This window comes from Patescibacteria group bacterium (assembly GCA_027858235.1).
Classification (GTDB): domain Bacteria; phylum Patescibacteriota; class Patescibacteriia; order Patescibacteriales; family BM507; genus BM507.
In genome coordinates, this window is record JAQIDC010000036.1 from 1 (window position 1) to 57,671 (window position 57,671).

At 33.8% G+C, this 57,671-nt stretch carries 54 protein-coding genes (1 of these 54 running past the window's edge); 5 read left to right on the top strand and 49 right to left on the bottom strand.

Going from position 1 to position 57,671, the window contains the following annotated elements:
* Positions 1-609: 609 nt before the first annotated feature.
* The 3 genes from PF572_03255 to PF572_03265 all read right to left on the bottom strand — a co-directional run bounded on the left by PF572_03255 (position 610) and on the right by PF572_03265 (position 2,543).
* Positions 610-816: a hypothetical protein gene (locus tag PF572_03255; protein ID MDA3840082.1), complete on the bottom strand. Its 207-nt coding sequence runs from the start codon at positions 814-816 to the stop codon at positions 610-612.
* Positions 817-855: 39 nt separating this feature from the next.
* Positions 856-1,872 carry a DUF5667 domain-containing protein gene (locus PF572_03260; protein MDA3840083.1) on the bottom strand — a complete coding sequence of 339 codons (1,017 nt, stop codon included), beginning with the start codon at positions 1,870-1,872 and terminating at the stop codon, positions 856-858.
* 104 nt (positions 1,873-1,976) lie between these two features.
* A complete protein-coding gene (locus PF572_03265) occupies positions 1,977-2,543 on the bottom strand; it encodes an RNA polymerase sigma factor (protein ID MDA3840084.1) in 567 nt (188 codons plus the stop codon).
* A gap of 625 nt (positions 2,544-3,168) precedes the next feature.
* Here PF572_03265 and PF572_03270 point away from each other — a divergent pair.
* Entirely contained in the window at positions 3,169-3,651 is a 483-nt protein-coding gene (locus PF572_03270; GenBank protein ID MDA3840085.1) for a hypothetical protein, read from the top strand.
* Positions 3,652-4,523: 872 nt separating this feature from the next.
* Here PF572_03270 and PF572_03275 read toward each other — a convergent pair.
* From PF572_03275 to secD, 30 genes are all read right to left on the bottom strand, one after another.
* Positions 4,524-4,937, bottom strand: coding sequence for a ribonuclease HI family protein (locus tag PF572_03275; GenBank protein ID MDA3840086.1), 414 nt, complete (start codon positions 4,935-4,937; stop codon positions 4,524-4,526).
* 99 nt (positions 4,938-5,036) lie between these two features.
* Positions 5,037-6,812 (bottom strand): single-stranded-DNA-specific exonuclease RecJ, encoded by a 1,776-nt coding sequence (recJ, locus tag PF572_03280; protein ID MDA3840087.1) that lies wholly within the window; start codon positions 6,810-6,812, stop codon positions 5,037-5,039.
* A 490-nt stretch (positions 6,813-7,302) separates the two neighbouring features.
* The gene (gene lepA, locus PF572_03285; GenBank protein MDA3840088.1) at positions 7,303-9,093 is read right to left on the bottom strand and encodes a translation elongation factor 4; all 1,791 of its coding nucleotides are present in this window, start codon (positions 9,091-9,093) and stop codon (positions 7,303-7,305) included.
* A gap of 139 nt (positions 9,094-9,232) precedes the next feature.
* Positions 9,233-9,940: a hypothetical protein gene (locus PF572_03290; protein ID MDA3840089.1), complete on the bottom strand. Its 708-nt coding sequence runs from the start codon at positions 9,938-9,940 to the stop codon at positions 9,233-9,235.
* Positions 9,941-10,031: 91 nt separating this feature from the next.
* Positions 10,032-11,660 (bottom strand): murein biosynthesis integral membrane protein MurJ, encoded by a 1,629-nt coding sequence (gene murJ / locus PF572_03295; protein ID MDA3840090.1) that lies wholly within the window; start codon positions 11,658-11,660, stop codon positions 10,032-10,034.
* Between the two features lies 1 nt (position 11,661).
* Entirely contained in the window at positions 11,662-12,711 is a 1,050-nt protein-coding gene (locus tag PF572_03300; GenBank protein MDA3840091.1) for an acetate/propionate family kinase, read from the bottom strand.
* Between the two features lie 159 nt (positions 12,712-12,870).
* Positions 12,871-13,443 (bottom strand): phosphate propanoyltransferase, encoded by a 573-nt coding sequence (gene pduL, locus PF572_03305; protein MDA3840092.1) that lies wholly within the window; start codon positions 13,441-13,443, stop codon positions 12,871-12,873.
* Positions 13,440-14,432 carry a carbohydrate kinase family protein gene (locus tag PF572_03310; GenBank protein MDA3840093.1) on the bottom strand — a complete coding sequence of 331 codons (993 nt, stop codon included), beginning with the start codon at positions 14,430-14,432 and terminating at the stop codon, positions 13,440-13,442. Before PF572_03310 ends, pduL begins: the two co-directional genes overlap by 4 nt.
* Positions 14,433-14,550: 118 nt before the next feature.
* Positions 14,551-15,462, bottom strand: coding sequence for a DUF4340 domain-containing protein (locus PF572_03315; GenBank protein MDA3840094.1), 912 nt, complete (start codon positions 15,460-15,462; stop codon positions 14,551-14,553).
* Positions 15,463-15,480: 18 nt separating this feature from the next.
* Positions 15,481-17,004 carry a GldG family protein gene (locus PF572_03320; GenBank protein MDA3840095.1) on the bottom strand — a complete coding sequence of 508 codons (1,524 nt, stop codon included), beginning with the start codon at positions 17,002-17,004 and terminating at the stop codon, positions 15,481-15,483.
* Positions 17,005-17,008: 4 nt separating this feature from the next.
* Complete coding sequence (locus PF572_03325; protein ID MDA3840096.1) at positions 17,009-17,740, bottom strand: ABC transporter permease subunit; 732 nt, start codon at positions 17,738-17,740, stop codon at positions 17,009-17,011.
* A gap of 6 nt (positions 17,741-17,746) precedes the next feature.
* Positions 17,747-18,676, bottom strand: a complete 930-nt coding sequence (locus PF572_03330; protein ID MDA3840097.1) for an ATP-binding cassette domain-containing protein — start codon at positions 18,674-18,676, stop codon at positions 17,747-17,749.
* 120 nt (positions 18,677-18,796) lie between these two features.
* On the bottom strand, positions 18,797-19,300 hold the full coding sequence (locus PF572_03335) for a hypothetical protein (protein ID MDA3840098.1): 504 nt from the start codon (positions 19,298-19,300) through the stop codon (positions 18,797-18,799).
* Positions 19,301-19,316: 16 nt separating this feature from the next.
* A complete protein-coding gene (dnaJ, locus tag PF572_03340; GenBank protein MDA3840099.1) occupies positions 19,317-20,387 on the bottom strand; it encodes a molecular chaperone DnaJ in 1,071 nt (356 codons plus the stop codon).
* A 65-nt stretch (positions 20,388-20,452) separates the two neighbouring features.
* Positions 20,453-20,764, bottom strand: a complete 312-nt coding sequence (locus PF572_03345; protein MDA3840100.1) for a DUF3467 domain-containing protein — start codon at positions 20,762-20,764, stop codon at positions 20,453-20,455.
* Between the two features lie 170 nt (positions 20,765-20,934).
* Positions 20,935-21,093 (bottom strand): hypothetical protein, encoded by a 159-nt coding sequence (locus PF572_03350; protein ID MDA3840101.1) that lies wholly within the window; start codon positions 21,091-21,093, stop codon positions 20,935-20,937.
* Positions 21,094-21,308: 215 nt separating this feature from the next.
* Positions 21,309-23,252 (bottom strand): molecular chaperone DnaK, encoded by a 1,944-nt coding sequence (gene dnaK / locus PF572_03355; GenBank protein MDA3840102.1) that lies wholly within the window; start codon positions 23,250-23,252, stop codon positions 21,309-21,311.
* Positions 23,253-23,303: 51 nt separating this feature from the next.
* Entirely contained in the window at positions 23,304-24,209 is a 906-nt protein-coding gene (locus PF572_03360) for a hypothetical protein (protein ID MDA3840103.1), read from the bottom strand.
* Between the two features lie 2 nt (positions 24,210-24,211).
* A complete protein-coding gene (locus PF572_03365) occupies positions 24,212-24,637 on the bottom strand; it encodes an Hsp20/alpha crystallin family protein (protein ID MDA3840104.1) in 426 nt (141 codons plus the stop codon).
* 74 nt (positions 24,638-24,711) lie between these two features.
* Positions 24,712-25,572: a nucleotide exchange factor GrpE gene (gene grpE / locus PF572_03370; GenBank protein ID MDA3840105.1), complete on the bottom strand. Its 861-nt coding sequence runs from the start codon at positions 25,570-25,572 to the stop codon at positions 24,712-24,714.
* A 2-nt stretch (positions 25,573-25,574) separates the two neighbouring features.
* Positions 25,575-26,264, bottom strand: coding sequence for a DeoR family transcriptional regulator (locus PF572_03375; GenBank protein MDA3840106.1), 690 nt, complete (start codon positions 26,262-26,264; stop codon positions 25,575-25,577).
* Between the two features lie 104 nt (positions 26,265-26,368).
* On the bottom strand, positions 26,369-26,593 hold the full coding sequence (locus PF572_03380; GenBank protein ID MDA3840107.1) for a hypothetical protein: 225 nt from the start codon (positions 26,591-26,593) through the stop codon (positions 26,369-26,371).
* Between the two features lie 452 nt (positions 26,594-27,045).
* Complete coding sequence (gene mrdA, locus PF572_03385) at positions 27,046-29,079, bottom strand: penicillin-binding protein 2 (protein MDA3840108.1); 2,034 nt, start codon at positions 29,077-29,079, stop codon at positions 27,046-27,048.
* A gap of 1 nt (position 29,080) precedes the next feature.
* Entirely contained in the window at positions 29,081-29,614 is a 534-nt protein-coding gene (locus tag PF572_03390; GenBank protein MDA3840109.1) for a hypothetical protein, read from the bottom strand.
* A gap of 1 nt (position 29,615) precedes the next feature.
* The gene (locus PF572_03395; protein MDA3840110.1) at positions 29,616-30,434 is read right to left on the bottom strand and encodes a rod shape-determining protein MreC; all 819 of its coding nucleotides are present in this window, start codon (positions 30,432-30,434) and stop codon (positions 29,616-29,618) included.
* 17 nt (positions 30,435-30,451) lie between these two features.
* A complete protein-coding gene (locus PF572_03400; GenBank protein ID MDA3840111.1) occupies positions 30,452-31,495 on the bottom strand; it encodes a rod shape-determining protein in 1,044 nt (347 codons plus the stop codon).
* 2 nt (positions 31,496-31,497) lie between these two features.
* The gene (locus tag PF572_03405) at positions 31,498-32,748 is read right to left on the bottom strand and encodes a His/Gly/Thr/Pro-type tRNA ligase C-terminal domain-containing protein (protein MDA3840112.1); all 1,251 of its coding nucleotides are present in this window, start codon (positions 32,746-32,748) and stop codon (positions 31,498-31,500) included.
* Between the two features lie 427 nt (positions 32,749-33,175).
* Complete coding sequence (locus PF572_03410; protein MDA3840113.1) at positions 33,176-33,373, bottom strand: hypothetical protein; 198 nt, start codon at positions 33,371-33,373, stop codon at positions 33,176-33,178.
* 30 nt (positions 33,374-33,403) lie between these two features.
* Entirely contained in the window at positions 33,404-34,294 is an 891-nt protein-coding gene (gene secF, locus PF572_03415) for a protein translocase subunit SecF (protein MDA3840114.1), read from the bottom strand.
* Positions 34,295-34,298: 4 nt separating this feature from the next.
* Complete coding sequence (gene secD, locus PF572_03420; GenBank protein ID MDA3840115.1) at positions 34,299-36,377, bottom strand: protein translocase subunit SecD; 2,079 nt, start codon at positions 36,375-36,377, stop codon at positions 34,299-34,301.
* Between the two features lie 161 nt (positions 36,378-36,538).
* On the opposite strand from secD, the gene PF572_03425 reads away from it, so the two are divergent.
* Positions 36,539-37,216 (top strand): hypothetical protein, encoded by a 678-nt coding sequence (locus tag PF572_03425; protein MDA3840116.1) that lies wholly within the window; start codon positions 36,539-36,541, stop codon positions 37,214-37,216.
* Between the two features lie 63 nt (positions 37,217-37,279).
* Here PF572_03425 and PF572_03430 read toward each other — a convergent pair whose 3' ends face one another.
* The 3 genes from PF572_03430 to secA form a co-directional block, all read right to left on the bottom strand.
* Positions 37,280-37,951 carry an HD domain-containing protein gene (locus PF572_03430; protein ID MDA3840117.1) on the bottom strand — a complete coding sequence of 224 codons (672 nt, stop codon included), beginning with the start codon at positions 37,949-37,951 and terminating at the stop codon, positions 37,280-37,282.
* A 62-nt stretch (positions 37,952-38,013) separates the two neighbouring features.
* Positions 38,014-38,439: an NUDIX domain-containing protein gene (locus PF572_03435; protein MDA3840118.1), complete on the bottom strand. Its 426-nt coding sequence runs from the start codon at positions 38,437-38,439 to the stop codon at positions 38,014-38,016.
* 130 nt (positions 38,440-38,569) lie between these two features.
* Positions 38,570-41,329 carry a preprotein translocase subunit SecA gene (gene secA, locus PF572_03440; GenBank protein MDA3840119.1) on the bottom strand — a complete coding sequence of 920 codons (2,760 nt, stop codon included), beginning with the start codon at positions 41,327-41,329 and terminating at the stop codon, positions 38,570-38,572.
* Between the two features lie 691 nt (positions 41,330-42,020).
* Between secA and PF572_03445 the strand changes: the two genes are divergently transcribed.
* Together PF572_03445 and PF572_03450 are read left to right on the top strand one after the other, a co-directional pair.
* The gene (locus PF572_03445; GenBank protein ID MDA3840120.1) at positions 42,021-43,172 is read left to right on the top strand and encodes an ice-binding family protein; all 1,152 of its coding nucleotides are present in this window, start codon (positions 42,021-42,023) and stop codon (positions 43,170-43,172) included.
* A gap of 104 nt (positions 43,173-43,276) precedes the next feature.
* Positions 43,277-43,858, top strand: coding sequence for a class F sortase (locus PF572_03450; protein ID MDA3840121.1), 582 nt, complete (start codon positions 43,277-43,279; stop codon positions 43,856-43,858).
* Between the two features lie 334 nt (positions 43,859-44,192).
* On the opposite strand, the gene raiA is transcribed toward PF572_03450, so the two are convergent.
* From raiA to PF572_03475, 5 genes are all read right to left on the bottom strand, one after another.
* The gene (gene raiA, locus PF572_03455) at positions 44,193-44,498 is read right to left on the bottom strand and encodes a ribosome-associated translation inhibitor RaiA (GenBank protein MDA3840122.1); all 306 of its coding nucleotides are present in this window, start codon (positions 44,496-44,498) and stop codon (positions 44,193-44,195) included.
* 133 nt (positions 44,499-44,631) lie between these two features.
* On the bottom strand, positions 44,632-45,792 hold the full coding sequence (gene rseP / locus PF572_03460) for an RIP metalloprotease RseP (GenBank protein ID MDA3840123.1): 1,161 nt from the start codon (positions 45,790-45,792) through the stop codon (positions 44,632-44,634).
* A 54-nt stretch (positions 45,793-45,846) separates the two neighbouring features.
* Positions 45,847-46,401: a ribosome recycling factor gene (frr, locus tag PF572_03465; protein MDA3840124.1), complete on the bottom strand. Its 555-nt coding sequence runs from the start codon at positions 46,399-46,401 to the stop codon at positions 45,847-45,849.
* A gap of 16 nt (positions 46,402-46,417) precedes the next feature.
* Positions 46,418-47,548 (bottom strand): hypothetical protein, encoded by a 1,131-nt coding sequence (locus PF572_03470; protein ID MDA3840125.1) that lies wholly within the window; start codon positions 47,546-47,548, stop codon positions 46,418-46,420.
* Positions 47,549-47,552: 4 nt separating this feature from the next.
* Positions 47,553-48,614 (bottom strand): DNA polymerase III subunit delta', encoded by a 1,062-nt coding sequence (locus tag PF572_03475; protein MDA3840126.1) that lies wholly within the window; start codon positions 48,612-48,614, stop codon positions 47,553-47,555.
* 122 nt (positions 48,615-48,736) lie between these two features.
* On the opposite strand from PF572_03475, the gene PF572_03480 reads away from it, so the two are divergent.
* The gene (locus tag PF572_03480) at positions 48,737-50,101 is read left to right on the top strand and encodes an exopolysaccharide biosynthesis polyprenyl glycosylphosphotransferase (protein MDA3840127.1); all 1,365 of its coding nucleotides are present in this window, start codon (positions 48,737-48,739) and stop codon (positions 50,099-50,101) included.
* Between the two features lie 343 nt (positions 50,102-50,444).
* On the opposite strand, the gene PF572_03485 is transcribed toward PF572_03480, so the two are convergent.
* The 8 genes from PF572_03485 to PF572_03520 form a co-directional block, all read right to left on the bottom strand.
* Positions 50,445-50,645: a hypothetical protein gene (locus PF572_03485; GenBank protein MDA3840128.1), complete on the bottom strand. Its 201-nt coding sequence runs from the start codon at positions 50,643-50,645 to the stop codon at positions 50,445-50,447.
* A 2-nt stretch (positions 50,646-50,647) separates the two neighbouring features.
* Positions 50,648-51,058: an FdtA/QdtA family cupin domain-containing protein gene (locus PF572_03490; GenBank protein ID MDA3840129.1), complete on the bottom strand. Its 411-nt coding sequence runs from the start codon at positions 51,056-51,058 to the stop codon at positions 50,648-50,650.
* Between the two features lie 11 nt (positions 51,059-51,069).
* Positions 51,070-52,107 carry a dTDP-glucose 4,6-dehydratase gene (gene rfbB, locus PF572_03495; GenBank protein MDA3840130.1) on the bottom strand — a complete coding sequence of 346 codons (1,038 nt, stop codon included), beginning with the start codon at positions 52,105-52,107 and terminating at the stop codon, positions 51,070-51,072.
* 253 nt (positions 52,108-52,360) lie between these two features.
* Positions 52,361-52,768, bottom strand: coding sequence for an HIT family protein (locus PF572_03500; protein ID MDA3840131.1), 408 nt, complete (start codon positions 52,766-52,768; stop codon positions 52,361-52,363).
* Positions 52,769-52,772: 4 nt separating this feature from the next.
* The gene (locus tag PF572_03505; GenBank protein ID MDA3840132.1) at positions 52,773-53,183 is read right to left on the bottom strand and encodes an HIT family protein; all 411 of its coding nucleotides are present in this window, start codon (positions 53,181-53,183) and stop codon (positions 52,773-52,775) included.
* Positions 53,184-53,193: 10 nt separating this feature from the next.
* Positions 53,194-54,063, bottom strand: coding sequence for a prohibitin family protein (locus tag PF572_03510; GenBank protein ID MDA3840133.1), 870 nt, complete (start codon positions 54,061-54,063; stop codon positions 53,194-53,196).
* Positions 54,064-54,414: 351 nt separating this feature from the next.
* On the bottom strand, positions 54,415-55,860 hold the full coding sequence (locus PF572_03515) for a hypothetical protein (GenBank protein ID MDA3840134.1): 1,446 nt from the start codon (positions 55,858-55,860) through the stop codon (positions 54,415-54,417).
* A gap of 88 nt (positions 55,861-55,948) precedes the next feature.
* Positions 55,949-57,671: the 3' portion of a plasma-membrane proton-efflux P-type ATPase gene (locus PF572_03520; protein ID MDA3840135.1), read on the bottom strand. Its footprint extends 830 nt past the window's final position; 1,723 of the gene's 2,553 nt are visible here — the last part of the coding sequence; the start codon falls outside the window, past its right edge; the stop codon is at positions 55,949-55,951.

Below are 57,671 nucleotides of genomic sequence, written 5' to 3' on the forward strand. Positions count from 1 at the left end.
AAGACAATCATTTTTTTCAATCTTTTCATAAAGATTTGTCCTTTCATTTGTTCAATACTGGATAAGTGCACCTAGTCCAGATAATAAACAAATTTAATTTAATTTATAATTTCATGACCTTTTTTATGTTTCAAATAAACTGGAATCCCATTATCCCCGCATTTATGGTTATAAAAAACCGTTTGGTTTTTGTATACTTGGGAATTTATCTTCCTCAAGTGTAAATACGAAGGGTAATTTATGGGGGAAAATTATCCTGCATTTTAGTTAACACACTCCTACACACCTCCCCGCTATCGCGGTACTCCTCTTCCCGCTTTCTTCGGGATAAACAAGAGGAGATTTAATAGGTGCCCTTTTAACAAGGGTTTTTTGGAGCATTTATAAACATAAATGCGGGGAATAAAGCTTGTTCATTTAAAACGATCACGCACCTCCGTAGAGGATTTCTAGTAAAACTTCCATGTAGTTGGAATCGACCTGATTTCACTACCTCTGAATTATATTGCTATAATGCAGATTTAACTAAACACTTCTTAGAGCTATACCTGGTAGACCTTGAAGGTCTACCAAAGACCTTCAAGGTCCTTGCGTTAACTCAATGTTCAATTAATTCAGCACTAATTTTATCCCTGTCATTCCAAACTTGATTTGGAATCCAGAAATACCACAAACACCTTGTTTTAATAAAATACTTTTTCTAGATCCTGAATTCCCGCTTTCTTCGGGACAGGCAAGTTCAGGGCCTGTCCTCAGCTTGATTGGGGAATGACAATTGATGAAGTAATGGGGATTACCTATATTACAATGTTCCATATTATTTGTTGCATGTTTTGTGCTACGTGTTTTGTGTTTTTATTCTTCTGTCGAAGTTGCACTTTCTTCCTCAACAACAACAACTTCTTCTATTATTCCCTTGACTTCTCCGTCCTCAATTTCTTGATCAAAACTATCTGATACTTCACTAAGCTTTTCTAGACTTCCATCAAAATCATCACTCTCTAGCAAGTCTCTCACTTCATTTAAGATGTCTTGTGAACCATCTTCTTCTATTACTTCTTTCGCTTCTACACTTGAAGTAGCTACTTCTTCTTCTGTTTCAATAACTTCAATTGTAGTTGTACTCTCTACTTCTTCAATTACAACAGTTTCTTCATCTTCTTTAACCTCTTCAACGATAGGTACTATTTCCGGCTCTATTCCTCCAATAGAAAGACCTTCATCACCTTTGCCCAAGTTGGCGGTAAATAGATTTTCTTCTGCTGGCTCTACTATATTTTTATTTTCTTCTTGGCCCAGGCCACCCTCTCCAGTCTCCCTGTTCACCTTGTCTTTCAAGGCTATTTTTTCTATCCTTGTTTTAACATTTGAAATTTCTTTCTTAAAATCACCTGTCAATCTTTCAACTATCTCTTTTTTTTCTTCATCTGTTTTCTCATCTGACATCACTTGAGATATTTCCCTTGCTCTATTTTCTGCAAAAACAACATTTAGCTGGGCTTTTTTCTTTTCACTAAAAGTGAAAGTTAGCTGAGTTTTTTCTGAAATCTTTTTTGCAATATAGAGTGAATCTCCAGGGGTAGTATCACGAGAAGCATTAATGCTCATAACTCCGCCTCCTAAGACTGACAACACAATTAAAGAAGTTAAAATAACGGGCTGTCCCATGTTCTTAACAATGCTATTATAAAAAGTATCTGAATAAATCTTAAAAGTATTTAGCAATTTTGCAAAAGAAAAACCAGACTCAGGTGCTGAGCTGGAATTCATAATTTGATTAAACAAAACTTCCCTGTTCTCCTTTTTCCAGGTTGGGTCAGCTTGAATATCTTTATAACTATTTAGTTTTTTTAACAAATCTTTTTCTGTCATGTATTTAGTTAAAAGTATAAAGTTAAAAGTAGAAAGTTAAATTTAGAATTTCTGGATTTACCCGAGGGGGCACACTGCCCATCTTCGAGAGAATGACTAGGTTTTTATTTTTCCTCAGACATTATATCGCTGAGTGCTTTCAGTGCTCTATGAGTTAGTACTCTAACATTACCTTTCGACTTACCAAGTAGTTCAGCAATCTCGTCTATACTCATCTCGTTTATATATCTCATTAAAATAATTTCTCTATATTCGTCTTTCAATTCTTGAAGTTTTAATTGAACTAATTCAATATCATTTTGAATTTGAAAATTTTCCTCAACGTTTTGGCTTTCATCAATTGCATCAAAACCATTTTCTACATCATCGATTGAAAGATTCGCCTGACTACTTTTCTTTCGATAATGATCAATAATTGTTGTTCGAGCAATTTTGTAAAGAAGAGCTTTGAGAGTTTTTTCAACTAGCTTTTCTGTTTCTTGAATATAATTCCAAGTCTTTAAAAAAACAGCAGAAGTAATATCTTCGGCCTCTTCTTTATTCCCAACTTTAAAAAAAACAAAACGATATATTTGATCAACGTACAGATCGTATGCTTCAACAAATGCTTCTTTATTATCGTTTTTTAATCTAGATAAAAGAGATTGATCTTTTATATTAAATAGATTCATTTAATAATACGTGTTAACACCAAAAGTGTTACAGTTAATGTTTTTTTTAAATCTTAATCACCAGTCCACCCAAAGGAGAACAGGCAAACCTAAAGATAACAATAAACAAAAAAAAGGACTAATTCAAGCCACTTTTCAATTTAATTTTACTGATATTCTTTTTTATAATTTAGCACATATAAGAGCGGTAAGCAAGAGGAAAACAAGGGACACATAGCACACAACACAAAACATATAACATGAAACAAATAGCATGGAGGATGTGAAAAATATTGATGTTTAAATTTGTCTTACAAAAATATATATTTAATTAATTTGTTGCAATTATATTTTAAAGTAATTGAATAATACCCCTTCATTGTTTTATGCTACATGTTTTGTGTTGTGTGTTACATGCTGGAGGTATTGATTTATTTATGAATGTGTGTAAATATACTAAAAACTGTGATTTAAGTCCATGCAAACATGGACTTAAAATAAATTAAAAGACATTTTTGGAAATTTATCAAGCTATTTTGCGGTAAAAACATATTTGAGTCCAAGACACGTTAGACTTAAATAATTATACGCTAATCTTAAATAAATTATTATTTAAGTCTAGAATATTCTAGACTTAAATAGACATATGGCTGAGAATTTAAGTAAAAAAAATACTCCTAAAGAAGAAAATAAAGATAAGGTGAAGAAGGTGAATCAAGAAGCGGGAGAGGCTAACCTTGGTCGAAGCGAAGCCGGAAAGAGTGGTTTAAGCCCAAAATCTTCATCTTCTGATATCCAAAAAATATTTAATTCACCAGTGCCCATTAGCGATCCTAACAAAAAAAAGAGCAGAATAAATATAGAAAGATACAATGTAGAAATACCGCTCTCAGAAAGCGAAATTGAGCCAATCTGGGTCTCTGTAACAGAAGCTGCAAAGTTCGGTGGTGTTCAAGGAAAGACAATTAGAAGAGCAATTCAGGCCAACCTAATATCCTACAAAGTGATAAACGATAGATATCAAATAGACTTCGGCTCAGTAGTTAGATATCTTTACACATCAACAAAATTAAAAAATAAAATAACAAAAGAAGGAGTGGGGAAATACATTGATAAGTGGAAAAGCTAGAGTATTCACAAATTCTTAAAAAAGTATTTTGCTTCAGTATACTAGTATACTGAAGCAAAATAAAACAACCGATAAAAAGAGAGAATAATGAACATAGCGGTAACAAGCTCCTGTGGACAAAAATTCGGATTATTTTTTAAAACTTTAAAATCGCGAGTGACAAGTTTGCAAACTCTGAATCGTATTATGGTATCCATCTACACGAAGAAGGTATATCAAATTTTTCTATCTTTTTTAAAGGAAAAATTTAATACTGGGATTGAAAAAATCCCAAAACATGTTTTCTATAAAAACAAAAAAGCCGGTCATTACGATCGGCTTTCATTTTTATTGAAAGGTCTTTTTTTATATTGAACGAAGACGAGAACTTCTCACAGAATACGATAAGACTGCCACTGCGCACAACATGCAATAAACTTTTTCATCATCAGTATTTTCATAAAAAGTTTTATCTGTTTCAGAAGGGTTTTTTGTAGTCCCGCACTCGCAACATATAATAATATCCACAACTTCTCCTTTCCTGGTTTTTTACCAATTGATTGCTTTGAACTTATTTTAAATAAATCTTATGTCAAACATTTTCAAATAACGATGTAAACTACCACCCTTATGTCTCTATGTTGATTTAGAGTACCCTATAGGGTACTCTATAGGGTACCCTAAATAAATAAACACCCCAGCCCTCATATACCCAAACAGGTGTCGGATACCTAAAACATTCCGAATACATAACCCCTGGTTTTTAATAATTAATCTTTCTGGACACAATTTATTGTATAAATCAATATTTTTACAGCACCTAAAAATAGTCGTTTATCATAAAAAAAATCAGTTCTAATAAACTGATTTTTAAATACAATAATTTTGTAAACTTAAATACCCATGCCCTTATCCATAGCTTCATTAGCCAACGCGTCTGCTTCCTTGTTTAATTCACGCCTCACATGTGTATAAGATATTTTTTTAAAACTTTGTGACAAATTATAAATTTTAATATATAGGGGAGCCAATCCTGCATTTTTTACTTTGTATTCTTTTTTGAGCTGTTTCACCACCAACTCACTATCAAGATAGCAATCAAGTTCTGTGGCTTTGAGAGTTTTTGCTTTTTCTATTGCGGCAATGATGGCCCTGTATTCAGCTATATTGTTTGTAGCCTCGCCAATATACTCTGACACGGTAGCCACAAGTTCTCCTTTTTCATTTTTTAGGGTTGCGCCTATCCCAGCTGGCCCAGGATTCCCACGAGCACCACCGTCTGAATATATTGTTAACTTAATTGACATAGTCAAAAATTATTAATTATTAATTTTTAGTTTCGATTCAATTTTGAATTATTAAATTATTAAATATTAAACTAATAAACATTTATTCGAAATTCAAAATTATTCATTCGAAATTTTTTTAATATCCACTATTCTCATCTGAGGATCTGTTCTTCCATTAAATTTATTATTTTCCAGAGTATACACTATATCTATAGTATCACCTATATCTAGGTTTTTCCACTTTTCAGTCTGCCAAAAACCTAGAGCATTCAACATATTTGACCCTTGACCCAGGTCGGCTTCTCTCACTTCGTGATTCACCTCCTTCACCTTGCCGTTTTTTAGTCTCAATTTCAGATGTTGTCCATCTGCTCCCATTTTCATCTTATCCATCACTTTTACTTCCTCGGACAAAAAGAATGGAGCCGGGTTTGCCTCCCCAAACGGAGCAAATTTCACAACCCTGTCAATGAGTTCAACGTCAACATCACCTAGTTCAATTTTTGCTTCAATGTTTATTTTTGGAGATAGCTCTAGCCCACTTAATTCTTTTTTGGCTTCTTCTTTAACGCATTTAACAAAATCATCTATTTTTTCTTCGGCCACACTAAACCCACAGGCTTTGGCGTGTCCTCCATATTTTTCTATTTTGTCTTCACATTTTTTAAGAAGATCAAGAATATTTAATTCATCTATACTTCTCCCTGAGCCTTTGTAGCCTTTTTTTGTTCTCGTAATTACCAAGGAGGGTTTGTAATACTTCTCTGTAACTCGACCCGAAACAAGACCGACAACTCCTTCCTCCCAAGCTACACCTTCAGGACTTATTGAGATCAAAATACTGTCATCGTGGTCAAGATTTTTTTCAGTATACTTTATAATTTCTTCAGTTATTTCTTGCCTCTCCATGTTCCTTTTGTTAAGCTCTAGTGCAATTTTTTTAGCTTCAGTTATATCTTCCGTGGTAAGAAGGTTGTAAGCCGAAATAGCATGCCCCATTCTTCCGGCGGCATTTAGACGAGGAGCAATTTGAAAACCAATATTCCAAGATTCTATTTTTTTGTCATCACTAATTTTTGCTATATTCATCAATTCCTTAATACCGGGCCTATTGGTTGAATCAAGAATATCAAGTCCTTTTATTAATAATGCTCTATTTTCTCCAACTAATTCGACACAGTCAGCGACAGTCCCAATGGCAAGCAAATCCATGCCTCTCTCGATTAGCCTATCTTTCATCTCATCGTCAACCTTTGCCCTAGATATAAGAGCTTGAGATAATTTAAAAGCAACGCCAACTCCAGCTAATTGTTTAAATGGGTAGGTTTCTCCAGGTGTTTTTGGGTTTATTATCAAACATTTTGGTAAATCTTCAATATTTTCACTCGCTGTATGATGGTCAGTTATTATTACGTCGAGGCCTTTTTCTTTTGCATGATTAACCTCTTCTTTATTCCTTATTCCACAATCCACTGATATCATTAAGCTCGCTCCGTCTGATATTATATTATCTATGGCTTTTTTATGAATACCATATCCTTCCGATTTTCTATCAGGAATATATACACTAACCACTCCTTTTAAGGATTTGATTGTATTTAGAAGAAGGGAGCTTGAAGTAACACCATCTACGTCATAATCACCATAGATAACTATTTTATTCTGTTTTTTTATGTGTTCGATTATCAAATCAACAGCCTTTTCCATGTCATTAAACAAGAAAGGATCGAAAGTATCTCTAGAATAATCCGGATTAATAAAAGACTCAATTTCTTCTTCCTTTGCTATGCTCCTATTAAATAATAACTGAAGAGTTAATTTATCTAGGTCTGGAAATTTTGCAATAAAATCATCTGATACTTCTGGCTGAAGCTTCCATTCTTTTTTATTCATATATGTTGTAGTTAAAAGTTAAAAGAGAAAAGTTAAAAGTTAGAATTTCTGGATTCCCAGTCCCTCCAGAGGCGAACAAGCAAGCTGAGAATGACAAGGTGATTTTTAAATTTATATTTCTTAATTATTGATTATTATTTTTAATATTTTTAAAACATTAAAAATAATAATTTTACTGAAAATTGTTTTTTAGAAATTGAAAATTAGAGAGAATGGGTTTCCAGTCTAACCTGGAATCGACTTAAAATGTTACGTGTTGTGTGTTACGTACTCTACGTTTACGAAGGCATGAAAGCTAGGCCGACTGTCCAGGCAACCATAGAGAATATAATCATTACGCTTAGAACCATCCAAACGATTCTAACAACTTTTTTTTTCTTTTTTGATGACATAAATTTATTCTTTAGACCTGTTGCCTAATTAACTCCTACTGCAATCTCCATATTTCGGCAAATTTCATGTATGAAGTCAATTGAATAACAAGTCTATTTTATTTTTTTAATAATTTTACAAAGGTATCAGGTGGGATATCAACTTTTCCTTTACCCATTTGGGCCATCTTCTTCTTACCTTTTTTTTGTTTCTCCAATAATTTTCTTTTTCTACTAACGTCTCCACCATAGAGACCAGCTGTAACGTCCTTTTTGAAAGCGCTCATTCGTTCAGCGGCGACTATCTTAGCTCCTACTGCAGCTTGCAACTTAACAGCAAACATCTGCCTCGGTAAACTGTCCTTTAATATTTTAACGACTTCCTTTCCTCGTAAAAATGCTTCGTCCTCATAAACAATAGTTGCTAGCGCTTCAACTTTCTCCTCAGCTACCAATATATCCATTCTTACTACTTCAGCTTTACTGAAACCATAATATTCATAATTAATCGAAGCATAACCAGAGCTGACACTTTTTATTTTATCATAATAATCTGTCAGAATTGCGGCCATCGGTATTTGGTAATGAATAATAGCTCTAGAATCGTCTATATATTCTGTTGTTTTATAAATTCCCCTTTTCTCTTGTGTTAAACTCATTATTGCTCCTATATATTCTTTTGGAACAATAATATCAAGGTTTACCCAGGGTTCTTCTATATATTCAATAAGGGACCTTTCTGGTAACTTTTGAGGTGTTCGAATAATTTCATCCTCTCCATTTAGCTTGTGTATTCTGTAAGCCACACTGGGCAACGTTACAATCAATTCTATATTGTGCTCCCGTCTTAATCTTTCTTGGAATATTTCTAAATGTAATATTCCTAAAAATCCGCAACGAAAACCAAAGCCAAGTGCATTGGACTGTTCCGGTTCATAAGAAAGCGCTGAGTCATTCAATTTCAATTTGCCAATAGCTTCACGCAAAGCAGCATAATCATTGCCTTCTTGGGGATAAACGCCAGCAAAAACCATTGGCTTTACATCAGTATAACCCTTTAGGGCCTCAACTTCTTTTTTTTGAACACTCTTTAATAGGGAAATAGTATCTCCAACCCGACATTCATCAACACCCTTAAACCCGGTCACAATATAACCAATATCCCCTGTTTTTAGTTCACCAGAAGAGACATATTTTGGTTTGAAAAATCCAACATCAATAGCATCACTTTCGGCTCCTGTGGCTAATAGTTTTATCTTATCTCCTTTTTTTATAGCACCATCGACCATTCTAACAAATGCCACAACACCTCTATATTCGTCGTAATTTGAATCAAAAATAAGAGCCCTTGGTGGTTTACTGTCATCTCCTGTTGGGTTTTCTATTATCTCTATCGCTCTATCTAGTATTTTCTCAACACCAACACCTGTTTTTCCTGAAGCAGAAATTATTTCAGATTCATCACACCCCAAGAGATTTATAATTTCATTTTTAGTTTTTTCAATATCAGCTGCAGGTAGGTCGATTTTGTTTATAACGGGAATAATTTTCAGATTCAAATCCATGGCTAAATACAAGTTAGCTAGGGTTTGCGCTTGAATCCCCTGTGTTGAATCAACTAAAAGAATAGCTCCCTCTACGGCAGCCAAAGAACGTGACACTTCATATGAAAAATCTACATGACCAGGAGTATCTATGAGGTTTAAATCATAACCCTTGTATGACATTTTAACTGGTTGTAGCTTTATGGTAATCCCTCTTTCTCTCTCAATATCCATCCCATCGAGAAGTTGGGCTTGCATATTCCTTTTTTCAACCGTGCCAGTTAACTCAAGCATCCTGTCAGCTAGAGTAGATTTTCCATGGTCAATATGGGCAATAATACAAAAATTTCTTATTTTATTCTGCATAATATCAAAAAATAGCTTGTCAAAACAAGCTTATCTATATACTTAATCTACTTTATTTTAATGGAAAAACAGCAATAAAGCAAGCCGAGGAATAAATTTGAATATGAAAAAAGTCGCTACTCATAATAACGACTTCTGATTATACAATTAATTCTTTGAATTTTTTGATTAGGTTTTGATACCTATTTTTTTGTGGAATTTTTAGTAATTCTTCATAAAGAGCTTCGATATGATCGCAATTCTTTTTCAATGATTTCAATTTTTTATATGCACTGTCCCTTAGATCCTTATTACTGACGCCAAGCCCTAAATCAAGACATTTATTAAATCCATCAGAATCATCTTCATTCATAAAATGAGCAATCAAGAAAATTAATAAGACAAAATTATTAATCATTTTGTCTTCCCCAACATTCTCTTTTTGTAATTTTTTTAATGAAAATTCTCTATTTTCAAGTAAAGCTTTCGGGAGTTCCCATTCATCGGAATTTTGCTCATCTGATAATTGAAAATTTTCGTCAGAAGCAGAATTATTGTCAGCTAAACTATCATTAGATTGCTCGATGAGACAAGAGGCTTTCTCAAATTGAGAATCAGAAACGCATGAGGTCGGTTTCACATCTTCTTCCATTGCTATTAAGTCTGCATATAATTCATCATTTTCTTTTTTGCTGTTTTTCAGGTCAAACGTCAGTTTTTTGTTTTGGACTTCCAACCATTCATTGTTCTTTTCTAATTTAGAGATTGTTTTTCTTAATTCAACAGAACCCTTATCTGGATTGCTTAAAAAATCTTTAATTTCTCCAAGAATTTTAATTACCTCTTTTTTGAATAGAAAATCTTCCATTTCCCTCTCCTTTCAATAAATTTTAAAGACCACATGTTTTTAAGAGATTAACAGAAAACAAATTTTTTGTTAATAATTCAACCGATGTTAGCTAAATTCCCCTCGCCTCACCTCTGTCTCCAGTTTCGATTTTTTTACCATGGATTCTTCTTCGTATTGAAGCCCAGAAGTCAAATAGTTCTTCACTTCGTAATAAATATGAAAAAATAATATATACCAATATACCTGAAACTCCGGCGAGAAATCCTTGACCAAAAACTCCCAAGAATTTATTCATATCAACAAGGCCGTAGTCGACTACGAACCCTTTAACAATCTGAACTGTAAATCCAGTTGCCATGGCGGCTATTGAGAATTTTATAGTTGAAACTAATATCTTGAACTCATCCATAGAGCCAATTTCTAGACGAAGTATTATCCATAACAAGACAAAATTAATGATATTTGAGATTGAAAAAGCTAGCGCAAGCCCCGCGACCCCCATCCTGTTTGCAAAATAAAACGATAGGAACACATTAACCGTAGCAGAAAACAATCCAACAAAAAATGGTGTACTCGAATTATGACGAACATAAAACATTCTCATTAAAAGTGGTATTGTTGCTTGAGCAAAAAGGGAGACAATAAAAAACTCTAAAGTATTTATTGTAAGCAAAGTGTCCTGCCAATCGAATTGACCAGAACCAAAAACAACTCTAACAATTTGTGCTTTTAGGGTAAGCAAGAGAACGGTTGATGGAACAATAAAAAATAATATTTTTCTAAAAGTAGATGAAAAATTATGAACTAGTTTTTTCTTATCAAAAGCAAGGGCCGACAAGGTTGGGAAGGCAGCAATAGCAAAAGATATTCCAAAAATACTAACTGGGAAAATTTGTAAATTATTGGCATAGTTAAAGACAGAAAGAGAACCAACACTCAAAGTAGAGGCTATGATGGTTATTACTAAAAGATTAAATTGCCCAACTGCTAAACTCAGTGTTCTTGGAACCATCATGGTTGCAATCTTTAGAACATTGCTATTTTTATAATTTAGATTTAGTTTTGGTCTGTATCCAAGACCAAAAACAGTAGGCACCTGAATTATCATGTGGAGAAAGGCTCCCAAAACTACACCGTAGGCAAGGCCGTATATTCCCCAGATTGGAGCGAAAAAAAGAGCACCGATAATTATTCCAATATTGTAAACAATAGGTGCTAGAGAATATATAAAAAATCTTTTATACGACTGCAAAACCCCACCCAAAATACTTGATATTCCTAAAAAAACTGGAGATAAAAACATAATCCTTGTGATATTAGCAGCCAATATTTGCTGTTCGGAACTGAACCCGGGCGTTATCAGTTTCATCAAAAAAGGAGCAAAGACAATACCAAATGCTGACATTACAATCAAAGAGATACCAAGAATAGTAATAATAATATTAGCTACTTCCCAGGCTTCTTTGTTGTGATTAATTTTTGCACTTGTCTTTTTTATTAACTGAGAAAAGATTGGAATAAATCCTGCCGAAAGAGCGCCTAAAACAATTAGATTAAAAATAAGGTCTGGAATACGAAAGGCTGCAAAGTAAATATCCAGTGTCTCACCTAAGCCAAACTCTGCACCTAGGATACGATCACGAAAAATACCCAAGAATCGACTTAGCAAAGAAGATAGCGCCACCATTAGTGCCGCTATTGAAATACTATCAATTTTACACAACAATCTTTTTATCATTTTAATCTACTAATTTTCTTGTTTCCCTGGCTATTAATGCCTCTTCATTTGTTTCAAAGCTAATGTTTTTATGCTTTCCTAGAAATTTTGTATTATTTATAATTTCATTGCGAGTCACAGAATCTCCCGCGCCAATTCCTCCAGAAAATACTATTGCATCAAGTTTTCCGCCGAGAGCAACAAAATAGGCTCCAATATATTTAGATAGTCTGTAGGTAGCAACATTAAAAGCGAGTCTGGCCTTTTTATTACCGAGGTTCATTTCACGAAGCAAGACCTGATAATCATCAATACCGCCTGATAAGCCTTTTATACCTGAATTATTGTTTAGGATATCATACAGTTTTTCAATATCATTTTGAGTACCGATCCCTTCTCTTAATATTTCAAAAACTACCCCTGAACCAATATCTCCAGCTCTCGTCATCATAACCAATCCTTCCAGTGGTGTAAAGCCCATAGAAGTATCTATCGGTTTCCCATTTTTTATGGCCGTAATTGACCAACCACCCCCTAGATGACAAGTTATTAAATTTAGTTTACTAAGTGGTTTCCCTAATTCTTGAGCTGCTTCGTGAGCTATGTAGTTATGAGAAATACCATGAAAACCATATCTTTTTATACTATACCTTTCGGCCAAATCGTCAGGGATGGCATAAACTCTAGCTTTTTCTGGAATATTAGAAAAAAAAGCTGTATCGAATACAGCAACCTGTGGAGTGTTTGGCAAAAATTCAGATATTATTTTAATTCCTAACAAATTATATGGATTATGAAGTGGTGCTAGATTGTTAATTTTTTCTAAACGTTCAAGAATATTTTCATTAATAATTACAGGTTCAACAAAATCTTCTCCACCATGAACAATCCGATGTCCAACAGCGCTAATGTCTGAAACATCACCAACTTCTCTTAGAATTTTTTTAATTATCTTCTCGTGATTATTCTCTACTAAAAACTTCTCTCTTTTTATTTCATTTCCAGAAACATCAAACAACTTATATTTCAAAGAGGTTGAGCCACTATTAATAACTAAAATATTTTGTGACATACTTTTTATAAATTCTAATAACTAAGCACCAAACTCTAAACAAATTCAAATCATTAAATACAAATCATTAATTACAAATATTCAAAACAGTTTTATATTTTAAGACTTAGAATTTTGTATTTGTTTAGTATTTAGAATTTAGAGCTTAGAGTTTATACTCTACACTATTACTTCTCCCTTTTGACCTTTAAACCCGCAGGCATTAGCCTCGTCAGTATCAATATGCATGCTCAACTCATAGTTTTCATTTGTCTTTACTTTTACTTTATCAAAAATCAAAGCTCTCTCTCCATTAATTTTAACTTTAACAATTTGACCATTTCTTAATCCCAATTTCTTAGCTTGTTTTATGCTGGCGTGAATATGCCTATTGGCCAGGATAGCAGCTTCTTTCTTGTTCACACTAGCGATTGGACCAACAAGGGTAATTGGTGAACTTTTTACTAAATCTCCGCTCATTCTGGCTGGTGGAGTTAGCCCTAGTTTAATAGCATCTGTTCCAGATATTTCAACCTGAGTATAGGACCTCAGGGGGCCGATTATTCTAACACTAGAAAACTCTCCTTTTTTTGTTTTAATACCAATTTTTTCCTTACAGGCAAACTCGCCAGGTTGTGATAAATTTTTCAAAGGAGTTAGGCTCGCATTTGCACCAAATAATTTTTTAAAATCATTTTCACTTAGGTGGCAATGTCTAGCTGATACCTCAACTTTTATTTTAAATGTTTTCATAATATTTCTGGTATTTTCTTCTTTGTTAAAAGGCCATTTTGAGCTCCTTGATGTTCTATGACAGATGCGGCGTTATACATACCAAGCTTTAGCGAACGTTGAATATCTTCATCGTATTTATTGAGCCCGGCCACAAAAGTGGCTCCGAAGGCATCTCCAACGCCAGTAGTGTCGCTCACTTTCCTTGCTTTTATAATATTTTCGCTATAAAATTTAATGCCGTCATAAGCTTCGGCGCCCTCACTGCCATTGGTTATTAACACAATTTGTGGACCCCATTCTTTAATAATATGAAGTAGATTTTTGGTATTATTTAAAAACTTATTATCTTTACTTCGGTATTTTTCATCTGACAACACTAGTTCAAGCGCCTCGTCTTTATTTAGGCTCAGAACGTATGTTCGTTCTAGATATTTTTTTAATAATTTGTGTCCAGCTTTTAACTGAGTTCCACCAGGATTCCATGCTATTTTTGCCTTATTGGTTGAAAAAACTTTATTTAAAACATCTTGCCAATGACCCGAAAGAGAAGAAACATAAACCCAATCAGCACTCCTAATCGCTTTTAACTCTTTTTCTCTAATTTTTAATAAATTATTTGAAGCCCTGTCAGAAAATAATATATGTTCATTTTCTGGGCCGATTAGAAGAAAAGAAAAACTACTTCCCCCAGAAACTCGTTGAATTAACTTGGTGTTGACACCAAAAGTCTTCAGATTTTTTATTACCCTTGCTCCCCTGTCATCATCTCCAAGAGCACTTATAATAGATGCGTCGAGACCAAGCGAGGACAAACAAGCAGCCACGTTCGCAGCTCCTCCTCCAAAAGATGAGTAAGATTTATTTACTTTTATTTTAGTGCCGAACTCGAAAGCAAGTAAATTTTGGCGAAGTAAGTCTTCTTTGTTGTCAATTAGTATTCCTCCTTCGGTATAAAGAGCAATATCCTCAGTACATCCACCAATTGTAATAATCTTTGTTTTTAACATAAGAAAATGTATTATTTTTACTAACTATTATTATACCATATTTAGATATCATCCACCAAGATAATTTAAAAAAGCTAAGCTCTTAATTAAAGCTTAGCTTTTTATATTTTATTGTATTCTATCTCAAATCCCTGATACTAGTATCTAGAGTTTCTTTCTGCTCTGAACTAATCAAATAAATATTATCACTACTCCCCTTTTTGGCGAAGAAATTACCCTCAGCATTCTCTCCTCCAACCATAAGAACATTTTGAACTCCATCTCCACTAACTTCTACTATTACAGAATGGTTTTCAAGTCCCGTTCCTTCGAAAGTTTGTGCTGGGATGCCTGCGGCATTCAGGCTAGTCATTATTTCAAGAACTTTATTAATCTTCTCTTCATCTACGCTAAATGAATAAGGGAGGGTTCCCTTCCATTCTTCATCTATCTTTTCTATACTAAATTCACTATTTGGATATTGAAATCTAATTTTGTTGGCTAATTCAGGGCCTCCAGCAAAAATCATTGTATCATACCAAGAATTAACATCCTTATTGAAAGCATAGCCTATATTAGCACCGACCTTATATATGTTGTTTGAATCAGGGATGGAAACATAAGAGCCAGCGAAATCATTAGTCATTTTTCCTACTATAAAATCAATCAATACCCCTTCACTATCTTCAAGACTTACTCTAGTCCCGCTCTCATCTGTTTCAAATTCTGATTTTTTATCTTTATTATTACTTGCTAAATCAAAATTGGCCTCAATAGCTTCTTCCATATATGTCACGAAAATTTCATCTGTATCTTTGACATAAAAGTCCTTTGTATCAGCTATTTTCCATTTTTCTCCCTGTCTCTCAAAACTTATTTTTTCTCCATTTTTTTCTAGATTTATCTTGATAACTTCTTCGAATTTAATTTTATCAAAGAAATTATCTGGCCTTCCTAAGTTTTTCTTCCAATCCATGATTGGTTCAAATACAAAAGCCAAAGCTAATAAAAAAACGAATACCCCTCCCAGAATAATATTTTCTTTTCTCATAATCTTTTATGTTAATTTTTATAAATCATCAACAAATCTTGATTTTTTTCTCAAGAAATATCTAGAAAGTCCAATTGTCAAAACTAAAACGGTTACCCCAAAAACATTCAAATATCTTATCAAAACTTTTTGGCCGTCACTTATGTCTGTCTCAATTGGTCGACTAGTAATTCCTTTTGATCTAACTTCAATCAAATCGCCATCCAAAGAAAGGCTATCAGTAATGTTTTGAAAAAATACTAAATTATCCGCCATGGTTACAAGATTTCCTGAAGCAAAATCACTATCACCAACAACTAAAATTCTTGAAAAAATTGTATCTTCTATTCCATACGGGCTCTTGAACTTAGCGCTAACATCAACTGCTAAGTTGCTTGTTTGTGTTTTGTTGGGAGTGAAAGTTTGCTGAGGATTTAAATCATATTTACCAGTCTGTCTCCAGGATTTGTCAGATGATTTAGCAAGGTAAGATATGTTATAATTTTCTCCCAATTTTGTTTTATCTACATCAATGCTTGATGCCCATTGCAAGACAACGTTCTCAAGCTTTGATACAGCTGAATTGTCTTGATCAAACCCATCTTTTGCAATCTTCGGCCAATAAGAATAGCTTGTCTGGAATGTAAAAAATCCTTGATTAAAAGACGCTACTCCTGAATTCGCTTTCGATTCCAGCACCATGTCATTGTTTATTTTTATACCATAATTTGTTAGCAAATTATTTAGTCCATTATTTTTGTTTGTGGCTTGCAATCCCTCGTCTATTGCCACACCTTCATCTAGGACTAAAAGATTCCCACCTTTCGCCACATAAGCATCTATTTTCACTAAGCCCCCCTCTGGTATCTCCTCTTTAGGGCTAACTATAATGAGTGTTTTTAGGCTTGTGTCTATTTCTTCAACACTAAGCAGGTCAACATCCACCACCTCATAAAGTTCTTCTAGTTTTTGAATTCCCCCGCCAAGACTTTCTCTGTCTAGGGATCCATAACCGTTAAGAAGTCCTAATTTGATTGTTTCTCCAGAGGTTAACTTCTTAATTGCAAGCGTAATCTGATATTCCAAACTCTTGGTATCTTGAACTACAGGAATAATTTCAGAATCACTTCCATATCCTATGGACATGCCCATATATCCTCTAACCAATTGCATTTGGTCCTTTTCAAAAACTTCAAACTGAAGTTCTGGTATTCCCTGCGCATAAAGAGAGCTAGCTAGCTCTTCGTCATCAGTGGGGTCAATAAACTCAATTCTCACATTACCGCTTGAATAATTATCATAAGCATCTAGAATATCTCCGACATTTTCTCTTAATGAAATAAATTGACTAGGTAGATTTTTACTGAAATAGACTTTAATGTTTACAACATCATCTAAATTTTTGAGCGTATTTTTTGTTACTGCTGAAACTGTAAACTCTTTGTTTTGAGTTAAATCTAGTCTTGTAAATATTTTATAAGAAAAGAAATTGACCAAAATTATAATACCAATAATGGATAATAGAGTTACATATGTTTCGCTACGTTGTTTTATTTTTTTCATAATTTTATTTCCAAGTTCTGTTCTCAATAACACGCGCGTTGAGCCACAGGAACATAAATATAAATGAAATATAGTAAATTACATCTTTTGAATCAATTACTCCCCTAGCAATACTGTTAAAATGACTTCCGAGCCCAATAAACTTCATAATAGGGGCTAGAGCCATTGGAGCACCTGCCAGAACAAAGTCCGCACCGATAATAAAGAATCCAAAGCAAGCCATCACTCCAAGAATAAAAGCTATAATCTGATTTTTTGTAAGACTCGATATAAATAAACCGAGAGCCAAATAAGATCCTCCCAAGAAAAGAGCACCAAGGTATGAACCAATAATTGGACCCATGTCAGCGTTTCCAAGAGCAAAAATGGTAATAGGGAGAGTGAAGGTCATTAAAAGCGAAATAAAAAGGAAAACCAAAGCTCCAAAGAATTTTGCCAAAACCACCTGCCAGTTCGTTATTGGGAGGGTTAATAAAAACTCTATCGTTCCACTTCTTTTTTCTTCTGCCCAAAGTCTCATAGTGAGAGCCGGGGCCAAAAATAGGAATATCCAAGGTAACAATGAAAAGTAGTTTCTCATGCTCGCCTGTCCTATAATAAAAAACCATTTAAAAAAAAGCCAATTGCCCATAACGAGAAAAACTCCAATAAAAATATAGGCTATCGGAGAATTAAAGTATGACATTAACTCCTTCTTAAACAGTGAGTAAATTGTTTTTAAGTATTCTTTATTCATATATTTTTATTTTGTTAATTCTCTAAAGACGTCTTCAAGACTTGTTTTCTTTCGACTATATTCAAGGATAGGCCATCCTTGTTGAGCGACAGCAATAGACAGATATTCCCGGATATCGACTCCATTTTTAGGCTCAATTGAATATCCATAAATATTAGAACTCTCTTTATCCTTTATTTCTACTTTTTCGATATTTTCTAAACCTCTTATTCTCTTTAGGGCGGCGTCTTTGTCTGCTTTTATTTTCAAATAGATCAATTCTTTATGAGCTGATTTTTCAGTTAGTTCATCTGGCTTCCCTTCTCCGACTATTTTACCATCATTGATAATAATAATTCGGTCGCAAGTAGCTGAAACTTCACTCAAAATATGAGTTGAGAAAATGACTGTTTTTTCTTTTCCAATCTTTTTTATCAAATCTCTAATTTCAGCAATTTGATTTGGATCAAGCCCAGTAGTTGGCTCATCTAAGATTAATATATCAGGCTCATGAATGATGGCTTGAGCCAAGCCAACTCTTTGACGAAAACCCTTTGAAAGTTCATCAATTGGTTTTCGCAAAACTTTTGACAAACCACAGGCCTCTGAGGCTTTAGTGATAGCATTTTTATGCTCACTCTTTTCTATACCTCTAATTTCGGCGATAAATTTTAGGTACTCAAAAACCCTCATTTCATCATAAAGAGGGACATTTTCCGGTAAATAACCAATTTTTCTTCTTATTTCTAGTGAGTCTTCGGCAACATTTAGGCCGTCAATAATGACTTTGCCTTCACTTCCTGCCCAAAAAGAAGTGATAATTTTCATGGTAGTGGATTTTCCGGCACCATTTGGTCCCAGAAAACCTAATATTTCTCCTTGTTTTACAGAAAAACTGATATCATCCAAAATTTTGGTTGACCCAATTTTTTTGCTTAGATTTTTAACTTCAATCATGGGGTTTTTCAAAAATAAAACTACACAGAATGCAGTATATTTATTTATTATATTGTAATTATAGAGCAAAATACAGAATGCTTCAATATTGACAAAAGTCCTAGTTGATATTATAAAAAATTAGTCTTCTTGGTCCTCTCTCCATTTTTTAAGTTTCTCTGCCTCCGCATCCAGTTTAGCTTCTGTTTGTTGTGAAACTCCTTTTCCTATCCCCCATATCTCCTCGGTTTCATCATTATTTCCCACAAATTCCTCAGGAGCTTCATCTGTGACAATCGTTTCAGTAACAGAATTAGTCACACTATTATCAGGTTCACCTAAATTTTTCCATCTATCAGGAATACTTATATCAGAATATTCAGCTGATGACAATATTTCATAAACTACAGGAACTAATTCTTTGTAAAACTCCTGAAGAAGACCATCGGTACGAAAGTATTTTTCACTACCTTCAATATTTTTTGCAACAGTTGAAATAAATATTTCATTTAATTTTAATAGGTCATCATCACTATTTTTAGAACGTTCTAAATTAAGGGATGTATTAATAGCAGCTATTATTTTTTCTCTAGGTGGCAAAACTATTTTCTCAAGTCCTTGAAAAAAACTATCTTCATTAATCATTTTTTTATAATTAATATTAAATATTTAAATCTTGTAAAATTTTCCTTTGTTTTTTATCTAAATTTTTTGGAGTTAAAATAACAACTTTTACCAAATGATCCCCGCGTCCTCTTCCATTTAGTTTGTTCACTCCTCTGCCTTTCATCTTAAAAATAGTCCCTGACTGAGTTCCTTCTGGTATTTTTAGTTTAACTACACCATCAACTGTTTCTACTTCTATTTTATCACCTAAAACAGCTTGAGTAAAACTAATTTCCTTTTTAGAGACAATGTCAATTCCTTCCCTAGAAAACCTTTTATCTTCCTTAACATTAACCCTGATATAAAGATCTCCCGCAGGAGCTCCCTTTTCTCCAGCCTCGCCGTTAGCAGGCATCCTTAAAGATTCACCGTTATCTATCCCGGCTGGAATTTTTATATTAAGTTTTATATTTTCTAGTGTTATTCCATGTCCATGACACTTAGTGCATTTCTGGGAAAATTCCTTCCCCTCGCCATTACAAGCAGGGCAAGTCGTTTGCGTCTGGATTGAACCAAGGATTGTTTGCTGAACTCTCGAAACACGACCAGCACCATTACAAGTAGCGCAGGTTTCAACATCAGACCCAGGCTCCGCTCCTTCACCCTTACATTTATCACAAGTTGTTTTCTTTCTAATATTTATTTCCTTCTCCACACCAAAAACTGCTTCAGAAAAATCAATGACTACATTTGTTTCTATATCAGATCCTCTCTGTGCTCTTTTTCTTCCTCCACCACCACCGAAGCCAAATATATCACCGAAGCCACCAAACATATCACCGAGGTCATCCATATTTATATTCATTCCGTCAAACCCACCAGGACCAGGTCCTCCAGCTCCACCAGCTTGACCATTTTGAAAACCTGAACCAAATTGATCATACTGTGACTTTTTCTTAGCATCACCTAAAACCTGATAAGCTTCATTTATTTCTTTAAACTTTGCTTCATCTCCGGTTTTTTTATCTGGGTGATATTCATGAGCCTTTTTTCTAAAAGCTTTTTTTATTTCATCTTGAGAAGAACCCTTTTCAACTCCTAAAATTTTATAATAATCTTTTCCCATTATTTTATTAACATATACACAAAATTATTTTGTTATGTGTTACATGTTTTATGTTATGTGATTTCTTATCCTTTAAAGCCAATTTCTTTATCGTTTATTTTTGACTCTTCAATTTTACCAAATTTCTCTTCATATTTTGACAAATTATCACTAAGAGCTGCAACCATTCTCTTTAGATGCCCAGGACTTGAGATTATTTTTCCTGTTACTTTTCCGCTACCTCCAAATATATTTAGGAACATCATCTGAATCTCGTCTTTAGTGTGATTAACTTGCATTGCATTTGCATATTCCGCCCCTGGAATATTATCTGCTATTTTAATGTCCTGCCTTCCGCCAGGCATAGCTTTTTTTTCTTGTTTTTCTTGATTTGTCATAATGTATATAAATTAATAATTAATAAGTTGGGCGAAAGTTCTTCGCCAGGAAAAGTTTTAGTTATGTTCTGGTTCAATACCATTCACGAAATTAGTTGATTCAATAATGGTTTTTTTCTTCTCATCAGCAGAATAAGAAAATTTTAATATTTTACCAGCCTCACAAATAACTATTCAATTAACAATCGCTTTTTAACCTTGATTTTATAAATATCAAATTCGCTCTCATATTCCTCTTGATTATTAATATTAATAAATAATCTACCACCAATTCGACATTCAATAATTTTAACTTCAGTATTATACAGGACGATACCATCTTCAAGCATTAATTTTTTCGTTCTCGGATAAATAGCGATTTTTTCATAATTAGGAAATGTAAGCAAAATCACTGAACAATCGTTAATTTTCTGATAATATTCCTATTCTTCCTCTAAGGGTCGCCATTTTTCCTCCTTTTTTTTGTTTAAATAAATCCTCATTAGTTTGCTCCTCGAAAGGAGCAAACTATCAAGATATATTTATTTGGCAAAGGCCACCTTCTTTACTTTGTCTTATCTTGTTTTTCCTGTTCGTCTTCTTCTTCGGTTTTTTTAGATTCACCTTCTTCAAATTCTCCTTCCACTGGTCCTTCCTTCTCATTCTTTTCTTCCTCACCTTCCTTCGGTGCTTCAGTCCCAGCTTGATCAGGTTGTTGATACATAGCAGCTCCTATTTTTTGAGCAATTGTATTTAATTCTTCCATTTTAGCTTTAATAGCCTCTACATCATCTGAGTCTTTTACTTTCTTTAAAGCTTCTAATTTCTCTTCAAGTTCTTTTTTGTCTTCTTCTTTCATTTTATCAGCTGACTCCTGAATAAGCTTTTCGGTTTGGAAAACAACAGCATCGGCATGATTTTTAGTTTCAATCGTTTCTTTCTTTTTCTTGTCTTCATCGGCATGTAATTCTGCTTCCTTTTTCATCTTTTCTACTTCCTCTTCTGAGAGACCTGATGAAGCAGTGATAGTAATTTTCTGTTCTTTATTTGTAGCCTTATCGGTTGCTGAAACATTTAGTATACCATTTGCATCAATGTCAAATTTCACCTCCACTTGAGGAACTCCTCTTGGAGATGGCGGAAGACCATCAAGCATAAACCTACCAAGACTTTTATTGTCTGTAGCCATAGGACGTTCTCCTTGAACAACATTAATCTCTACACTTGCTTGGTTATCTGCAGCAGTTGAGAAGATTTGAGCCTTTGATGATGGAATGGTTGTATTTCTTTCAATTAGCGGAGTGGCAACACCACCAAGAGTTTCAATGCCAAGAGTTAACGGAGTAACATCCAAAAGTAAAACATCTTTAACATCACCTTGCAAGACACCTGCTTGAACTGCAGCTCCCAGGGCTACAACCTCATCAGGGTTTACACCTAAATGAGGTTCTTTCCCAAAATATTCTTTAACTTTAGCTAGCACCATTGGCATTCTTGTCATACCTCCAACCATAATTATTTCTTCAATATCAGAAGTTTTCATTCCGGCGTCTTTTAGGGCCGCCTTACATGGTTCAAGAGTTTTTTCGACTAAGTCACCAACTAATTCCTCCAACTTAGATCTAGACATTTTCAAAACCAAATGCTTAGGTCCTTCGTTGTCGGTTGTAATAAATGGCTGATTGATTTCAGTCTCCATTGTAGTTGATAGTTCAATCTTCGCTTTCTCAGCAGCTTCTTTTATTCTTTGTAGGGCTAGAGGGTCTTTAGACAAATCGATTCCTTGATCTTTTTTAAATTCATCAATAATCCATTTAATAATTCTCTGATCAAAATCTTCACCACCAAGATGAGTGTCACCATTTGTTGATTTAACTTCTACTGTATCTTCAGAAACATCCAAAATGGAGATATCAAAAGTTCCTCCACCAAGGTCATAAACTGCAATTTGCTGTCCCTTTTTCTTATCAAATCCATAGGCGAGTGCGGCTGCTGTCGGTTCATTAATAATACGCTTTACATCAAGACCGGCAATCTTACCAGCATCTTTTGTAGCCTGCCTTTGTGAATCATTAAAGTAAGCAGGAACCGTAATAACAGCTTCGGTTATTTTTTCACCAATTTTTGCTTCAGCATCTGCTTTCATTTTACCCAAAATCATAGCTGATATTTCTTGAGGAGAATGTTCCTTCCCACCCATTAATATCTTTACACCATCACCAGATTTAACAATTTTGTATGGTGCTGTTTCTAAATCTTTTTGAACTTCACCATCTTCAAACTTTCTGCCGATTAATCTTTTAATCGCATACAAAGTATTTTCTGGATTAGTTACTGCTTGTCTTTTAGCTGTTTGACCAACTAGTCTTTCATTATTTTTTGAAATTGCAATGATAGACGGAGTTGTTCTATTTCCTTCTGCATTTTCTAAGATTTTAGGCTGACCACCTTCAATAATTGCCATAGCACTATTAGTGGTTCCCAAATCGATTCCTAATATTTTTCCCATATTTTTATTTTATATCGTTAAACGATATTTTTTAATTATTTTAATTATTAACTATTTTAATTCTATGCTTTCTAAAAATGCTTTAAAATCATCGGGAGATAATTGCCCAAAATCAGAATTGATCATCGCCATACCAGAAAAGCCTTCTTTGTTTGTGTTCAATACAGCACCTAAGTTCTGACCAATCCCAACTGCAAGCTGTTCTTCTTCAAGAATAAATGACTTGCTATCAACGAGTAAAGCCTCTCCTCCAGAAAATGGGATCACCTCTATCGGATTTAATTTATATTCCACTTCTTCACCTTGGACTGAAACATAATACATATATTCGTCCTTATCTTTCTCAATCTTTATAAAATTGTCGAAATTCGCTTCGGTACTAGTAGAGACTTCTAGCCCCTTATATCCCGCACTAACTCCAGCTATATGAAAATTATCATTCTTTGAAAACTTAATAGAAAATTTTTCTCCTGATTCACCTGCTGATTTTTCATAATTTACACTCTCGAAAAGAGCCGGATAGGAAAAACTTATTCCTAATTCTTCGTTGCTATAATTTTTAACAGCCCCCTTTACAGAATCAACTGTAGTTTTTAGTTCATCATTTTCTGTTTTCAAATTATCATTTTCACTCGCTACTTTTCTCTTTTCATTTTCAAGATTTTTCAAACTTCTTTCATATCCTTCTCTGACATTTTTTGCATCTAGTTGAACTTTTGACAAACTGTCATCCTTGGCCTTGTCTTGCCAGGCATAAATTGCCCCTCCTACTATCAAGGCAGTCACTGCGATAGATAGCAGATTGGTCAAAACACTGTTTCCCTTTAACATATTTTCTTTTTTAGATTTATTAATATTATTACTCTTTTTAATAATTTTTTTTGCCTGGTCCAAGTTACTCCTCCTAACAGAAGTATCCATCTTGCTTTTCTTTGGATTTGCTCTTACTCCATCCATGCTTATTTTTTATTCTTAGTTTTTATTTTAATAGTTTTTGATTTTACTTCTGTCGTTTTTGGAATAGTTATTTTCAATACTCCATCCGTAGCTTCCGCATCCGTAGCATCTCCATTGACATGGGATGGCAATTGGATGGTTCTATAAAAATTTCCTCTTTTTATTTCTTTTTTATAATAATTTTTATCATCTACTTCACTTGTCTTTTCACTTTGGCCTCTAACTATTAAAACATCATTCTCAATTGAAATTTCGACATCCTCTGGATCAATCCCCGCCAATTGAACTTCAACAACTACGTTTTTCTCGTCTTGGTACATGTCGACAGCTGGAACAAAGCCTGATTTCTCCCCTCTCAGGGCAGGAAACAATTCTTCAAAATCTTCAAAGCCATCAAAGAACGGTGACCATTTTACTAATCTTGTCATATTTTTACATTGCTAAATTGCTCTATTGCTAAATTGCCTTTTTATAACAATTTAACAATTTAACAATTTGACCCTTACTTTTTAATATATTCATAAACCACAACTTTTGTGTGATTTATTATTTTATCTTTTAATTTATACCCTGGCTTCATAATTTTCGAGACAAAACCATCCTTTTTCTTGTCTTCTGTTTCTTCCTTCTCTAGGGCCTCCATTGTATTGTGATCAAATTTCAGTCCTTCTGCTTTTAGCTCTTCGAGACCTATATTTGATAATACATCTTCAAGTTGTTTCGTTACATGGACTACTCCTGCAAACCAAGGGTTTTCTTGTGCTTTTTCGTCAGCATGTTTAATTGCTAGTTTCAAATTATCAAAAACTGGAATCAAATCATAGACAATTTGCTCATTAGCATATTTCAAAAATTCTTGTTTTTCTTGAGCTCCTTGTTTTAGAAGGTTCTGATAATCAGCCAAGGCTCTTTTGTACATATCTTTGTATTCATCCTTTTCACCTAAAAATTTATCCAAAGCTTCTTTTGTGTATTTTCCTAAGTCGTCACGAACGAGCCATTCTGAAACTCTCAACCACTTATACTTTGTTCCTTCTTCATTTAATATTATTTTTTTAGCATTTTTAACAATTGCTCTGTTATTTAGAAAAATTAAATGTTTGTATTTTTTATCTAAATGCTTATCTACATCCAACCCTTCCAAAACCCCCAATAACTCAATTTCTTTAATATCAATATTTGTTTCTTCTTTTGTTTCCCTTTTTGTGGCTTGTTCTATTGTCTCCCCAATTTCAACTTTACCGCCTGGGCAAATATATTTATTTTTCCATTGAGGTGATTTCATTAGAAATAATTCATCTTTATCGTTAAAGATAAATGATCCAGTAACCACTAAGGGATATTTTTTTTCTTGTTTCTCCATTTTTATTTACTATTTAATTCTTCTTTTATAAAATTTGCAATTGATAGACAATATTGATAATCCATCCTAACTGGTCCCATTATTCCAAAAAGGCCCATGTTATTTTTATGCTTGTACTTAAACATAACCGTTCCACACATATCACCAAAAGGATTTTCTGAACCAAGTAAAATTACATTCTCATTCAGAGGCAAGCCTTCAAAGACTTTTTCAATAGTTTCGTCCATATGGTCAATTATCAAAGAAATATCATATATCACATCAGCCTGCCTAAACTCTGGTTGATTGAGAAGATTTGAAACGCCTGTATAATAAAGACTATTCTTATGGAAGGCCCAGAAAACTGTTTGACCTGACAATTTAGCAATTTCTTTAGCGACTTGTTTAAAATCCTTTTCGTCACCATTGCTTAAAATGTCTTTTATCACGGAGAAGTCTTTTTGTGCTAATTTTTTATCAGAAATATTTTCAAGATAAAATCGATAAGCGTCTTCTGTCGGGATACGTCCAGCAGAGGTGTGAGGCTGTACGATATGACCCTCATTTTCCAAATAAACCATGTCATTTCTGACAGTCGCAGGTGATACTTCTAGACTATATTTATCAACCAAAACCCCAGAACTAACAGGAATTCCAGTACTTATATATTCTTTAATGATTGTATTTAATATTAACTGTTTTCTTTCATTCATAAACTCACTTTGTTAACTAAAACCATTTTAGCATCCTTAGCAGTCTAGTGTCAAGAGTGCTAAAATAAAAAAAACCCTGCTCACAAATACGAGCAGGGCTAGGTCTATTTAATAACTATAACTTCGCCTGTTTCTTGATCTACCCAGATGTTTACTGATACATCTAAATTATCTCCATCGAGTTTATTATCAATTTTTTTTTCCTTCTTTTTAACCTCTTTTTTCCTGTTCAAAATATCTTTATGCTGAAAGTAGAGTGGGCAGGGTTCAAAATTTCCTGAACCAGAATATTCCTTTCCGCAAATTGAACATGAAAACTTAGGCATCATATTCCTCCTTTTTTGTTATAATGAGCCACGTATTATTCGCAAGTAAACATATCTTTAATTTTAAAAATATTATCTCATGACCTACATTTAGTCAATAGAGCTTATTCTTTTCTCTTTCATTATTGTGAACATTGAGAAATTTAGAATAGTAAAATTTATTGCGAAATTCGCCAAAAAATGCTCACTGTTTGAGCGAAGCGAGTTTGAGATTTTTGGAGTGAATCGTCGTAATGAAAATATTCTAAATTTTTTCTGAGAACGATTTTGGTACTTTTCTAAAAAGTACAGAGAAAACTTACATAATATCAAATAAATCAGGATAGTACTATTTCTGGATTCTGGATCCCTATACGTTTTAACTACAAGGTAAACAAGTCCGGAATGACAACGGATATTGAATTATTCAGCAATAACTACGTACGTACGAACGTACGTACGCGCGTACGTACGTCCTATTCCTCAATCGGTTTATACTCCTTATAATACCACTCCAAAAATTCTCGCATTATTGGAACAGACACAGCACTTCCTTCTACTCCCTCCTCCACTAAAACCACAAAAGCCAGCTCTGGATTTTCATATGGAGCAAAGCCTGTATACCAAGCATGATTATCTTTGACCGAAGACCACTGAGCTGTTCCTGTTTTTCCGGCTGATGTAACTGGAAGATTACTTAAGCTTCTAGCTGAGCCTTCTGTTACTGTTTCTCTCATTCCTTGTCTGACTACTTGAACATTATAATTATCAATGAATCCATCTCGAACAGCCTCTCCTTTCACATCAGCTAGAATAACATCGTCTCCGTCTAATATTTGTTTTATTAAATGAGGTCTATACATGGTCCCCCCATTCGCAAAAAATGAAATAAAGTTTACTACTTGCAAGGGGGTAACAAGCAAATCACCCTGCCCAATAGATAGATGATAAGTATCCCCAATATACCAAGGTTCCTCTTTAACTTCTTCTTTCCATTCCCTGGTAGGCAAAAATCCATCAGCCTCCCCAGCTAAATCAATCCCAGTTTGCGCTCCCAGTCCAAATTTTTCTTCATACTCTATAATTCTTTCAAGCCCTAGACCTTGGAAATTATTATTATCTCCTCCGCCAATATAGTAGAAGAAAGTATTAACTGACTGAGATATGGCCTTGCGAACATCTGTGATGCCATGTCCACCAGCACGCCAATCAGGAAAATACCACTGACCAATACTAACACCTCCCGTGCTCAGAAAACTGGTCTTCTCTGTTATAACCCCTTCCTGCAAAGCGGCAGCTGCCATGACTGGTTTAATAGTTGAACCTGAAGGAAATTCGCCACTAACCGCTCTATTGAACAATGGATTGTCGGGATGCTCCAAAAGAGATGAATATTCTTCTTGTGTAATACCACGTGCAAAAGCATTGTTATTATATGAAGGATAACTTACCAAAGTTAGCACCTCACCATTATTTGGATTAAGAATTACAGCCGAAGCCTTCCCAAGACTTAGTTTTTCAAGATATGAAATAATAATTTCCTCCATCTTCTTTTGCATCACAATATCTAGAGACAAAACTAAATTATGTCCATCTTCTGCTTCAGTTTTACTTATAATTTTTTTCTCATAACCCAAGGCATCGACTTCAATTTGTTTCTTACCATTTATTCCTTTTAGTTCATTCTCCCAAAAATACTCAACACCCATTTTACCTATATAATCTATCGGACTATACTCATCGCTAGAACTGTCTAATTCTTCACGGCTTATTATCCCTGTATACCCCAAGATGTGAGAGAGAGTCATGCTGTAAAGATTGTATTCTCTCTTGATTTTATTGGAAACAACAACCCCTGGCATCCTATCTGCTTCCAAATATAGTTTAATTGCTTTCTCATAATCAATTCCATCCGCAACAAAAAGGGGTCGATATGATTCAAACGATCCTATTGTTACGGAAGAATAGATATTCTCCAATTCTTCCAAAGAAATTTTATCTGTTATTTCAGAAATTCGTTTAAAAATTTCCATTCGTTCTGAGCTAACAACTTTTATTTTAATATCATCTTGTATTTTAATGTCATCCCGAGGTAAATCGATTGGTATAAAATACAAAACAAAATTGGCCTTGTTTCTAACCAAAGTGTTTCCATTCCTGTCATAAATTATTCCTCTTTTTGGTTCAATTCTCTCTTCTCTTATTCTATTACCTTCAGCCATCATATAATAATAATCACCCTTTACGACTTGTAGCCAAGCCGTTCTCCCAAAAAGGATTGAAATAAAAAATATTAAAATTACTGCCAACAAATAAATTTTATTAAAATTAAAATTTCTTCCAATGGTGTCTTTTTTCCCAACACTTGGATCGAAAGAATTTTCAGTCCACTGTCTTCTAAGAGAAGAATTTTTTAAAACGCCATCATGAAAAGAACCCTCTTTTATAGAAAATGGGTCACTGCCTATATTATTATTATTTTTATTGTAAAAACTACTTAATATTTTCATCTTAATATTTTTTGTTCACTAAAAATACTGGTCTAAAACTATTATTAAAAAGATTGGTCAAATAAAATACGATAACCATAATAATTGAGTTTAGAAACAACTGTTTTACTGCTGACAAGAAAAAGCCTTGATTGAACAAGATAGAAGGGACTCCAAGGAAAATAGAAATGACGTTACTCACAAAAGTCACGAAGAAAAAATTCAAAATAGTGGCTGAAATGATTAAAGCCAAAAAAGCATACAGAGACCTATTGGTAAAAAAATTAATAAGTAAAAAATTTACAATTAGAATTGAAAAAACAAACCCCCCTAAGTAAATTCCAAAATAATAAAAAGAAAAAATATCCATCAAGAAACCTATAGTAATCCCGTAAATTAAAGTAGTGCTCAAACTACTAATCATTAAAACATAAACCAAGAATATTAATAATATATTTGTATTAGAAAAAGAACCAGGCAGAGAAGAAATAAAAGATATCTGGAAAATAACTAGGAACAAAATTAAAAGTAAATTTAGAAATATTTTAAAATACATATTATTCTGATATTACTATACTAACTATCACGAGATCATCAAAATTAACCAAAGGTTCAATCACTGCACTCTGCCAAAGATTATTATTTTCTTTTATAACCTCGGAAACTCTTCCTATCACAAGTCCTCTGGGGATATTGTTTTCGAGGCCGGAACTAACAATGATATTTCCTTTTTCTAGAACCTCTGTCTGAGGAATCAAGTCCATTTTCATTGTTAAGCCAAGCTCTCCCTCAACAACACCAGATGTTCTATCTTCATTCTGAACAGCAGCGGCAAATTTACATTTTTTATCTACGACTAGACAGGCCCTTGAGATACTATCTCTGGCTTCAATAATTTTTCCTATTACGACCCCTTCTCCATCAAGAAGAACAAAACCTTCGCGAAGTCCGTCCCTAGCCCCCTTGTCAATAATAATTGATTTTTCTTCAGAAGAATTGTTCATCAAGTCGTTCCTGGAAACAATCTCAGCAAGTAGATACTTATAATCATTCTCCTTTCTAAAGTCAATCTGATTTTTCAAATATTCATTTTCCTCTTCAATTGTTTTTAATTTAGCATTCTCTGCTAGCAATTTTCTATTGTCTTGCTGTAATTCGGTAATAACAAAATTTTGGTCTCTTTTGTCAACCTGATCACCGTAGGCATTCCTAATTTTTGATCCACCAGAATAAAAAACCTTAGAAACGGGGTTCATAACTCTAGCAAAAAGCCCCTCTATTGGTTTAGATATACCAGTAAAATGCAAAAAAATAAGCAGTCCAATAACTGCCAGATATATAAAAGTTTTTTTTGAATTTATTGCAGACTTAGGCATATTTAGTTACATAAAAATTATAATTCATCAGAACTGGGTGTTAATACTTTTTCCAATAACTCAGGGTCACTCAAAAGAATTCCTGTTCCTCGAACAACGCAGGTTAAAGGGTCTTCGGCTACTCTAACAGGTATTTTTGTTGCCTGGGCTATTTCTTTGTCTATCCCTCGCAAAATAGCACCTCCCCCGGTTAAAACTATTCCCTTTTCATAGATATCGGAAACTAACTCTGGTGGAGTTTTTTCTAAAGTTATTTTTATGTTTTCTATTATTATATTGATTGTTTTTGAAAGTGCTTCCCTAATCTGAGTATCTGTAACAGTCACTGCTCGGGGCAAACCATTTATAAGATCACGACCACGCACCTCCATCTCAACTGCTTCCTTTAAGCCTGTGGCTGAACCTATCCTTACTTTTATATTTTCAGCCACCTGTTCACCAATTAATATATTGAATTCTTCACGAATAAACTGAATAATATTATTATCAAGCTCATTTCCGGCTAGGCGAAGTGTTTTGTAGGTAACTACACCACCAAGCGATATAACAGATATTTCGGTTGTTCCTCCACCAATATCCACTATCATTGTTGCTGTAGCATCAGCCACAGGAAGTCTTGTCCCAATGGCTGCGGCCATGGACTCTTCGATTAAATAGACCTGTCTGGCACCAGCAGATTTTGCAGCATCCTCAACTGCCTTTTTTTCTACTTCAGTAATATCAAGAGGAATGCCTATAATTACTCTTGGTCTAGGAATCAGAGTAAAACTTTCACTATGAACTTTATTAATGAAATATTTAAGCATTTTTTCTGTTACTTCAAAATCAGAAATTACTCCATCCACCAATGGTCTTATGGCCTGTATGTGTGATGGTGTTTTACCAACCATGATTCGAGCTTCTTCTCCAACTGCCAATATTTCATCAGTCCTTTTATTAACAGCCACAACTGATGGTTCGTTAATAATAATACCCTTGTCCTGAGTATAAACCAAGGTATTCTTCGTACCCAAATCAATACCTACATCTTTACTAAATTTTCCTAATAATTTATTGAACATAATTATGAAATAAGCAATTTGTCTATTAATTCTTCTTTTTCTAACATCTCTGCTTTTTCCTCATCTCTTTTTTTGAATTCAAAAACATTTTTCTTTAAGTTTTTTTCACTAATTACAACTCTATAAGTGCATCCGATTAAATCAGCTTCAGCAAATTTTGCGCCAGCACTAAAATCCCTGTCGTCATATAATACTTCAATGTCTTTGTTCATTAATTCTTCATACAATCCCTCAGCAAGTTTTTTAACATCTTTGTTGTCACTTTTCAGTTCAATTAAATGCACTCTATAGGGGCTAAGCTCGTCTGGCCAAACAATTCCTTTCTCGTCATGATGAACTTCAACCACAGTCCCCATAATTCTACTAGGACCTATGCCGTAGCAACCCATAATAACAGGTTTTTTATTTCCCTCTTCGTCCACATATTGGAAACCAAAAGGCTCAGAAAACTTCGTAGCAAGTTTAAAAATATTACCAACTTCCACTGCCTTCTCTTCTTCTAATTTTTCATTTCCACAATTGGGACAAGCATTTTGTTCTTCAATAATTTCACTATTTATTGCAACACTACAATCTTGGCAAATATAGATAGTGTCTTCCCCTGCCTCAGTTACCGTTTGGAATTCATGAGAATATTTTGAAAAAGAACCACCAGAAGCATAGGTTAAATATGTATTCTCCAACAAACCACATCTTTCAAAAATTTTAAAATATGCTTTCTGAGCATTCAAATAAAAATTATTTAAATCATCATTATCAACATGAAAAGAATAAAGATCCTTCATTAGAAATTCTCGACCTCTAATAAGACCAGCCTTCGCTCTTTTTTCATTTCTAAATTTTGTTTGAATATGATAAGGATAAACAGGTAAGTCTTTGTACGAAAAAACGTGTTTTTGAACCAATGGGGTAACTATTTCTTCATGTGTTGGAGCTAGGGCATATTCCTTTGAATCTGATGAATTTCCCAATTTAAACAACGCATCAAAACCTTCCCAACGATTTGTTTGTACCCAATTTTCTTTTGGATTTAGCGCTGGCATCAAGAGTTCTTGTCCACCAATCTTGTCCATCTCTTCTCTGACTATTTGAGATATTTTTTTTAAAACTCTAAGGCCATAAGGCAAATAAGTATAAATACCTGCTCCGAGCTTATCAATAAAACCAGCCCTAATTAGGGCCTGAGCATTAAAGCTTGTTTCATCTTTTGGTAAGTCTTTTGTTGCTTTAATAAAATTCTTCGATTGTCTCATATGTTTATTTCAAAAATAAAAGCTCATTAATCAAGCTTTTTATATTACCTATATTACCCCAAAATGGGCTCAGTTGTCAAAGTGTTGACAAAAATGTACAATAATACTGTTGTACATTTTGTTAACATTTCAACAGCCAGGAGGGTTCAATGAAATTTTTTTTAGTTGCTCATTTCTCAATATTTATTATATTTTATTTCTACATTTTCTTTGCTATAAAAATAGATAGACGAAGGAAAGATCTAAAAAATAAAAAAATTAACAAGCTTATTTTATTGTTAATTACATTTTTCTGGGAAATTATTGTTTTAATTGCTATAATATTTTACCCCCTAAAGACTGTCATTAAAATAAGGTTATATTTTAAAAACAAAGCGGCTAACTAGGCCGCTTTTTTATAAAAAAAAGACAAGCTCAGAACTTGTCTTTAATGCATGTTATATACAATAACAATTAGACCCATCATAAACAATAAAATAGCTCTTTTTGCTTTTATTTTATCTATCTCGTAAATGACATCAAAAAAATTTCTACTAAAGAATTTTCTAGAGCCTACCATTAGCGCGGACATGATTATCATAACTATACCAATAATAATTCCTACACCGGACCAGGGACTAATCATTGTTTTCTCCTTTACTAAAGAGCTGTTATATTATTTTCTAAACCTCTCCCAAACAACAAGTAAGGGACTAGCTAGAAAAATTGAAGAATAAGTACCTATACCAATACCAATAGTTAGAGCCAAAACAAAAGATCTAATAGTCTCTCCTCCAAAAATCAAAACTGAAACCAAAACCAGGAGAGTTGTCATGGAAGTATTTATTGAACGAGTGACTGTTTGATTAACACTCTTATTTACTGTATCTTCAAAGTCCGCATCACTAATTGGCAAGTTCTCACGAATTCTATCAAAAACAACAATCGTATCATTCACACTATAACCAAGCACGGTCAAAATCGCGGCCACAAAAGGGGTGTTTATTTCTACCCCAAAATATTTTCCAAGGATTGCAAAAACACCTAATGTAATTATAACATCGTGAAACAGGGCGATATTTGCCACAATACCATATTTCCATGAAGCGATTGGCTTTGAAACACGTCTAAATACCCATGCAATATAGGCTACAATTGCCAAGAGAACTAGAAGAGTAGCATAAATTGATTTCTTTTTTAATTCTTGACCAATCGAAGGTCCAACTGCCTCAAAACGCATTTCTTCAAAACTTATTTCACCTTCTATATTTTTCAGAGCTGAAATTACCTCTTGATGTTTTTCCTCACTAATTTCCTGAAACCTTAGAAGCATTCCATCAGCGCCAACTGGTTGTATCACTAAACTACTTAATTCTACTGATGATAATCTATCTTGGACTTCTGCTACAGATGGTATTGACTCATCATATCTGATTTCAAGTATTGATCCTCCTGTAAAATCAATGCCTAACTTTAAACCAAAAGATAGCAAGAGAACTAAAGAGATTACTACAAACAAACTTGAAATACTTAACCAAATTTTTCTATTTTGAATTATTTTATACATATTTTTATTTCTTATTTGTTAATTGTCTTCCTCCAAATAGCCAAGGTCTCTTTCCAAAGAATTCTGTATCAAGTATTTTTGAAAAATTCTTAGTAACAACTACGGCTGTTAACATTGACATTGTTACACCAAGACCAAGTGTTATCGCAAATCCTTTTACAACACTGGTTGAGAATTGAATCAAAATAAAACAGGTAATCAATGTTGAAACATTACCATCACGGATTGATGGCCAAGCTTTTTTGAAAGCCTCATCAAGTGCTAGGTTATATGGGTTTCCTCTCCTTAGCTCTTCTTTCAGTCTTTCAAATATCAAGACATTAGCATCAACCGCCATTCCGATAGACAATATAAATCCAGCCATTCCAGAAAGTGTTAAGGTGACTGGCCAAAGTTTGAATATTGCAAGTACCAATATACCATAAATAGTTAGGGAAAAAACAGCCAAAACACCAGATAGTCTATAATAGAGTATCATAAATATAGCCACCAAAATAAGTCCCGCCAATCCAGCCTTTAGACTTTCCATTAGAGAAATCTTACCGAGGCTTGGCCCAACTGTTTGTTGGCTTATAAGCTCAATAGGCACAGGGAGAGCACCAGCGTTTAGTCTTTGCGCTAAAAGTTTAGCGTCAACTACATTGAAGCTTCCAGAAATTACAGCTCGACCACTTGGAATTCTTTCATTAACCGTTGGAATACTTATTGGATAGGCATCAAGGAAAATAGCGACTGGCTTACCTATATTTCTCTCAGTAATATCAGCGAATAAATCAGTACCCTCTGAATCAAACTCAAGGGAGACTTCAGGACTGTTATCACTTGGATTAAAACTTACTGTCGCTCTTTCAAGATTTTTCCCAGTTAACTCAGTATTTCTCCATTCTGCTTGAGGCCCAATTATATCAAGCTCTGTTGTTTTATTTATTTTTACTACACTCACCTTATATTCAAAAGTAGTTCTTTCATCTTCCTTGTAAATCAAATGGTAACCAAATTGTGTTTCAACCACGAAAGAAATAGTTCCAACTTCTTGAGGGAAAACAGTGTCCTCAAATGGAGTAACCATCATCCCCTTTGAGAACCAGCCAAGCGTTCCTTCTCTGTCCGCCCCACCTGGCTCTGTTGTATATTCCTTAACTAATGAAACAAAATTTGAAGGAGTAGCTGTTTCTTTTATTTCTTTAATTTTTGTATAAGCCTCATCTTTCGATAGCCCGTCTTCACATCCAGCGACTTCATTGTGACAAAGTAGCAAATGAGACGCTTTCACTTCTTTTTCAACGTCGTTCTCGTCAAAAGGATTTGTTTTTTCTTTTTTGTCTTCTAATTTATAAATTTCGTAAGCAGAGGGAGCGTCTATTAATTCTTCGGTATAAGCACCCACTTCCAGGTTCTCAACCAGAGAGACTGTTCTTTGGTCATCTAGATTTGTTACATAATCTAGATTACCTCCAGCAATTTTTATATTTTCGTCAGTAGAATATTCTTTTGATATTTCAATAAAATCTGAACCGTCTTTTATTTTTGATAATGCTTCTTCTGCTTTTTCTTTCGCTACAGCGTTCTCAGCCTCTATTTGAACCTTTTCTTCTTCTGTAAGTTCCCTTATTTCTGTTTCTTCCTCTTTGAACTCAAGCAATGGAGTCTCTCCAATTTGTTGGATTGCTTCGTTTACATCAGTTATTCCAGCTAACTCAACTATAATTCTATGTTCTCCACCAGAAATATTCGTTTGTACAACTGGTTCAGAAACTCCAAAAACATTTACTCTTCGTTCAATAACATCACGAACTCCCTCAAGGGCAGCTCCAGCATCCCCGTCATCAATCAAGCTCATGTCAGCCTTATAAACCAAATGTGTTCCACCTTGTAGGTCAAGACCCAACTTAAAGGGAATGGGTTCTACACGAGGTAAACTTATTCCAAATTTTCCTTCTAAATAATCTGCTGATTTATCATAATAACTGCTACCATCTATCATGGACAATCCAAAAGTGATAATAATAATAACAATAAAAGTTCTCCAAATTTTCCCACGAACACCTGGTTTTAAGATTCTCGATATAATATTTTCTGACATAAAACAAAATACCCAATGAAAGGTATTATTTAATTAACTTATTTAAATATAATAGGCTAAATTGCTAATATTTGCAATATTGACAAATGATAATTCTAGTGTTATAGTTTTCGACTGACTATAGATAGAACCTTGAAAATCAATCATGTGAGGAGGAAAAAATGTATAATCTTTCTTTTAGGGAAAAGGCTTTAATCTGGAGTAAATATATCAACCTTTTTAGAAATGGTCATCCATCGATAGGGAAGCTCAACGATGCAGATTACGCCATAGTTCTATCTTTTGGAAGAATAACAATAAGCAACGAAGACTTTTTTTATGTAATAAAAAATCTTCCAAGATGCAAAGACAACATTTTATCTTTTGATGAATTAATTAAAACTTTCGATTTTGATTCAGGAATATCCAATATTGAGATTGCCAAAGAGTGTTATCTTATCCTTAAGAAATATAGAATAAAAATATTTGTTCAATGGGAAGTAGCCTTCGAAATGTACAGACTTCACCCTCAAAACTACAAAAATTTTGACAAGCTAATAGTTTCTATTTGGCCAGAAACCGACAAGAAAAATTTTACAACTATGGATGTTTTACAGCAAATAAAAACCAAAGTCTCGGAGGATTCTTTGAAACAGCCGATTCTAATTGCCAATAACTGGATGAGTATCCGAGCTGCCCTGCTAGTAAAAAAGCAGATAGGAACATTCCCTGTCTTAACCCCTCTCGATTGTAGCTCTTTCAACTTAGAGGCTATTCAAAAATGGGTAAACAGTTATAGCAGATGGATAGTCTACGAAACACTAACAAGGATGCATCATTTTCTATTCAAATGGATCTAACACACAAAAAGCCCCTCAAGTAAGGGGCTTTTTTCATGTCTATTCTATAATAATTTAAATCGACTACATCCTTCCACCAACCTCCTCTTCGAGTCGTTCAAGAAATTCTTTATAATATTTGTGCCTTTCCGTAGCCATTTCTTTTCCTGCTTTTGTATAAAATTTATCCAAAATATCTTTCTGTTTTATTTCATATTCAATCTGTACGCTATGAATAGTCTTATCTTGAATGTCTCCCTTTCGATGCCCCTCCATGTTCTCATTTATATATTTATCTAAATCATCAACCTTTTTAAAAATTTTTGCTCTATGCTTTCCAATCCAAGCATAAGATCTGGCTATACCAATAGCTCCGATTGAATCTAGCTTATCTGCATCAAAAAGAATCCTCGCTTCAATGCTCTCAGGAACTCTCCCTTTCCTGTACCTATGAGTTAATATACAATTTTTAACTTGCTCAATTTTTTTTGCATTATACCCAATTTGCTCAAGAACCTTCTCGGCTTTTTGAGCACCAACCACCGCATGATCGGTCTCCCCGGTTTTATCATTATTTTCCTCATCTTTTCCGATGTCGTGAAGCAAAGAGGCTATTTCTAGAACTTCTAAATCTACACGCTCCTCTTTCTCTGCAATGTTTTTGCAAAGATTATGAACTCGCATAACATGATCGATGTCATGAGCCGCACACTCCTTCATCTCATCCACTGCAATTTTTTTTATCTTATCAATCATAAAATATTAACTAAGTCTCTTCTTTTTATTTCGACTACAGCAAGGGGCTTTCTACACAAGATTTATTCTCTTATCTCAAAATAGGTTTTCTTTTTCTTTATTGCTTCTAAAACAATTTTTACAGGCTCAAACAAAGGTTCAGGTAGATCATCGAGAGAATACCAACCTATGCTTTCTATCTTATCTGGTTCACATATTTTCGGTTCTCCCGAAATTATTTCAGCAACAAAAGAAACATCCAGATAGTGCTTTCCGTGTTTTATAATATTAGCACAAGAAACAAATTTTATATTCCCAATTTCTACCCCCAACTCCTCCATTGCTTCTCTTTTTACTGCAATGGTTAAATCTTCACCATATTCTAGATGTCCGCCCACAGAACCATAGTAACCAGATGCATGAGATCCTTTTCTCTTTGCCAACAAGGTTTTATTACCATTAATTATAACGGCACCAACACCTACCTTGACTTGTTTATCTTGAGTCATAAAATTCTATTTATAGTTTTAATATACTTTCTACGCTCCACAACACTTCTTATGTTTCTTTCCTGAACCACCCCACTTCGCTAAAGCTACGAGGGGCAAGACTCAAATTATTTAAGGTTTCTCTGGTTCTCTACGCTCCACAACACTTTTTATATTTCTTTCCGCTTCCACAGGGGCAATCATCATTTCTTCCGACTTTCTCCCCTGCCTCATTTCTTTCTTTTTGCTTTATTATTTGCGCGCCTCCCATATCTCCTTTTGACATAGTTTTAGCAGGAGCACTAAACTGAGTTGCCCTATCAATCAAACTTGGTGCTGTGAATCCTTTACTTACAACATCATCAATTTGACCAACCTTATAAATTGAATAAACTACCTCTTTTTGAATTAAACTATTTAATTCATTGTAGAGAATATATCCTTCTTTTTTATATTCTACCAAAGGATCTCTTTGTCCATAACCTCGAAGACCAATCCCCTGTCTAACGCTAGACATGGCCTCAAGATGTTCTATCCAGAGCGTGTCGTATGATCGAATCAAAACTGATTTCTCAATACTAGACCAATCAAGTCCAAAACCATCAGCACTTTTCTTAATTTCTGTATATCTCTCCTTGGCTTGTTTAACTAAACTTTCTATGATTTCTGTTCTTATATTTGCTTTGTCCAATTTCGGAGTTTCTTCTTTATTGCTAACAAGTTCTTTTTTCGATTCATCATTAACCTTAAATATAGTTGAAGCTACTTGATAAATTTCCCCTACATCCCATTCTTTGATGTACTCTGAAACTGTATGGAAAGAAACAACTTGTTCAATTTCATTCTCCACCATTTCAAGAACTGTATCGCTTAAAACATCTTTGTTATCTTCTGACTCAGAAGAAACGAGTATATTTTTTCTTTTTGAATAGATTGATTCTCTATGTTTATTTATAACGTCATCATACTCAACCAAATGCTTTCTAATATCAAAATTATTCCCCTCAACTTTTTTCTGAGCAGATTCAATGGATCTGGAAATCATTTTGTTCTCAATCGGCATATCATCTGGGACACGCAAGGTGGTCATTATATTTTTCATTTTATCACCACCAAAAACTCTCATTAAATCATCTTCCATCGAAACAAAAAATTGCGAAGAACCAGCATCCCCCTGACGACCAGCACGTCCACGAAGCTGGTTGTCAATACGTCTAGCTTCATGACGTTCTGTACCGATAACATGAAGACCCCCTAACTCTAAAACTTTTTCATGTTGAATCTTCCAGTCGGCATATTCAGGGTCATCTTTTTTCAGTTCTGTTCCACCAAGCATGATATCAACACCACGACCAGCCATATTTGTGGCGATTGTGACAGAGCCGACTTTACCAGCGTCTGCTATAATACGCGCCTCTCTGGCATGATTTTTGGCGTTCAGGGCAGATGGTCTCAATCCCTCTCGTTCCATTAAGGCAAGTAAGTATTCATTCTTTTCAATTGAAATAGTACCAACTAATACGGGCTGTCCTTTTTTTTGTCTCTCTCTAATATCTTCAATGACTGCCATATATTTAGCTTCTTCTGTTTTATATATCAGATCATTCTTATCATCTCTTTTGATTGGCTTATTTGTAGGGATAATAACAGTTTCAAGACCATAAATTTTTGAAAACTCTTCTGCTTCAGTCACAGCAGTTCCTGTCATTCCGGCTAGCTTGTCATACATTCTAAAATAATTTTGAAAAGTAATAGTGGCCAAAGTTTGTGATTCTCTTTGAATCTTTACACCTTCCTTGGCTTCAATTGCTTGATGTAATCCTTCAGAATATCTTCGACCAGGCATCATTCTCCCAGTAAACTCATCGACTATTATTACTTCGTCATCTTTTACCACATAATCTTTATCTCTTTTAAAAATAGCATGAGCCTTAAGAGCTTGTTCAATATGATGAACCTCTCTAACTCCAGCTGTAGTATAAATATTTTCTACACCAAGCATTTTTTCCATTTTAGTAATTCCTTCTTCGGACAAAGTTGAAGTTCTCATTTTTTCATCAATATTGTAGTCAACATCTTCTTTTAATTTTTTAACCAAATCAGCAAACTGAAAATATTTATCAGTAGATTCTTCAGCTGGCGCAGAAATTATCAAAGGTGTTCTTGCCTCATCGATTAGAATAGAATCGACTTCATCAACAATTGTAAAGTACAAATCTCTTTGTACCATTCTATCTAGACTAGGAACCATGTTGTCCCGAAGGTAATCAAAACCAAACTCGTTATTTGTTCCATACAAAACATCGCACTTATAAGCTTCGCCTCGTTCAACTTGTCTAAAGTGTTTTAGTTTTTCCTCGAACTCTTCATTGTCAGAAAATTCAGGATCATACATTAGTGACTTATCATGGATAATAACACCCGTAGAAATACCAAGAAAATGATAAACTGGAGCATTCCATCCAGCTCCCATTCGAGAAAGATAATCATTAACGGTTATTAAGTGGCAACCATAGCCAGCAAGCGCGTTTAAGTAAAGAGCTAATGATGCGACAAGTGTTTTACCTTCCCCAGTTTTCATTTCTGCAATTTGACCTCTGTGCAAGGCAACACCACCAACTAACTGAACATCGTAGGGACGTTGACCTATGACTCTCCAAGCAGCTTCACGAATAACAGCAAAAGCTTCTGGAAGTATATTATCTAGTTTTTTTCTTAATTCTTCTTTTTCAATTTTCTCACCTTCTTTGATGGAGAGTTTATCTCGAAATTTTTGGGTATAGGCTTTTAATTCATCGTCTGTTTTCGCCTTCATTTCCTCCTCAAAAGCATTAATCTTATCTACGGTAGTATTAATCTCTTTAATAACTTTATCATTCGGATCCCCGAAAATCTTATCTAATATTCCCATTTTTATTATATATTAATATTTTTTAAATCAATAGACCTGCTTCTCAATAATCTTCTTGAAAAAATTATTATATTTTAAGGAAATTTTTGCAGTAAATTTACCTAAATATATGGATTTTTACTGAATATTATTGGGAAATAGGTCTATAAAATATTATATTCCAAATGTTAAAATAAATCAATAAATCAATAAATGAAGACAAGCAAAAAAATATTTCTATTAACTGCTTGTTATGCTTAAAATGATCCTAGTTTGTAAATATGAACTTTATATTTTTTTAATGTTATTTTAACCAAACAAGATTAAAGTTATAGAGTAGGCTAGAATTGAGTTCATATTATTTTAGAAACATAATTTAAAACCTCTCTATACGGGCTAAACTTAAGTATTTTTATTATATTTATTAATTATAGATTAAAATAATTGATTGACAACAATGTATTAGGCGCCTATGTACAATTAAATCTAACCGTGCTAAGATGCATAGACAAATTAATAAATTTATTGTATAATATGTTTTTTGATTTAATATTATACAAATTTCATTGTCTTAATTTTAATTAATCTGCAATCGATTTTTGTCAAAAAAAATAAATTTGACAATATGTCCAACACTCACATTTAGAGATTGTTCATTTCCTTATCTCATCAGAAGTTGATAAATATTTTAAAAAAGTAAGAAAGTAAAAGTATGAAAAATTTTAAACAAACATTTATAATTGCCATCATGGCAGTTATGTTATCAAGCATTAGTATCCCATCCACTGCTTTAGCAGCCGACCCACTTGCTGTCGACCTTTTATCGGCAAACAATTTTACAATTCTAGCAAAAACCGGCATTACAAACACAGGCAGTCATTCTTCAGAAATCACTGGCAATATTGGTTCTAGCCCAATTACAGCAGCAGCTATGAGTAATGTATATTGTTCAGAAATTACTGGCACAATTTATGGAGTCGACGCCGCTTATGTTGGTAGTGGAGACCAAACTTGCTTTGCTGGTAACCCACCTGTAGAAAACAAAACTTTAGTGGATAATGCTATTCTAGACATGGAGACTGCCTATAATAATTTAGCCAACATGACAGATCCTACTGCTACTGAGTTAGGAGCTGGTAACATAGGTGGTTTAACCATAACTCCTGGTCTTTATAAATGGAGCTCAAATGTTATAATCCCAACCAACGTAATATTATCAGGTAGCGCAACTGATATTTGGATTTTTCAAATCGCTGGTAATCTAAACCTTGCATCTGCTGGTGATGTTTCATCTGGTATTAAAGTAGTTCTAAGTGGCGGTGCTCAAGCTTCAAATATTTTTTGGCAAGTCGGAGGTCTAACAGGGGCTACTCTTGGCACCTACTCAACATTTAACGGAAATATTTTAAGTGCCAAACAAATAATTTTAGAGACTGGATCTATTTTAAATGGTAAAGCGCTTGCTCAAACTCAAGTTACGCTTGATGCAAATATTGTCTCATCGTCAGCTGTTGTTATTCAAGTTGAACCACCAGCAGTCGATCTTCCTACTGTTACACCCCCAGTTGTTATCACTCTGCCGACAACAACATCTTCTTCAACTGATACGATTACGCCTATTATTAACGACACGGTTACAACTCCACTTGTAGAAGATACTATAGAACCAACTATCACTGCAACTGAAACAATCACACCGATAATTTCAACAACCACTCCTAGCTCAACAATTACCCCAAAACTTCCAAGTGCAGGAACTAAACCTAATAATTCAAATGCCTCACAAATATTATTTTCTTTACTTGGATTAAGTGCCTTAATGTTGGTAATTTTTAAAGCAAGAAAGAAAAAATATCTTTCTTAATTGAATAATCTAAATATGTACGGTTAAAAAAGAAACCAGACAATTTGTTGTCTGGTTTCTTAAAAACCAATTTCAAGAATATACTTATTAAATTTTCTAAAATATTGCGTACAAAAAATATATTAATATTCTTATTAATAGGATTGCTGTTTTTATGGCAACATTTTATTATTCAAAACATCAAAACTACACAACAAAATATAGTTGTTAAAAAGGAAACTCCCCTTTCAAACATGCAAATCGTTTCGAAGACCAGACTACCGTTATTATTAAATATTCCAAAATTGAACATCAATGCTAATATTCAATATGTCAGCCTCACCCCAGATGGATTAATGGATGTTCCAAGTAATCAATTTGAAGTGGCTTGGTATCAACCGGGGACACCACCAGGAGAAATAGGCAGTGCAGTTATTACAGGGCATTTCGGAAAAGAAAATTCAGTTTTTAATGATTTAGATGAATTAAAAAAAGGAGACGAAATAAAGATTATAAACGATCAAAGCAATGCCGTCGTTTTTGTTGTCAGTAAAACTGAAAAATACGAAGCCGATGATAATGCATCAACAGTATTTTTTTCAGACGATAACCAAGCTCACCTTAACTTGATAACTTGCCAAGGTGTTTGGAATAAAAATACAAAAAGCTATCCATCAAGATTAATAATTTTTACGGATTTAAAATAATTATAAAATATTAATAATTGACCTCTTCATAATTACGGAGAAGATTAAAGTAATAAACAATAACATTTTTTACTTATTTTTTCCATATTCGTTACATCAATATCTACTGATTTGTATACAAAATGCAAGAACTAAAATAAAGTAAATCTACTGTCCACAGTGTTTCAAAATAGTCAGACTTAATAGCCGAGCTGTTATTCGTTCTCATTCTAGAGAAAGCTCTATGATGTTTAGGTGTGGAGCAGAACAATGCCCAGGAACATACAAAAAGTCTGAAAAATTAACTCATTATAAAAGCGACTCAACTGAGTCGCTTTTTCTATTTATACTATCTTTATTTTCTCTTCTCCTTATACTTAACAATCGCTTGAGCCATATGATCTTTTACTTTTTCGATGGCTTTGTATAGGTCTTCTGCTTCTTTTTCTACTCGGAGTAGTTCCCCTGGAACTTGTAGATTCATTTCTGCTTTAAAGATTTTTCCTTTTTGATGTCTTCCTGAATTAAGTCCAACTTCAACATCACAATTAACAGCCTCATAACTTCCTAAATATTTTTCTAACATATCTGCTTTTTGTTGAACATAATCTCTGATAGCATCTGTCATTTCAATTTTAGTTGCTTTTATTCTTACTTGCATATAATTTTAGTTAAAAGTTAAAAGTATAAAGTTAAAAGTTTTTATTGCTTTTCTGGATTCCGGGTCACCCCGCTACGCCACTTCGTGATTACGGTAGACATCGCTCACACACGAGCCAGCCCGGAATGACAATTTAGTTAATTATCCTACTAAAAAGTCCTTTTATAGCTCCGCTATATCTAGAGACATCATTAAAGGTTACAATTAATATTAAAATCATCAAAAGTATAAAACCAGTATTATGAATCAAGGCTTCTGTCTCTCTTTTAATTGGGCTCCCTTTTATTTTCTCAACTAATAGGAATAATAATCTTCCTCCATCGAGTGCCGGAATTGGCAGGATATTAATAATTGCCAAATTAATAGAAAGAAGAGCTGTAAATTGTAGTAAATGAGCTATCCCCAATCGAGCTGCTTGTCCTGTAATAGCCGCTATTCCAACTGGACCAGCTACTTCTACTCCAACTCCAGAACCCATGATAAGATCTTTTATGAGATTGAAGAAAGCGAGCAATATCAACCATGTTATTAGTCCTGTTGTTTTCAGTCCTTCCCAAATTGATCTAAAGAATGAATATTTAACCGTTCCAAGTTCAACAATAGATATACCTACTCCACCCCGTTCTGTTTCTTCACGTATCTCCGGCGTCATACTGAATTCTATCTCCTCATATCCCCGCCTCACTTCATAATTTATTTCATTGGCTACATTTTCATCTACATAAGCCTGCAGAGCTGCGAAGTTTTCGAACTCAATGCCATCAATGCCCGTAATCACATCGCCTGACTTCATTCCAGCAACTTCCGCCACTGAATTTTCAAGAAGTTCAATAACTTGAATTTGCGGATCTACTACTGTTCCACCGGAAATTTCGGCATCAATTGCCTGGGGGAATCCAATCATGTACCCAGCTGATATCAACACAAAGGCAAGAACAATATTCATAGTAACTCCCGCTGACAAAATAATAGCTTTCTGCCACATTTTTCTACTTACAAAACTATCTGAATCACTATTCTCTCCGTCTTCTCCTTTTATTTTTACAAAACCGCCTAGAGGAAGCCAGTTTAGGGAATAAATTGTATCCGCTGCATCTGTTACCTCCTTGGTTCCATAAACCTTTTTCCATTTCCCTTCAGTGCTTTTATATATTCCAATTGCCCTCGGAGGAAAACCAAGTCCAAATTCCTCTGATTTTGCTCCAAACTTCCTTGCTGTCAAGAAATGCCCCAATTCATGAACAAGAACCAAAAGAGATAAGACTGCTAAAAATACTATTATCGTAAAAAACATATTTTATTATTTATTATTATTTTATCTATTTTTCATTAAAACAAAATTAGTTTCCTAAATTGTCATTATATCTGCTTCTTTAGAATCTCTAATATTCTTTATTTCATCATTGAACTCACGAATCCTCTCATCCAGCTCTTTGATTGATGAGAACTTGTCATCTTCGCTTATCTCTTTTTCTTTTTCATCCTTTTCAATTCCATCTTTAATATCATCTCTCAATTGTCTAACAGAAATACGAGATTTTTCCATTTTTTCATTCAATTTCTTTACCAATTCTTTCCTATTCTCTTCTGTCATTTGAGGAACCGTCAGACGAATTTTCTCTCCGTCATTCATAACACCCAATCCCAAATCAGCATCCACGATTGCCTTTTCAACGTCTTTAATTACACTTTTATCCCAAGGAGCCACAAGTAAACTCTGTGAGTCTGCCACATTAATATTGGCAACACCGTTAAGAGGTGTCTTAACTCCATAAGCCTCAACCATAACACCCTCCAGAACCGCTGGGTTAGCTCGACCTGTTCTAATGCTTGAAATATCTTTCTTAAAATATTCCATTATATTTTCAAAGTCTCCTTGTTTTTCTTCAATGTAGGTATTCATATATTTTAATAAATAATTATTTTTTCAATGATTTAATGGCCATATAAATAATGCTTGGATTTTCTGGGTCAATCAAAAGTTTCCATCCTGCTCTGATTGTTGGTAACTTCTGCGGTGTCCAATTTATCCCTCCGTCTGATGATTTATAAAAAGTAGTATTAGTTACATAATAAATTTCATTTGTATCTTCTTCATTAACAGCAACGGAGTTAATTTGAGATTTTATATCAGGAGTTATTAGTTCAATTTTTTCGAAAGAATCACCGTTATTAGATGATTTAACAATACCATTAATACCCGCCAAATAGATAACAGTTGGCTCAGTGTTTAATATTATCATATCTCTAATATTATTCCCAATACTTGATTCAGCCTCTTTTAGGGCTGTGCCTAGGTTGTCCCAATTAATACCTGAATCAAAGCTTCTAAATACTCCCTGCCTAGCTGTAACAACATACATTTTCCTACTATCTTTTGGGTCAATTAATATTTTGGCGATACTATCCTTAAATCTATAAATTGTTTTCCAGCTTTCACCAAAATCAGAGCTTTGGACCAAATCACCTCTACTAAGTCCCATGAAAACTTTTGAATTATCAAAATGATTTACAACCAGAGAATTGACCTTAACGGCAGCATCATTATCAATATAAGTTTGCTTCCAGTGCCTTGAGCAATCATCGGTCTTGAAAACTTTATTAGAAATTGCTGTATACACCCTGCATCTTGAACCTGGATCAATTTCTAAATCATTTATTGGAGTTGCTCCGAGTGCCTTGGCCACCTGCCAACTATTACCTCCATCATAAGTATAAGCCAATCCATTCGCAACACTCCCGTAATACAAGGCCATATTATCTCCTGGATCCATTTTGAAAGAATTAACACTTGTTCCCCCAAAGTTTTTTTGAGAAGCTCCTACATCAGACAACAATACTCTTTGTTTCCAAGTGGCCCCCTTGTCGATTGATTTAAAAACGCCTCCGATATCTGCTTCAGCTTTTTTTGAATCTCCAGAATCAAAATTTACAGAGCAGGCGCTTAAAGTGAAAGCTAGAAATAATAATGTTGATAAAAATTTTATTTTTCTTACCCTAGGGGTGCCCCGTGGGGAATGCCCTTGTGGTTCATTTGTTTTATTGTACATAAATTTACAAAGATAAAGTTATATTTTCTAAAATTAATTTTGAACTCAAATTTGCTCCAATATAGTCCTCAGATTTTTCAATTTCATCTAAAATATTTGTTATTTTGTTTATACTATTTTTTACTTGCATTTTTTTAAGTCGCGTATCGACTATTTCATTTTGAACTAAATTGTTTAGGCCGTAGTTTATTAGATACAAGTCTCGATATACGCCTTGCAAGGTTTCAAGTAATCTCTTGAGAACAGCTGACGCCTCTAAACCACTTAGTTTTTTATCAATCATGCTAGCAACTAATGAAAATTTTTCATTTATATCACCGCTCTCAATTAGATCTAAAAGCAAATCAAGCCTATGAGTATAGTTACTATAAAATTCTTTATCTTCAATAAATTTAAGAGCGAGCGCTGGTCTTCCAAGAGAAATACGAGAATAATTCTTAGCAGCGCTTCTCGTTAACTTATAATTATCAAGTAAATATTTATTTATTTTATTTATTTCGACAGGTCCAAAATCGAGAACCTGACAACGAGAAATAATGGTCGTTAACATTTTATCAATGTTTGATGAAACAAGAATTATTACAACCTTTTTCCTAGGCTCTTCTAAAATTTTGAGCAGTGCGTTAGAAGCTGATTCGCTTAAAGTGTCGGCATGTTTTATAATACCCACCTTATAAGAATCAGAAAAAGAGCTCATTCCGAAAGAGCGAATCAAATCTCTGACTTGCTCAACTGATATGTTTTTTTTATCTTTTTCTTTTTTAACAATATAGAAGTCTCCATGGGCAAACTCTTTTTCAGGATTATCATTAGTTGTCTGAGAATTAAACTTCTTGCAAGATGAACATGTTCCACAAGGCTTTTCACTGTAGCTAGTGTCTTTTTCTTCACAAAGAATAATTTTTGCAAAATGCTCAGCTAATTTGGTCTTTCCCATATTATCTGGGCCTGAAAAAATATATGAACTTGTTAACTTATTATTAGCTAAACCACGAGAGAGAAAATCAATATTTTTTTTATTTCCTATAAGTGGCCACTTATACTTACTTTTTGCATCATTTTTCATATTTTAATTATAACAATTCATAATTTTTTAATCAATAGACAAAATATCTATTTTTACTTAATATTGGGAAAAATTTTTTGCGTAAAAATTGATTTTTTGCTTATTCTTGCTATAATATCTCTATGAATAATAAAATTAAAAAGATTTTTCTCTTGCTGGGCGATATCTCAATGCTATACATTTCTCTCTATTTAACCCTCTTGTTGAGATATAGAGATAATTTTAGTGTTGAAATTTGGCAAAACCACTATCCTCCCTTTACTTATATTTTCATTGCTTGGCTTTTCTTGTTTTACTTTTTAAATCTTTATAATCTCTATTTTACTCAAAATAGCAAAATATTCTATCGTTCTATTATAAAAAGTATCGGAATCGCTGGTGTTATTGCTGCTCTTTTTTTCTATTTAAACCCATCCATTGGAATTGCTCCAAAAATAAACCTACTGCTATACATCCTAGTATTTTCGTTTGTTTTTTCTCTTTGGCGATTTTTTTATAATTCCATTTTATTTTCTTATCTTCCAAAAAATCGCATTGCCTTTATAGGAGTAAATGATCAAATATCTGAAATAATTTATTTTTTAAAAGCAAATCCAAATGCTGGCTACAAACCACTTCTTATTATTGACGCCAAAAGCGAGCTTACTGAGAGCTACCACGGGATTAAAACCATTAGAGATATTAGCAATCTAAAAGATGATATTAAAAGGAACCATATAAATACCATTGTCTTATCAACCAACCCGGATAACTCCAGCGTTCTAAGACAGCAATTATTTTCCTCCCTCTCTCTTAAACTTGATTTCATAAATTCTATTAACTTCTATGAACTCATCATTGGTAAGGTTCCGATAGACGCCATTAATCAAATGTGGTTTTTAGAAAATCTCAACGAAGGTGGGAAGGCCTTGTTTGATAGAACTAAAAGTATATTTGATTTTTTGTTTGCGCTTAGCATCTTACTACTCACACTTCCCTTTTGGATTTTAATAATAATTATTATTAAAATAGAAAGTCATGGCCCAGTATTTTTTAAACAGATTAGAATTAGTAAAGACGGGAAAGAATTCAGCATAATAAAGTTTAGAACAATGAAGATAGAAAACAATAATTTCGCCCCAACCACCAAGAATGATTCAAGAATAACTTCTTTCGGTTCATTCCTAAGAAAAAGTAGAATCGACGAGATTCCGCAAGCTCTAAATATTTTAAAAGGTGAGATGAGCTTTGTTGGACCAAGACCGGAGCGACCAGAAATTATCAAAGACCTCGAAAAGGTTGTTCCATTCTATAAAGAAAGGATGCTCGTAAAGCCGGGCTTAACAGGCTGGGATCAAGTTTCTGGTGAATATCATTCACCAAGTGTAGACGACACCTTAAAAAAACTTCAATATGATCTCTATTATGTAAAAAATAGGTCAATATACCTAGACACTTCAATTCTCCTAAAAACAATTTCAGTTGTTATGAATAGAGCCGGGATGTAGGTCTATGTACGTTGATATGTACGTACATAGAAAATGAAAAACCAGCCGGTTGGCTGGTTTTTTGTTCGAACAAATTATCTTTTCTTTCTAAAGAGACTATTGCTAAACCTAATTGGAAGAGCTCTCATGCTCCTTTTGGTCTTAACAGACCGAATTCTTTTTACTGATCTGTGGCAAGAATGTTGGTTTTCAGCAACCTCACCTCCACAAGCTAGGCAGGTAAAAACGAAGCGTTGGTAAAAAGGGTTCATGTGTTTTCTTCTGGAAATAGGGTTCATTTAATCCTCCTTAAAGAATTGTTTAAAACTCTTTTATGTGCGATACTTCTTCTTTTGGAAAGAACTCATAAACCCTCCTCATTGGCCTCTCTGCCTAGCGCAAGTAAACTGTCTGTCATTCTTCTATGACATTCGGAACAACGAAATTCTAAAGGCTTACTTGGCTCATTCATCAAATCTGGCCTATCGGCATAACTGGGCGCATCTTTTCTTTTTTTTACAATAACACCAATTTTACCACAATTACATTCATTATTATTGCACATTTTTAGCTCCTCTCTGAAAGAAATTTTTGATACTCATTATAGTCCTCAATATAATCAGACCTATTTGGATTGTAATTAGTTGATGAAAGAGCTAGCAAAATCGCATCGTCTGAAAAATTTTTAAATCCATGCCAAACATATTCTCCAACATAAAGGGCGTCAGATGGACCTTGTATTTTTATTTCTTCAATACCATTACCATAATCAATTGTAGCTGTGCAAGTACCCTTAAGCAAGACAAATAGTTCCTTTTCAATCTTATGACAATGTTGACCTGTATTTCCTTTGATTTCTGTAATAAAATAAACTCGCTTAACATCAAAGTCTATATAGTCTTTGAGTTCTAAAGGACTCATTATAAAGTCTGGTGCTTGAATTTTATTTACTTTTAGTTTCTCAAATTTTAAGTCCATTTGTTTAAAAATTATTTTTTGATTCTAAAAAAATCTTCTTGCCAATCGTTCATTTCTTCTTTTTTCTTTCTAAGTGCTTCCACCCATTCTGTATTAGCAAGATACCAATCAACTGTTTCCTTAAGGCCAGCTTCGAATTTATCAAAAGTATATTCTGGTCTCCAGCCAAGAGCAAATATTTTACTAGCATCAATCGCATATCTTCTGTCATGACCTGGTCTATCTGCTACATATTCTATACTATCTTCATCTTTTCCAAGAACCTTTAACATCATCCTTGTGACGTCCATATTGTTTCTTTCGTTATCGGAGCCGATATTATAAACCTCTCCTGGCTCACCTTTGTGCAAAAGTAAATCTAGGGCAGTGGCATGATCACGAACATGAATCCAGTCTCGAACATTTAGGCCATCGCCATAAACAGGAACTTTTTCGCCGGCAATAAGCTTAAATATAAAAAATGGTATTAGTTTTTCTGGAAACTGATAAGGACCATAATTATTCGAACAATGAGTTACTACTACAGGAGTGCCGTGAGTTTTGAAATAAGCATTACACATTAAGTCACCACCAGCCTTTGCAGCCGCATAAGGCATATTTGGCATGATTGGAGTGTCTTCAGTAAACATGTCTTCGGAATCAAGCTCAAGCGCTCCATATACTTCATCGGTGGATACATTTACAAATTTTTCAATTTTATTTATTTTAACTGCGTCCAATATCATCTGAACACCAAGAGAATTTGTCATCACAAAATCTTTGCTTCCTCCATGAATAGACCTGTCGACGTGAGTTTCAGCTGCAAAATTAATAACATGAGTTATATTATGGTCGACAATAGTTTTATTTAAAAAATCCAGGTCAACAATATCGCCCTGAACAAATGTATAATTTGGGTTATTCTCAATATCTCGAAGGTTTTCTAAGTTGCCGGCATAAGTTAACTTATCGTAGTTAACTATTCTATAGTTTGGATGAGCCTCTAGCATATGGCGAACAAAATTCGAACCAATAAAGCCGGCTCCACCACAAACCAAGATATTTTTAATTCCACCTTTTATTTCTAGTGATTCTTCAAATAGAAGAGAAAAGTTCTTATCATCTAAGCCAAGAAGTTTTTGAGCTTCTGCTTTTGTTAAAGATTTTCTGTCCATTAACCCCCTTATAATATTTATTTTGCTGTTCAATTCTTGCATGGCAAACATCATGTTTTTGTTAATTGTTAGTAAAAAAATATTAAACTAAACATGCCCTTCTGTCAATCTAGACAAAAATACAATAAAATAGTTTAATATTCTATTTTTATAAAAACTTTTTAATTTTTTCTAGTACTTCTTGAGCCTCCCCCTCTTTATACTCTTTTGAAGGCCACAAACCAAGACCATCACCTTTGACTCTTGGGATAAGATGAAAATGAATATGTGGAACATCTTGACCCGCGACTGGGTCATTATTTTCAACTAAATTATATCCTTCGCAAGCCATGCCTTTTTTCAGAGCCAATCCCATTTGTTTAACTACTTTTATCACATCAGACAATAAATCTTCTGGGATTTCTTCAAGATTTGAAAAATGTTTTTTTGGAATAACCAAAATATGGCCGGAATGAATAGGCGCAATATCTAAAAAAGCTAAAACATTCTCATCTTCATATACTTTGTTGCTTGGTAAAGATCCCTCTACAATTTTACAAAAAATACAATTACTCATAATCCTAACTTATTTCTCTTGAAATTTTTGTCGCCACAAATTCTGCCTCTCCTTCTTCATAGGCACTTTGTGCCCATCTCTCAAATCCATCCCCTTCTTTTCTTGGAACAACATGAAAATGAATGTGAGGAACATGTTGATTGGCAGCACTTTTATTATCAAGAAAAACGCTATAACCCTCGACACCAAGGCCTTCTATCATAGCCTTACCAAGAAGCTTAATTGTTCTAGTCATTTCAGCTAACTGGGTATCGCTAATCGATTCCATGTCTGAGATATGTTCTTTAGGAATAACAATAGTATGTCCTGAACTCATTGGAAGAACATCCAGAAAGGCAAGTACAGCATCATTCTCATAAATCTTGTGAGAGTTAATCTCTTTGTTAACGATCTTACAAAAAATACAGTCTGTCATATTTTTTATATTAATTACCTAAACCTTTAAACAAAGGTACTCCACTATTAGTTCCTGTTGGGACATAAATTGTTCCTTCTCTGTCTTTCAATCCATTAATATAAAGATAATAGAGATAATTCGTTGTAAGACTTTCGTTAATAATCTTTTGAGCATCTCTTTGTCCTTCTGCTTCAATTATTTTTCTTTCCTTTTCTTTACTTTCCCTTTGAAGGATAAACTCGTATTTCTGGGCTTCTTGTTCTGCTTGAAGCTTCTCTTGGATAGCATTGGCTAAATTTGGAGGAAGAGCAACATTTCTCAATAACACGTCCTCAATTATTATACCTCTATCACCTAGGTTATTACTTAATGCTTCTTTTATTTTTGTAGCAGCCTCTTGTCTCTTTTCTGAATAAATATCCTTTGCTTCATACTGAGCGATAACGTCTCTAATGGAAGTTCTAATCGATGGACGTAGTATCTTGTCTTCAAAGTTAAGTCCAACATCTTTGTAAATGTCTGAAGCTCTCTCTTCTTCAATTCGATAAAGAACAGTCATATCAAGATCGACACTAAGTCCTTCCTTTGTTAATGAAGTAATAGCGTCTGCCCCAGAAATTTTTCCTTCGTTTTTTGTGACACTCATTGTGTATTCTTCAGTCCTAATTGACATTGGAGTGATTTTTGCAAAAGGGTTAATAACATGAAGCCCTGATTTAACTTCATTGTCTTTTACTTTTCCAAATAAAGAATAAACTCCTGTTTCTCCTGCCCCAACTATCCTAATAGCATTGACTAGAAAGATAACGATTGCGAGTGATATTAAGACGGTGACAAAAATTCTCTTTGTCCCCTTTATTGCCCCAGTTATGGGGTCAACATTAATTGTTTGACTCATAGTTTTATTAAAATTATTTTTAAATTTATATTTGAATAAAAAAGCTAGACCAACAAGAACTGTGATTAATAACAAAAATTTATTAGCCAAAATAGATGGCAAAATAAATATAGCTAAAAAAAGTAAAATTGGGATTAAATTTTTATTTTTTTCCATATATTATTGTTTATTTCTTGATACTATGACTATAGCAAGGAAAACCCATATTATCAATAAATAGTTAAGATTAAAGTAAGCAAGGACTATTCTTGGTTTTATAAGTTCCATAACGAAGAAAATAAAAATTGCCCCATTTAACACATAAAATAATTCCCTAGAATACAAATCTATTTTATTAATATTTTTTTTCATTTATTTAAAAATTGTTTTTATTTTTCCAAGCAAGTCAGTTCCTCGCAAGTCTACTTTTATTTCATCAATTTCGATCGAATCATTAATTTTATCATCTACCCTAAGGCCTGGAATTGAAATTAAAAAACTGTATTTAGAATTCTCTCTATAAGCACCAGCTAAATCAATTTTTATTTCTTTTGTAAAATAATCTCCAGATTTTTCTGGTTTCTCGTAATCGGCCAAAATATAATTAATTTCAGTATTTCTTAAATCAAAGCTAGAATCTATTTTTTTAATATTTGGATTTAACAAAGAATCGAAGTTGAAAGAGAAAACTCCGTTCCCAGCTAAAATGATGTCACCTTTCTCAAAAATAAGTTCAGTTGTGCTTGCTTCAAGCTCTTGTGAAAATTGTCTGAAAGTTTCTCCAAGAATAAAAGTGCTAGTAGCGAATTGAATTTCTTGCACACTGCTGGGGTTTGAAGTTTGAGCATAAATTATATTGCTATCAGTAAATACCGAGAAATCAGAAATATTTTCGTCTGAAATCCAAATCTTATTTAGAAAAGACAATTTATTTTGTTTGGTCTCAATACTTTTGGTGACGATATCATCCCCCACCCTTAATTCAATCTTATAAACACCCTTTGGCATGTTAACCAAATCGAAACGCAAATTTCTTAAGCCTGAATTTTCTCCACTGTCATCCTTAACACCATCATCATCAAGATGACCAGAATCAATTAATTGATCTTCGAAATATAGATTAATATTAATTTCGTCATCGTCCTTGTTTTTATTTACATCAATAAAACTAAAATCAAAATACAAATCTTCATTATCAATATATGCAAGTATTTGATATGGGCCTCTCAGGTCAGTCTCAAATACTTTAATACCAGAGCTAGAAGCGTAGTTCTCTAAAACGTAGTCGATATCCAGGTCATAATCATAAATTGCTATTTCTCTGGTGGCTGGAGGATTTGCTAGAAATGAATCGACAGAATCATAAGTTGAGCTAGCATTATTTGGATTTACAAAAAGAGAAACACCCCCACCCTCAAAAACGGCCCACTCATCGTATATATAATTCAGAAAATGATTATCAAGTGGTTCTAACTTATATCTCCATACGGTTTTATCGACTAAGACTCCCGCTTCAATTATCGGATTATCTAGAGGATTGTTGTTTTTGTATTTAATGCTCAAAACAGCCTCGTTGAATTTTCTAGGAGTCTCGAGAGAAAAATAAACAGGATCACCTATTATTTTCTGAGCTCCTCCAAGTGGAAATTCAACTCTATCCCTAGGGCTTAATTTAGAAATAAATGAGCTATCTTTTTCTAAATCATAAACATAAGAGATATGACCGCTTGGCACAATTGCCATATACACAAAAAACAAAACAGCAATAACTAAAATATGCCAAAGAATTATTCTTAATTTTATAATACTCATCTTCATATCTAAATTATAAGCTATATGGTTAAAAAAAACAAAAAAAGACCTATCAATATAAATCTTTTTAAAAAAAGAAATAATTCAACTTAGACTACACTGGAGATTTTTTCTTGTTTTTATCTATTATTTTATAGGTGTATACTTTTAAGAAATCGTTAAACAGCCACCAAGCTGTCGCATACAGCCACATTATCCCTGCATATTTCCAGCCAATCGGAATCATAAATACCCCGTAGACGGCTATAAGGGTTCCAATGATTCTAGAACTAAAGGCTGGCAGGAAAAACTTTAAAGAAGGGTATGGTCTATGCCAAAAATGATTTCGACCAGTTCGTGTTAAATAAAGAGTGGAATGACCAGCTACGTCTAATTTAATAAAAAGTAAAGATTGAATTAAAAGTATGGAATAACCTTGCAAATTAAGCCAATAAAACAAAATAAATGAAGAAACTACGCCAGCTAGACCGAGTACTGTAGCGACCGTCAAGACTTCCTTCATATCCCATCTTACGGGCTTGTTGTTTCCTGGAGCATTATCATAGGCTATCATCATAACAGGAATATCATTTAAAAGAGCTAGAACAATTATCATTGTTGCCGTTATCGGATAAGAATCAAAGAATATAATAGACAGGGCCATAAACAAAATAATACGCATTGTCTCGGCAATTCGAAAAATAGCATAACCCTTCATTCTTTCAAAAGTTTGACTAGCAATACGGATTGCATGATTAATAACAGAGAGCCCTGGAGAGAGTAAAATCAAATCAGCAGCCGCGCGTGCTGCATCTGTTGCGCCTGAAACCGCTATCCCAATATCAGCCTTTGAAAGCGCTGGAGCATCATTTACTCCATCTCCCGTCATTGCAACAATATGACCAGCTTTTTGTAGTTGCTCAATTATAAAATATTTATCTTCGGGCATTACCTGAGAAAAACCATTGGAATTTTCAATAAACCTAACAATATCATCCTTATGTTTTTTAATGAATCCATCTGGTAGTCCATTCGACCCCAACTCTTCTTTCACTTTTTCAGATATTTTTTCTCCAAAATCTTTTGCTTCCTCTTTCGAGGCAGTTAATTTTAATTTTTTATACAAGCCTTGGGCAATTATACTACTTAGAGTTGCAAATTCGTCAGAGACACCATCAGTTTTCAATTTTGAAATGTCTACAATATTCAATCCAATATCAAGAAGATCAGCAATTTGAGTTGCGATGGCATGATTATCACCAGTAAGCATTTTTACATCTACCCCACCTTCCCTTACTTTTTTAATGACAAGAGAAGATTCCTTGCGGGGAGGGTCAAATAATGGGATTAAACCAACAAGCTTAAAACCGCCTCTTTTTTTATCTTTTATAGCTACTGCCAAGGTTCTATATCCTTCCTTTGCTAAATTATAAACATCCTCCATGGCTTTCTCTCTAACTGCCTCATTATCACACATTGAAATAATAACCTGAGGGGCCCCTTTACTCACAAGAAGATTTTTATTTTTTCCACTAAAACTAACTTCTGTTCTTTTCGTTATTGGATCAAATGGAATAAACTCTTCCTCAACAAATGAATAAATATCATTATCAAAATGATGTTTATTTAAATATTCAAATATTGGTGTTTCAATTGGATCTTTATTTTCCCTGCTACTCGCAAGGGCAGCATAAATAAACAAATCTTTTTCCTTAAATTTTGAATATATAATTGGCTGACCAACGCTCATCCTGTTTTGAGTCAGTGTCCCCGTCTTATCAATACAAAGTACATCTATTCCGGCCAATTCTTCAATGGCAGAGAGATCGCTTACAATA

Excerpts from the sequence above, each read along its gene's own strand:
- PF572_03255 (MDA3840082.1), bottom strand. The coding sequence starts at position 816 with ATGGAACATTGTAATATAGGTAATCCCCATTACTTCATCAATTGTCAT.
- PF572_03260 (MDA3840083.1), bottom strand. The coding sequence starts at position 1,872 with ATGACAGAAAAAGATTTGTTAAAAAAACTAAATAGTTATAAAGATATT.
- PF572_03265 (MDA3840084.1), bottom strand. The coding sequence starts at position 2,543 with ATGAATCTATTTAATATAAAAGATCAATCTCTTTTATCTAGATTAAAA.
- PF572_03270 (MDA3840085.1), top strand. The coding sequence starts at position 3,169 with ATGGCTGAGAATTTAAGTAAAAAAAATACTCCTAAAGAAGAAAATAAA.
- PF572_03275 (MDA3840086.1), bottom strand. The coding sequence starts at position 4,937 with ATGTCAATTAAGTTAACAATATATTCAGACGGTGGTGCTCGTGGGAAT.
- recJ (MDA3840087.1), bottom strand. The coding sequence starts at position 6,812 with ATGAATAAAAAAGAATGGAAGCTTCAGCCAGAAGTATCAGATGATTTT.
- lepA (MDA3840088.1), bottom strand. The coding sequence starts at position 9,093 with ATGCAGAATAAAATAAGAAATTTTTGTATTATTGCCCATATTGACCAT.
- PF572_03290 (MDA3840089.1), bottom strand. The coding sequence starts at position 9,940 with ATGGAAGATTTTCTATTCAAAAAAGAGGTAATTAAAATTCTTGGAGAA.
- murJ (MDA3840090.1), bottom strand. The coding sequence starts at position 11,660 with ATGATAAAAAGATTGTTGTGTAAAATTGATAGTATTTCAATAGCGGCA.
- PF572_03300 (MDA3840091.1), bottom strand. The coding sequence starts at position 12,711 with ATGTCACAAAATATTTTAGTTATTAATAGTGGCTCAACCTCTTTGAAA.
- pduL (MDA3840092.1), bottom strand. The coding sequence starts at position 13,443 with ATGAAAACATTTAAAATAAAAGTTGAGGTATCAGCTAGACATTGCCAC.
- PF572_03310 (MDA3840093.1), bottom strand. The coding sequence starts at position 14,432 with ATGTTAAAAACAAAGATTATTACAATTGGTGGATGTACTGAGGATATT.
- PF572_03315 (MDA3840094.1), bottom strand. The coding sequence starts at position 15,462 with ATGAGAAAAGAAAATATTATTCTGGGAGGGGTATTCGTTTTTTTATTA.
- PF572_03320 (MDA3840095.1), bottom strand. The coding sequence starts at position 17,004 with ATGAAAAAAATAAAACAACGTAGCGAAACATATGTAACTCTATTATCC.
- PF572_03325 (MDA3840096.1), bottom strand. The coding sequence starts at position 17,740 with ATGAATAAAGAATACTTAAAAACAATTTACTCACTGTTTAAGAAGGAG.
- PF572_03330 (MDA3840097.1), bottom strand. The coding sequence starts at position 18,676 with ATGATTGAAGTTAAAAATCTAAGCAAAAAAATTGGGTCAACCAAAATT.
- PF572_03335 (MDA3840098.1), bottom strand. The coding sequence starts at position 19,300 with ATGATTAATGAAGATAGTTTTTTTCAAGGACTTGAGAAAATAGTTTTG.
- dnaJ (MDA3840099.1), bottom strand. The coding sequence starts at position 20,387 with ATGGGAAAAGATTATTATAAAATTTTAGGAGTTGAAAAGGGTTCTTCT.
- PF572_03345 (MDA3840100.1), bottom strand. The coding sequence starts at position 20,764 with ATGACAAATCAAGAAAAACAAGAAAAAAAAGCTATGCCTGGCGGAAGG.
- PF572_03350 (MDA3840101.1), bottom strand. The coding sequence starts at position 21,093 with ATGCTTGAAGATGGTATCGTCCTGTATAATACTGAAGTTAAAATTATT.
- dnaK (MDA3840102.1), bottom strand. The coding sequence starts at position 23,252 with ATGGGAAAAATATTAGGAATCGATTTGGGAACCACTAATAGTGCTATG.
- PF572_03360 (MDA3840103.1), bottom strand. The coding sequence starts at position 24,209 with ATGGATGGAGTAAGAGCAAATCCAAAGAAAAGCAAGATGGATACTTCT.
- PF572_03365 (MDA3840104.1), bottom strand. The coding sequence starts at position 24,637 with ATGACAAGATTAGTAAAATGGTCACCGTTCTTTGATGGCTTTGAAGAT.
- grpE (MDA3840105.1), bottom strand. The coding sequence starts at position 25,572 with ATGGAGAAACAAGAAAAAAAATATCCCTTAGTGGTTACTGGATCATTT.
- PF572_03375 (MDA3840106.1), bottom strand. The coding sequence starts at position 26,264 with ATGAATGAAAGAAAACAGTTAATATTAAATACAATCATTAAAGAATAT.
- PF572_03380 (MDA3840107.1), bottom strand. The coding sequence starts at position 26,593 with ATGATGCCTAAGTTTTCATGTTCAATTTGCGGAAAGGAATATTCTGGT.
- mrdA (MDA3840108.1), bottom strand. The coding sequence starts at position 29,079 with ATGAAAATATTAAGTAGTTTTTACAATAAAAATAATAATAATATAGGC.
- PF572_03390 (MDA3840109.1), bottom strand. The coding sequence starts at position 29,614 with ATGTATTTTAAAATATTTCTAAATTTACTTTTAATTTTGTTCCTAGTT.
- PF572_03395 (MDA3840110.1), bottom strand. The coding sequence starts at position 30,434 with ATGCCTAAGTCTGCAATAAATTCAAAAAAAACTTTTATATATCTGGCA.
- PF572_03400 (MDA3840111.1), bottom strand. The coding sequence starts at position 31,495 with ATGTTCAATAAATTATTAGGAAAATTTAGTAAAGATGTAGGTATTGAT.
- PF572_03405 (MDA3840112.1), bottom strand. The coding sequence starts at position 32,748 with ATGAGACAATCGAAGAATTTTATTAAAGCAACAAAAGACTTACCAAAA.
- PF572_03410 (MDA3840113.1), bottom strand. The coding sequence starts at position 33,373 with ATGATTAGTCCCTGGTCCGGTGTAGGAATTATTATTGGTATAGTTATG.
- secF (MDA3840114.1), bottom strand. The coding sequence starts at position 34,294 with ATGTATAAAATAATTCAAAATAGAAAAATTTGGTTAAGTATTTCAAGT.
- secD (MDA3840115.1), bottom strand. The coding sequence starts at position 36,377 with ATGTCAGAAAATATTATATCGAGAATCTTAAAACCAGGTGTTCGTGGG.
- PF572_03425 (MDA3840116.1), top strand. The coding sequence starts at position 36,539 with ATGTATAATCTTTCTTTTAGGGAAAAGGCTTTAATCTGGAGTAAATAT.
- PF572_03430 (MDA3840117.1), bottom strand. The coding sequence starts at position 37,951 with ATGATTGATAAGATAAAAAAAATTGCAGTGGATGAGATGAAGGAGTGT.
- PF572_03435 (MDA3840118.1), bottom strand. The coding sequence starts at position 38,439 with ATGACTCAAGATAAACAAGTCAAGGTAGGTGTTGGTGCCGTTATAATT.
- secA (MDA3840119.1), bottom strand. The coding sequence starts at position 41,329 with ATGGGAATATTAGATAAGATTTTCGGGGATCCGAATGATAAAGTTATT.
- PF572_03445 (MDA3840120.1), top strand. The coding sequence starts at position 42,021 with ATGAAAAATTTTAAACAAACATTTATAATTGCCATCATGGCAGTTATG.
- raiA (MDA3840122.1), bottom strand. The coding sequence starts at position 44,498 with ATGCAAGTAAGAATAAAAGCAACTAAAATTGAAATGACAGATGCTATC.
- rseP (MDA3840123.1), bottom strand. The coding sequence starts at position 45,792 with ATGTTTTTTACGATAATAGTATTTTTAGCAGTCTTATCTCTTTTGGTT.
- frr (MDA3840124.1), bottom strand. The coding sequence starts at position 46,401 with ATGAATACCTACATTGAAGAAAAACAAGGAGACTTTGAAAATATAATG.
- PF572_03470 (MDA3840125.1), bottom strand. The coding sequence starts at position 47,548 with ATGTACAATAAAACAAATGAACCACAAGGGCATTCCCCACGGGGCACC.
- PF572_03475 (MDA3840126.1), bottom strand. The coding sequence starts at position 48,614 with ATGAAAAATGATGCAAAAAGTAAGTATAAGTGGCCACTTATAGGAAAT.
- PF572_03480 (MDA3840127.1), top strand. The coding sequence starts at position 48,737 with ATGAATAATAAAATTAAAAAGATTTTTCTCTTGCTGGGCGATATCTCA.
- PF572_03485 (MDA3840128.1), bottom strand. The coding sequence starts at position 50,645 with ATGTGCAATAATAATGAATGTAATTGTGGTAAAATTGGTGTTATTGTA.
- PF572_03490 (MDA3840129.1), bottom strand. The coding sequence starts at position 51,058 with ATGGACTTAAAATTTGAGAAACTAAAAGTAAATAAAATTCAAGCACCA.
- PF572_03500 (MDA3840131.1), bottom strand. The coding sequence starts at position 52,768 with ATGAGTAATTGTATTTTTTGTAAAATTGTAGAGGGATCTTTACCAAGC.
- PF572_03505 (MDA3840132.1), bottom strand. The coding sequence starts at position 53,183 with ATGACAGACTGTATTTTTTGTAAGATCGTTAACAAAGAGATTAACTCT.
- PF572_03510 (MDA3840133.1), bottom strand. The coding sequence starts at position 54,063 with ATGAGTCAAACAATTAATGTTGACCCCATAACTGGGGCAATAAAGGGG.
- PF572_03515 (MDA3840134.1), bottom strand. The coding sequence starts at position 55,860 with ATGAAGATGAGTATTATAAAATTAAGAATAATTCTTTGGCATATTTTA.